The sequence below is a fragment of the Mycobacterium asiaticum genome (assembly GCF_001668675.1).
GTDB classification, from domain to species: domain Bacteria; phylum Actinomycetota; class Actinomycetes; order Mycobacteriales; family Mycobacteriaceae; genus Mycobacterium; species Mycobacterium asiaticum_D.
This window is the reverse complement of sequence record NZ_LZKQ01000025.1, coordinates 1-56156: the sequence shown is the minus strand read 5'-3', so window position 1 is coordinate 56156 and position 56156 is coordinate 1. Positions and strand designations below refer to the sequence as shown.

The 56156-nt window shown below is 66.9% G+C and carries 54 protein-coding genes, 4 tRNA genes and 1 pseudogene (1 of these 59 running past the window's edge); 23 read left to right on the top strand and 36 right to left on the bottom strand.

All coding sequences use genetic code 11. The features are described from left to right. A protein-coding gene (locus A9X01_RS02015) for a helix-turn-helix transcriptional regulator (RefSeq protein WP_155771876.1) crosses the window boundary here: on the bottom strand, positions 1–1997 show its 5' portion. Its footprint begins 1315 nt before the window's first position; only the first 1997 of its 3312 coding nucleotides appear in the window; the start codon lies at positions 1995–1997; the stop codon falls past the left edge of the window. A gap of 156 nt (positions 1998–2153) precedes the next feature. Here A9X01_RS02015 and A9X01_RS02010 point away from each other — a divergent pair, with 156 nt between their 5' ends. Continuing rightward, positions 2154–3368, top strand: a complete 1215-nt coding sequence (locus A9X01_RS02010) for a serine hydrolase domain-containing protein (protein WP_065119055.1) — start codon at positions 2154–2156, stop codon at positions 3366–3368. Here the strand turns inward: A9X01_RS02010 and A9X01_RS02005 are convergent. The 3 genes from A9X01_RS02005 to lpqS form a co-directional block, all read right to left on the bottom strand. Further along, positions 3271–4545 (bottom strand): MFS transporter, encoded by a 1275-nt coding sequence (locus A9X01_RS02005; RefSeq protein ID WP_065119078.1) that lies wholly within the window; start codon positions 4543–4545, stop codon positions 3271–3273. The genes A9X01_RS02010 and A9X01_RS02005 overlap by 98 nt on opposite strands. Next, positions 4545–5660: a PLP-dependent cysteine synthase family protein gene (locus tag A9X01_RS02000; protein ID WP_065119077.1), complete on the bottom strand. Its 1116-nt coding sequence runs from the start codon at positions 5658–5660 to the stop codon at positions 4545–4547. The genes A9X01_RS02005 and A9X01_RS02000 overlap by 1 nt, the downstream gene beginning before the upstream one ends. A 166-nt stretch (positions 5661–5826) precedes the next feature. Continuing rightward, entirely contained in the window at positions 5827–6228 is a 402-nt protein-coding gene (lpqS, locus tag A9X01_RS01995) for a putative copper homeostasis (lipo)protein LpqS (RefSeq protein ID WP_065119054.1), read from the bottom strand. A gap of 145 nt (positions 6229–6373) precedes the next feature. On the opposite strand from lpqS, the gene A9X01_RS01990 reads away from it, so the two are divergent. Then, positions 6374–8011 carry a multicopper oxidase family protein gene (locus tag A9X01_RS01990; protein WP_065119053.1) on the top strand — a complete coding sequence of 546 codons (1638 nt, stop codon included), beginning with the start codon at positions 6374–6376 and terminating at the stop codon, positions 8009–8011. Here the strand turns inward: A9X01_RS01990 and A9X01_RS01985 are convergent. Genes A9X01_RS01985 through A9X01_RS01950 form a run of 8 tightly spaced genes read right to left on the bottom strand, consistent with a single transcriptional unit; the run spans position 7999 to position 17151 of the window. Continuing rightward, positions 7999–8838, bottom strand: a complete 840-nt coding sequence (locus A9X01_RS01985; protein ID WP_065119052.1) for an alpha/beta fold hydrolase — start codon at positions 8836–8838, stop codon at positions 7999–8001. The genes A9X01_RS01990 and A9X01_RS01985 overlap by 13 nt on opposite strands. Beyond that, positions 8838–9827 (bottom strand): cyclase family protein, encoded by a 990-nt coding sequence (locus tag A9X01_RS01980; protein WP_065119051.1) that lies wholly within the window; start codon positions 9825–9827, stop codon positions 8838–8840. The genes A9X01_RS01985 and A9X01_RS01980 overlap by 1 nt, the downstream gene beginning before the upstream one ends. Continuing rightward, positions 9827–10636 (bottom strand): coniferyl-alcohol dehydrogenase, encoded by an 810-nt coding sequence (locus A9X01_RS01975; RefSeq protein WP_065119050.1) that lies wholly within the window; start codon positions 10634–10636, stop codon positions 9827–9829. Before A9X01_RS01975 ends, A9X01_RS01980 begins: the two co-directional genes overlap by 1 nt. Before the next feature lie 28 nt (positions 10637–10664). Next, positions 10665–11966, bottom strand: a complete 1302-nt coding sequence (locus A9X01_RS01970; RefSeq protein ID WP_065036714.1) for an LLM class flavin-dependent oxidoreductase — start codon at positions 11964–11966, stop codon at positions 10665–10667. Positions 11967–11968: 2 nt separating this feature from the next. Then, positions 11969–13741: an FAD-binding protein gene (locus A9X01_RS01965; protein ID WP_065119049.1), complete on the bottom strand. Its 1773-nt coding sequence runs from the start codon at positions 13739–13741 to the stop codon at positions 11969–11971. Beyond that, the gene (locus tag A9X01_RS01960; protein WP_065119048.1) at positions 13738–14658 is read right to left on the bottom strand and encodes a 3-carboxyethylcatechol 2,3-dioxygenase; all 921 of its coding nucleotides are present in this window, start codon (positions 14656–14658) and stop codon (positions 13738–13740) included. Before A9X01_RS01960 ends, A9X01_RS01965 begins: the two co-directional genes overlap by 4 nt. After that, positions 14606–16288: a bifunctional 3-(3-hydroxy-phenyl)propionate/3-hydroxycinnamic acid hydroxylase gene (locus tag A9X01_RS01955; RefSeq protein ID WP_065119047.1), complete on the bottom strand. Its 1683-nt coding sequence runs from the start codon at positions 16286–16288 to the stop codon at positions 14606–14608. The genes A9X01_RS01960 and A9X01_RS01955 overlap by 53 nt, the downstream gene beginning before the upstream one ends. Beyond that, positions 16288–17151 (bottom strand): alpha/beta fold hydrolase, encoded by an 864-nt coding sequence (locus A9X01_RS01950; RefSeq protein WP_065119046.1) that lies wholly within the window; start codon positions 17149–17151, stop codon positions 16288–16290. Before A9X01_RS01950 ends, A9X01_RS01955 begins: the two co-directional genes overlap by 1 nt. Positions 17152–17266: 115 nt before the next feature. Between A9X01_RS01950 and A9X01_RS01945 the strand changes: the two genes are divergently transcribed. Beyond that, positions 17267–17932: an IclR family transcriptional regulator gene (locus A9X01_RS01945; RefSeq protein ID WP_155771875.1), complete on the top strand. Its 666-nt coding sequence runs from the start codon at positions 17267–17269 to the stop codon at positions 17930–17932. Positions 17933–17939: 7 nt separating this feature from the next. Beyond that, positions 17940–19559 carry an FAD-dependent oxidoreductase gene (locus tag A9X01_RS01940; RefSeq protein ID WP_065119044.1) on the top strand — a complete coding sequence of 540 codons (1620 nt, stop codon included), beginning with the start codon at positions 17940–17942 and terminating at the stop codon, positions 19557–19559. Here A9X01_RS01940 and A9X01_RS01935 read toward each other — a convergent pair. Beyond that, positions 19549–20766: a sensor histidine kinase gene (locus tag A9X01_RS01935; protein ID WP_065119043.1), complete on the bottom strand. Its 1218-nt coding sequence runs from the start codon at positions 20764–20766 to the stop codon at positions 19549–19551. The two genes, A9X01_RS01940 and A9X01_RS01935, sit on opposite strands and share 11 nt — an antisense overlap. A gap of 59 nt (positions 20767–20825) precedes the next feature. On the opposite strand from A9X01_RS01935, the gene A9X01_RS01930 reads away from it, so the two are divergent. After that, entirely contained in the window at positions 20826–21479 is a 654-nt protein-coding gene (locus tag A9X01_RS01930) for a response regulator (RefSeq protein WP_065119042.1), read from the top strand. Positions 21480–21486: 7 nt separating this feature from the next. Here the strand turns inward: A9X01_RS01930 and meaB are convergent, their stop codons facing one another. Further along, positions 21487–22365, bottom strand: coding sequence for a methylmalonyl Co-A mutase-associated GTPase MeaB (meaB, locus tag A9X01_RS01925; protein WP_065119041.1), 879 nt, complete (start codon positions 22363–22365; stop codon positions 21487–21489). 152 nt (positions 22366–22517) lie between these two features. Between meaB and A9X01_RS01920 the strand changes: the two genes are divergently transcribed. Together A9X01_RS01920 and A9X01_RS01915 are read left to right on the top strand one after the other, a co-directional pair. Next, positions 22518–23390 carry a proline iminopeptidase-family hydrolase gene (locus tag A9X01_RS01920; protein WP_065119040.1) on the top strand — a complete coding sequence of 291 codons (873 nt, stop codon included), beginning with the start codon at positions 22518–22520 and terminating at the stop codon, positions 23388–23390. A gap of 86 nt (positions 23391–23476) precedes the next feature. Then, the gene (locus A9X01_RS01915) at positions 23477–24280 is read left to right on the top strand and encodes a transglutaminase-like domain-containing protein (protein ID WP_065119039.1); all 804 of its coding nucleotides are present in this window, start codon (positions 23477–23479) and stop codon (positions 24278–24280) included. A gap of 85 nt (positions 24281–24365) precedes the next feature. Here the strand turns inward: A9X01_RS01915 and A9X01_RS01910 are convergent, their stop codons facing one another. From A9X01_RS01910 to A9X01_RS01895, 4 genes are read right to left on the bottom strand one after another with little or no spacing between them, the layout of a single operon-like run. Next, positions 24366–25133 (bottom strand): enoyl-CoA hydratase/isomerase family protein, encoded by a 768-nt coding sequence (locus A9X01_RS01910; protein ID WP_065119038.1) that lies wholly within the window; start codon positions 25131–25133, stop codon positions 24366–24368. Next, entirely contained in the window at positions 25134–26222 is a 1089-nt protein-coding gene (locus A9X01_RS01905) for an acyl-CoA dehydrogenase family protein (protein WP_065119037.1), read from the bottom strand. It lies immediately after the preceding gene. After that, complete coding sequence (locus tag A9X01_RS01900) at positions 26209–27114, bottom strand: acyl-CoA dehydrogenase family protein (RefSeq protein ID WP_065119076.1); 906 nt, start codon at positions 27112–27114, stop codon at positions 26209–26211. The genes A9X01_RS01905 and A9X01_RS01900 overlap by 14 nt, the downstream gene beginning before the upstream one ends. Continuing rightward, on the bottom strand, positions 27092–28516 hold the full coding sequence (locus A9X01_RS01895) for a class I adenylate-forming enzyme family protein (RefSeq protein ID WP_065119036.1): 1425 nt from the start codon (positions 28514–28516) through the stop codon (positions 27092–27094). The genes A9X01_RS01900 and A9X01_RS01895 overlap by 23 nt, the downstream gene beginning before the upstream one ends. Positions 28517–28617: 101 nt before the next feature. On the opposite strand from A9X01_RS01895, the gene A9X01_RS01890 reads away from it, so the two are divergent. Both A9X01_RS01890 and A9X01_RS01885 read left to right on the top strand, forming a co-directional pair. Next, positions 28618–28899 carry a 2Fe-2S iron-sulfur cluster-binding protein gene (locus A9X01_RS01890; RefSeq protein WP_065119035.1) on the top strand — a complete coding sequence of 94 codons (282 nt, stop codon included), beginning with the start codon at positions 28618–28620 and terminating at the stop codon, positions 28897–28899. A gap of 20 nt (positions 28900–28919) precedes the next feature. Beyond that, positions 28920–29228: a DUF4286 family protein gene (locus A9X01_RS01885; protein ID WP_065119034.1), complete on the top strand. Its 309-nt coding sequence runs from the start codon at positions 28920–28922 to the stop codon at positions 29226–29228. Here the strand turns inward: A9X01_RS01885 and A9X01_RS01880 are convergent. From A9X01_RS01880 to A9X01_RS01865, 4 genes are read right to left on the bottom strand one after another with little or no spacing between them, the layout of a single operon-like run. Next, the gene (locus A9X01_RS01880; protein ID WP_301336918.1) at positions 29216–30292 is read right to left on the bottom strand and encodes a CaiB/BaiF CoA transferase family protein; all 1077 of its coding nucleotides are present in this window, start codon (positions 30290–30292) and stop codon (positions 29216–29218) included. The genes A9X01_RS01885 and A9X01_RS01880 overlap by 13 nt on opposite strands. Positions 30293–30321: 29 nt before the next feature. Continuing rightward, entirely contained in the window at positions 30322–31278 is a 957-nt protein-coding gene (locus tag A9X01_RS01875) for an LLM class F420-dependent oxidoreductase (protein WP_065119033.1), read from the bottom strand. Further along, positions 31263–31688, bottom strand: coding sequence for a cobalamin B12-binding domain-containing protein (locus tag A9X01_RS01870; protein WP_065119032.1), 426 nt, complete (start codon positions 31686–31688; stop codon positions 31263–31265). The genes A9X01_RS01875 and A9X01_RS01870 overlap by 16 nt, the downstream gene beginning before the upstream one ends. Beyond that, on the bottom strand, positions 31689–33266 hold the full coding sequence (locus A9X01_RS01865) for a methylmalonyl-CoA mutase family protein (protein ID WP_065119031.1): 1578 nt from the start codon (positions 33264–33266) through the stop codon (positions 31689–31691). Positions 33267–33268: 2 nt separating this feature from the next. Between A9X01_RS01865 and A9X01_RS01860 the strand changes: the two genes are divergently transcribed. Beyond that, a complete protein-coding gene (locus A9X01_RS01860; RefSeq protein ID WP_155771874.1) occupies positions 33269–33802 on the top strand; it encodes a hypothetical protein in 534 nt (177 codons plus the stop codon). A gap of 383 nt (positions 33803–34185) precedes the next feature. Then, positions 34186–34833, top strand: coding sequence for a cutinase family protein (locus A9X01_RS01855; RefSeq protein ID WP_081282155.1), 648 nt, complete (start codon positions 34186–34188; stop codon positions 34831–34833). A 4-nt stretch (positions 34834–34837) separates the two neighbouring features. Here A9X01_RS01855 and A9X01_RS01850 read toward each other — a convergent pair whose 3' ends face one another. The 3 genes from A9X01_RS01850 to A9X01_RS01840 form a co-directional block, all read right to left on the bottom strand. Continuing rightward, positions 34838–35650 carry a class I SAM-dependent methyltransferase gene (locus tag A9X01_RS01850; protein WP_065119028.1) on the bottom strand — a complete coding sequence of 271 codons (813 nt, stop codon included), beginning with the start codon at positions 35648–35650 and terminating at the stop codon, positions 34838–34840. A 22-nt stretch (positions 35651–35672) separates the two neighbouring features. Then, on the bottom strand, positions 35673–36416 hold the full coding sequence (locus A9X01_RS01845; protein ID WP_436405220.1) for a M15 family metallopeptidase: 744 nt from the start codon (positions 36414–36416) through the stop codon (positions 35673–35675). An 83-nt stretch (positions 36417–36499) separates the two neighbouring features. Further along, on the bottom strand, positions 36500–37147 hold the full coding sequence (locus A9X01_RS01840; RefSeq protein WP_065119073.1) for a sensor domain-containing protein: 648 nt from the start codon (positions 37145–37147) through the stop codon (positions 36500–36502). A gap of 179 nt (positions 37148–37326) precedes the next feature. Between A9X01_RS01840 and A9X01_RS01835 the strand changes: the two genes are divergently transcribed. Further along, positions 37327–37977 (top strand): biliverdin-producing heme oxygenase, encoded by a 651-nt coding sequence (locus A9X01_RS01835; RefSeq protein ID WP_065119027.1) that lies wholly within the window; start codon positions 37327–37329, stop codon positions 37975–37977. A gap of 72 nt (positions 37978–38049) precedes the next feature. Here A9X01_RS01835 and A9X01_RS01830 read toward each other — a convergent pair whose 3' ends face one another. After that, positions 38050–38334: a GlsB/YeaQ/YmgE family stress response membrane protein gene (locus A9X01_RS01830; RefSeq protein WP_065036692.1), complete on the bottom strand. Its 285-nt coding sequence runs from the start codon at positions 38332–38334 to the stop codon at positions 38050–38052. 514 nt (positions 38335–38848) lie between these two features. Here A9X01_RS01830 and A9X01_RS01825 point away from each other — a divergent pair. Next, positions 38849–40507: a PE family protein gene (locus A9X01_RS01825; RefSeq protein ID WP_065119026.1), complete on the top strand. Its 1659-nt coding sequence runs from the start codon at positions 38849–38851 to the stop codon at positions 40505–40507. A 9-nt stretch (positions 40508–40516) separates the two neighbouring features. Here the strand turns inward: A9X01_RS01825 and A9X01_RS01820 are convergent. From A9X01_RS01820 to A9X01_RS01810, 3 genes are all read right to left on the bottom strand, one after another. Beyond that, positions 40517–40593, bottom strand: a tRNA-Phe gene (locus tag A9X01_RS01820). A 33-nt stretch (positions 40594–40626) separates the two neighbouring features. Continuing rightward, positions 40627–40703: transfer RNA gene (locus A9X01_RS01815), tRNA-Asp, on the bottom strand. Positions 40704–40735: 32 nt separating this feature from the next. Beyond that, positions 40736–40808: transfer RNA gene (locus A9X01_RS01810), tRNA-Glu, on the bottom strand. A 125-nt stretch (positions 40809–40933) separates the two neighbouring features. On the opposite strand from A9X01_RS01810, the gene A9X01_RS01805 reads away from it, so the two are divergent. Further along, positions 40934–41006: transfer RNA gene (locus A9X01_RS01805), tRNA-Lys, on the top strand. A gap of 78 nt (positions 41007–41084) precedes the next feature. Then, the gene (locus A9X01_RS01800; RefSeq protein ID WP_065119025.1) at positions 41085–41906 is read left to right on the top strand and encodes a TIGR04255 family protein; all 822 of its coding nucleotides are present in this window, start codon (positions 41085–41087) and stop codon (positions 41904–41906) included. A 4-nt stretch (positions 41907–41910) separates the two neighbouring features. On the opposite strand, the gene A9X01_RS01795 is transcribed toward A9X01_RS01800, so the two are convergent. Next, positions 41911–42816, bottom strand: coding sequence for an SAM-dependent methyltransferase (locus tag A9X01_RS01795; RefSeq protein WP_065119024.1), 906 nt, complete (start codon positions 42814–42816; stop codon positions 41911–41913). Positions 42817–42866: 50 nt separating this feature from the next. Between A9X01_RS01795 and A9X01_RS01790 the strand changes: the two genes are divergently transcribed. From A9X01_RS01790 to A9X01_RS28680, 3 genes and pseudogenes are all read left to right on the top strand, one after another. Beyond that, positions 42867–43367, top strand: a complete 501-nt coding sequence (locus A9X01_RS01790) for a nucleoside deaminase (RefSeq protein ID WP_065119023.1) — start codon at positions 42867–42869, stop codon at positions 43365–43367. Positions 43368–43456: 89 nt separating this feature from the next. Next, positions 43457–43780, top strand: a pseudogene (locus A9X01_RS01785) (ArsR/SmtB family transcription factor); the annotation flags it as partial. Positions 43781–43810: 30 nt separating this feature from the next. After that, complete coding sequence (locus A9X01_RS28680; RefSeq protein ID WP_081282149.1) at positions 43811–44008, top strand: zinc transporter Slc39a7; 198 nt, start codon at positions 43811–43813, stop codon at positions 44006–44008. Between the two features lie 3 nt (positions 44009–44011). On the opposite strand, the gene A9X01_RS01780 is transcribed toward A9X01_RS28680, so the two are convergent. Beyond that, positions 44012–45040, bottom strand: coding sequence for an oxygenase MpaB family protein (locus tag A9X01_RS01780; RefSeq protein WP_065119021.1), 1029 nt, complete (start codon positions 45038–45040; stop codon positions 44012–44014). A gap of 65 nt (positions 45041–45105) precedes the next feature. Between A9X01_RS01780 and A9X01_RS01775 the strand changes: the two genes are divergently transcribed. The 5 genes from A9X01_RS01775 (at position 45106) to phoU (ending at position 51139) form a co-directional block, all read left to right on the top strand. Then, the gene (locus A9X01_RS01775; RefSeq protein ID WP_065119020.1) at positions 45106–45708 is read left to right on the top strand and encodes a TetR/AcrR family transcriptional regulator; all 603 of its coding nucleotides are present in this window, start codon (positions 45106–45108) and stop codon (positions 45706–45708) included. Positions 45709–45859: 151 nt separating this feature from the next. Next, positions 45860–46882 (top strand): acyl-ACP desaturase, encoded by a 1023-nt coding sequence (locus A9X01_RS01770; protein WP_065119019.1) that lies wholly within the window; start codon positions 45860–45862, stop codon positions 46880–46882. Positions 46883–46885: 3 nt separating this feature from the next. After that, positions 46886–48019 carry a tRNA dihydrouridine synthase DusB gene (gene dusB / locus A9X01_RS01765; RefSeq protein ID WP_065119018.1) on the top strand — a complete coding sequence of 378 codons (1134 nt, stop codon included), beginning with the start codon at positions 46886–46888 and terminating at the stop codon, positions 48017–48019. 183 nt (positions 48020–48202) lie between these two features. Beyond that, a complete protein-coding gene (locus tag A9X01_RS01760; RefSeq protein ID WP_155771872.1) occupies positions 48203–50458 on the top strand; it encodes an LCP family protein in 2256 nt (751 codons plus the stop codon). Positions 50459–50500: 42 nt separating this feature from the next. Beyond that, positions 50501–51139 carry a phosphate signaling complex protein PhoU gene (phoU, locus tag A9X01_RS01755; protein ID WP_065036682.1) on the top strand — a complete coding sequence of 213 codons (639 nt, stop codon included), beginning with the start codon at positions 50501–50503 and terminating at the stop codon, positions 51137–51139. A gap of 4 nt (positions 51140–51143) precedes the next feature. Here phoU and pstB read toward each other — a convergent pair whose 3' ends face one another. The 5 genes from pstB to mshD all read right to left on the bottom strand — a co-directional run bounded on the left by pstB (position 51144) and on the right by mshD (position 56065). Continuing rightward, on the bottom strand, positions 51144–51920 hold the full coding sequence (gene pstB, locus A9X01_RS01750; RefSeq protein ID WP_065119017.1) for a phosphate ABC transporter ATP-binding protein PstB: 777 nt from the start codon (positions 51918–51920) through the stop codon (positions 51144–51146). 20 nt (positions 51921–51940) lie between these two features. Beyond that, the gene (gene pstA / locus A9X01_RS01745; protein WP_065119016.1) at positions 51941–52870 is read right to left on the bottom strand and encodes a phosphate ABC transporter permease PstA; all 930 of its coding nucleotides are present in this window, start codon (positions 52868–52870) and stop codon (positions 51941–51943) included. After that, positions 52867–53904: a phosphate ABC transporter permease subunit PstC gene (pstC, locus tag A9X01_RS01740; RefSeq protein WP_065119015.1), complete on the bottom strand. Its 1038-nt coding sequence runs from the start codon at positions 53902–53904 to the stop codon at positions 52867–52869. The genes pstA and pstC overlap by 4 nt, the downstream gene beginning before the upstream one ends. A gap of 49 nt (positions 53905–53953) precedes the next feature. Then, on the bottom strand, positions 53954–55066 hold the full coding sequence (gene pstS / locus A9X01_RS01735) for a phosphate ABC transporter substrate-binding protein PstS (RefSeq protein WP_065119014.1): 1113 nt from the start codon (positions 55064–55066) through the stop codon (positions 53954–53956). Between the two features lie 69 nt (positions 55067–55135). Further along, positions 55136–56065 (bottom strand): mycothiol synthase, encoded by a 930-nt coding sequence (gene mshD / locus A9X01_RS01730; protein ID WP_065119013.1) that lies wholly within the window; start codon positions 56063–56065, stop codon positions 55136–55138. Positions 56066–56156 lie beyond the last annotated feature (91 nt).

The window sequence follows — 56156 nt, the reverse complement described above, 5'->3', positions numbered from 1 at the left end:
GCGGTTTCCAGGGCGCGGTGCACCTGCTCGACACTGTCGGTCGCCGCGGTGAAGGAATCCAGCACGGCCTTGTCCGCGATGGCGCGGGCATATATCGCCGGGTCGACGCCAGCCGGATCGACGTCGGCACGGTTGAGCACCGAATTGAACCACGAGAGGCCCTCGCGCAACCGGCCGCGACCTTGCCACAGCGGTTGCAATAAGGACGCCAGCTGCAACGCCTGTTCACACTCGGCGTTGTCACAGCAGTGGGCGAATGCGGCCCGCACGTTGTCGAGATCTGACTCGACGCGGGCGACCCGGTCCCGAAAGTCGTTGCGCGTAGGGGTATCCAGCGCGGTAGCCAGCACGGCGTAGTGGTCCCGGTGCCGACGACACACCGCCGCGGCGTCGCCGGACTCATTGAGCCTTTCCAAGCCGTACTCGCGGATCGTTTCCAGCATGCGATAGCGCGCTCGGTCGGCGACGTTGTCGGCCTGCACCAGTGACTTGTCCACCAGCAGGGTCAGCTGGTCGAGCACCTGATAGCGCTGCACACCCTCGCCCCCGCACACCGATACAGCGGCGTCGAGGTCGAAACCACCTGCGAATACCGCCAATCGACGAAAGAGCACGCTCTCCGCCTCGGTGAGCATCGAATGCGACCAGTCCACCGAAGCCCGCAGGGTCTGCTGCCGCCGGACGGCCGTGCGCGCGCCACCGGTGAGCAGCTGGAAACGGTCCTGCAAGCTGTCCCGGATGTCGGCCGCCGACAACGCCCGCATCCGGGCGGCGGCCAACTCGATGGCGAGCGGCATCCCGTCCAGCCGCCGACAGATCTCGGTGACCGCGTCGACATTGGTCTCGGTGATGACGAACTCGGGCCGAACGTGGCGGGCGCGGTCGGTAAACAACGCGATGGCGTCGTCGGCCATCCCGAGCGAAGGAACCTGCCAGTTCACCTCTGCCGCGGTGCGCAGTGGTTCGCGACTGGTGGCCAGTATCCGCACCGCGGGGCAGCGACCCAACAGCGAATCCACCAATGCCGTAACCGCTTCGCGCACATGCTCGCAGTTGTCCAGCACGATCAACGTCGGGTTGTCGGCAATGCGTGCCACGAGGGTGTCAGCGACAGACCGGCCGGGTTGATCGGGCAGGCCCAGGGCTTGGGCGACCGCCCCCTCCACCAGGGCGGGGTCGTTGATCGGGACGAGATCGACATAGTGGATCGGGCCGCCGACGCCCTTGGTGAGATGTGTTGCCAACTCGACGGCCAACCGGGTCTTGCCGACGCCGCCCGCGCCGGTCAGGGTCACCAGCCGATGCTCGTTGACCAGCCGCGTGAGCTCCGCGATTTCGGCGCTGCGCCCGACAAAGCTGGTCAGCGGTATCGGAAGCGGTTGAGCGGCAGCGCTATCCGATGATCGGAGCGGCGGGAATTCGACGCGCAGGTCGGGATGGCACAGCTGGACGATGCGCTCGGGCCGAGCCAGGCCACGGAGTTGGTGCGTGCCGAGCTCGGTCAACCACGCCCCATCAGGCAGATGATCGACCACGACCTGCTCGGTGGCCGCGGTAAGCACGGTCTGGCCGCCGTGTGCCAGGTCGCGCACCCGGGCGGCCCGATTGATGGTGGGTCCCATGTAATTGGCACCATCGCGGAGCTGAATCTCGCCGGTGTGCACCCCGATTCGCATCCGCAGCGGAGCCAGCGGTGCGCGCTGCAACGCCAGCGCACAACACGCGGCGTCGCTGGCGCGGGCGAACGCGACGACGAAGCTGTCCCCCTCGCCCTGCTCGACCGGGCGCACCCCGTGGTGGGCGTCCACCAGCTCGGCCAGGGTCGTGTCCAGGCGCGCCACCGCTTCGGTCATCTCGGCGGGATGGTTCTGCCACAACGCAGTGGATCCTTCGATGTCTGCCAGCAGCAGGGTCACCGTACCGGTCGGCAGTTCGCTCACGCCCAACTCGCTCCAGTTCAGCGGCGCCGTGTCCACGCGGGAATCAGATTCACCCATGCTAGCCAGCCTGCGCCGCGTCGTGATCCGCAACATCGGCGGATATGCGTAGAAAAATCACCCGCTCACCGCGGTGGCGATTTACGCGATCCGGCCAATGCGCCGCGGCCGGCGCCGACCGCATAGTCGCAGAACCAACCACAGAGGAGATCAACCATGACCCGACAAATCTGCGATACCGCAGTCGACGCCGTCATCGCCGGACATTACGACCCGCGCTTCGCCGACCTGGCCGCAGGCCTCGCCGACGAGCTGTCCACCGGCGGAGAACTCGGCGCCGCCATTGCGGTCGACATCGACGGCGAGACGGTCGTCGACATCTGGGGCGGCTACGTCGACCGCGCCAAGACCAGGCAGTGGAACGCCGACACGATCGTCAACGTCTTCTCCAGCACCAAGAACGTCACCGCGCTGGCGGCGTTGCTGCTCATCGACCGCGGTGACCTCGACCCGTACGCGCCCGTCGCCCGTTATTGGCCGGAGTTCGCCGCGAACGGCAAGGAAGGCATCGAGGTCCGCCACGTGCTGAGCCACACCTCGGGGGTGTCTGGCTGGGAGCTGCCGTTCACCATCGAAGATGTTTACGACTGGGAGAAATCCACCGCTCATCTCGCCGCGCAGGCACCTTGGTGGCAGCCCGGCACCGCATCCGGCTACCACGCGGTGAATATCGGCCACCTGGTCGGTGAGATCGTCCGCCGCATCACCGGCATGACGCTCAAAGAGTTCGTGCGCGAGGAGATCGCCACCCCGCTGGGCGCCGACATCCAGATCGGCGCCCGCCCCGAGGATGACAGCCGTATCGCCGAATTGATCCCGCCACCACCGCTGGACATCCCATTGGACGCGGTGCCCGAGGACCATCCGATGCGGAAGACCTTCGGCATGCTGGCACCCACCGGTGAGGCCGCGCTGCTGGCGCAGAGCACGGGGTGGCGGCGCGCAGACATCGGGGCGGCCAACGGCCACGGCAACGCCCGTGCCCTGGTACGGGCCCTTTTTCCGATTTCCTTGGGCGGCAGGGCCAATGGGCGGCAGTTCCTGAGTCCGAGCACGGTCGACCTGATCTTCACCGAGCAGGCCAACGGCATAGATTTGGTGATGGGCATGCCGGCGCGCTGGGGTATCGGGTATGCGTTGCCGAAAGCCGAAGCGGTGCCCGATATTCCGGCGGGTCGCATCTGCTACTGGGGTGGCTGGGGTGGATCCATGGCGGTCATGGACCTCGACCGGCGGGTGACCTTCGCCTATGTGATGAACAAGATGGGCCAGGTCACTTCGGCCGGATCGGACCGTACCCAGCGCTACACCCGGCTGATCTATCAAGCTCTCGATCGGATCTGTCCAAGCGGCGCAGCCCCGCAATCGTGACCGTGCCCAGCAATATCAGAGCGCCCCAAGCCATTTCGTCGGCGTCGTACCGGTGCGCGACATCCATCAGGGCGCCAACCGCGAGGTTGCCCGCCAAGATCCCCACCCCGACGATCGTGCTGTAGAACCCGTAGTGCGTCGCGACCAGTCTGTCCCGCGACAGGGTCACCACGGTGCGCATTTCGAAGGGATACAACGCGGCCGAGGCGATCGCGAGCAAGCCGGCTGAGAGCAGCAGTGCCGTCACCCCGGCGGCCGTGCCGAACCGCTGACCGTTCGGCACCACGGCGAGCGGCACGAAGGACGCCGCCAGGATTCCCGCGCCGACAACGAGACTGCGGGCCGGCTCCCAGCGCTCGGCGAACCATGCGGTGATGCGCAGTTGGCCGGCGATTGCGACCAGTCCCGAAACCGCGAATACCGCTGCCACGACCGGCGCTTGCCGCCCCGGCACCAAGAGTGACGCCTGCATCGGAAGTGCCAGGTAGATCTGGAATGACAGGACATAGGCGCCGGACATTGCCGCGGCGAAGGCGAGGAACCGCCGATTGCGGATTACCGTACGCCAATCGTGTAGGACCGAGCCCCGCTCCGCGCTGGGTTCGACCGTGCGCTGGGGCAGCGCCCGTAGCTGCGCCACCGTCAGCACGGCGAACACCGTCGCCGCGGTCAAGACGGTCGCGCGGAAGTCCACTGTCAGCAGGGCCAATCCCGCCAGCGGACCCAGTAGGATTCCCGCCTGGTAGAAGACGTTGAACGTCGCGAACGCGTCGACCTTGCGCTCACCGGAGTCGGCTGCGACGTAGGCGCGCACCGCGGGATTGAACAGCGCCCCGGCGAAACCCGTGGCGGCCGCCGCGATCAGCAGGCTGGGCAGGGATTGTGCGACGGCCAGCAGAGCGAACCCGCCGGTGCGCAGCAGGCATCCGGCGACGATCAGGGGCTTGTAACCGAACCGGTCGGCGAGCGTGCCGCCCACGAAGAACATGCCCTGCTGCGAGAAGTTGCGTACGCCCAGGACCAGACCGACCGCCCACGCCGCCAGCCCTAGGGGGCCGGAAAGGTAGTCGGCCAGATACGGCATCAACAGGTAGAAGCCGAAGTTGATGCCGAACTGGTTGACCATCAGCACCCGGGTGGGTCGATTGAAGCTGCGAAACTGCGCCAGCAATCCCATCAGGCCACCGTCCGCACCGGGTTGACCACCGCGGTGGTTCGCGTCCAACGGCTCACCACGGCGTCCGCCGGCGAGGCGATGTAATCGGGCTCGGTGGCCGGGCGTCCGCCCAGTATCCCGCGCTCGGCGCAGTACTCGTCGTTGTAGACGGTGTCGAAATACCGCTGCGGGCCATCCGGGAAGACCGCGGCGATCGTCGTGTCGGGCGACAGCGTGCGCGCGGCCCACCCGGCGACCAGCGCGACCGCCCCGACACTCCACCCGCCGCTGGCGAAATGGGTGGCCGCCATGTTGCGCGCGGCCCACACCGCCTCGGCGGGAGCAACCCAGTGCACCTCGTTGAATGCGCCGTAGTCGACGTTGTCGGGATAGATGCTCGAACCCAAGCCGCGCATCACGCGGTTGGCTGCGGGCTGCCCGAAGATGGTGGACCCGATGGTGTCCACGCCGATCAGCCGCAGGTTGGGGTTGAACTCCCGCAGGACCCGCGCCACCCCGGCCGAATGGCCGCCGGTGCCCACCGAGCACACCAGGACGTCGATACGGCCGAGCTGAGACACCAACTCCAGGGCCAATGTTCGGTAGCCGTCGACGTTGTCGGGGTTGCTGTACTGGTTGGGATTCCAGGCGCCGGCCTCGGTGGCGAGCAGCTCGCTGACCCGGTCCTTGCGGGCCTGCTGCCAGCCGCCGACCGGATGCGACTCGGTGACCATGTCCACCCGGGCACCGTAGGCGGTCAGCATCCGCGCGATGATCGGCTCCAGACCCGGGTCGGTCACCAGGGTGACCGGATGCCGATACACGTTGCCGGCCAGTGCCAGACCCAATCCCAGTGTGCCGCTGGTTGACTCGATGATCGAGCCGCCCGGGGCCAGGTCACCGCGAGCGCGGGCACGTTCCACCATGTGCAACGCGGGACGATCCTTCATGCCGCCGGGGTTGAATCCCTCCAGCTTTGCCCAGAATCCGCGGCCGGTAGCGCCGACCGGACTTGTCTCTCCGGAGACCCACAGCACCGGGGTATTGCCAACCATGGTGTCGGGCTGATGGTTCCGGGCCGGGACCGGGCGAGAGCCCTGGGGAACAAGCCGGTACCGGTCGCGGTTGGGGCGCATCGTGGTGAGGTGTGCACGGTTGGAAATGCGCAGGTCTTCAACGTTCATCAGAAAGTTCATTGGTTCCGTCGCTTCTGCATCGGTGCCGGCAAGGAGTGCGCGGCATGGCTGGGGTCAGCGGTCACCGGCCACGGCGGCATAGCCGCCACGGCTTGGCGCTGACCACTCAGCGACGAGCCAGGCAGTAGCGGGTCAGCAAGTCCTGTCCGCGGGTGGAGGAATCCAGCGCCCCGGGCGGAGCGCGTCCCGTCGACTCGGCCGGGTGAGCGTGCGCGACCACGATGCCCGCAACCGGCGGTACCGACGCAGGCGTGAAGGTCGTTGCATCCGAACGTGATAGCGGAACGGCCACCATGTCCAGTGGGCACGGCGGTGTCGAGTTGTCGGAGAAGTGCGCGTGATCGGCGTTGACCGTGAACTCACCGCCTACCGCGGCCGCCAACGGGTGCGGCGCATGCGGCGCGTGGTGCTGCGCATGCGGCAACCAGCACTGGACGACCACCACCGCCACCAACCAGGCGACGGCGGCAAGGACCGCCATTCGCATCGATCGGCGACGCAGGTTCATGGCGCACACTGTATACCCCCCATGGGTATAGTGTAAAGAGGGTTCCGGCAAACCGGTGCCCGCCGTTCGGGTTGCGGTATGCTGCCGCGCTGAGCAGGGTGGAAGGCGTTTGGTTCGACGAATCGACGTAGACGAGGAGCAGTCCATGCCGGCGCAGCCGACCAGCGGTTACCCCTCAGACAGCGTTCGCTTCACCAGGCGCGGCTTCCTCGCGGCCGGTATCGCCGGCGGATTCGCGCTGGCCGCCTGCGGCCACAAGACGCAAATGTCCCGCATGGCGGCCGCAATCGCGGCGGCCGAGGCCGAGCGTCCACACAGTGGCCGGACGGTGACCACCAGCCTGACGCCCCAACCCGCACGGGTAGACATCGGTGGACGGATCGTCGACACGTTCGCCTACGGCGACGCCGTCCCGGGCCCGTTGATTCGGGCGACCGTCGGCGACGAGGTCGTGGTCTCGGTGACCAACAAGCTCGATCGCCCGACATCGGTGCACTGGCACGGCATCGCGTTGCGCAACGACATGGACGGCGCCGAACCCGCCACCCCGAACATCCCCGCCGGAGGGGACTTCACCTACCGGTTCTCGGTGCCCAATGCCGGCACCTACTGGGCCCACCCGCACACCGGCTTGTCCGCGGACAAAGGGCTGTATCTGCCCTTCATCGTTGACGATCCGACCGAACTGGGCCGCTACGATGCCGAATGGATTGTCATCCTTGATGATTGGACCGACGGCGTCGGCAAGTCCCCACAACAGCTCTATGACGCGCTCGTCGATCCCAACAAGCCGACGATGCAGCCTCCCCCACCCACCACCACAACGCCGACGTCCCCGACGACCACTGCTTCAACGACCACGACGCCAACCACGACGACGAGTGCGCCCACCACGGCGACGACTTCGGCAAGCCCGACGAACGGGATGCCCGAGATGCCGGGGATGGGCGGAACGGGCGAGGTCGGTACCAGCGACCTGCTCGGTGGTGACGCCGGTGACATCGCCTACCCGTATTACCTGATCAACGGTCGAATCCCCGAGGCGGCCACCACATTCAACGCCCAGCCGCGGCAACGCATCCGGATCCGCATCATCAACGTCGCGTCCGATACCGCGTTCCGCGTCGCGTTGGCGGGACACTCGATGACGGTCACCCACACCGACGGTTATCCCGTGGTTCCCGCTCGGGTCGACGCCCTGCTGATCGGGATGGCCGAACGCTACGACGTCGTGGTGACGGCGGCCGACGGCGTGTTCCCGTTGGTCGCATCCGCCGAAGGTAAGAACGCGCTGGCGCGCGCCCTGCTGGTCACCGGCAAGGGCAGTCCGCCCGACCCGCAGTTCAGGCCGGACGAACTGAACAAGCGGGTCGGCGTCGTCGACATGTTCACGGCGGCGACCTCCGTCAACCTGGGTCGCCCCGACCCCAACCTCGACCTGCCGGTAGTCCTCGGTGGCACGATGGCCAAGTACGACTGGATCATCAACGGCGAGCCGTACAGCAGGACCAAACCGTTGCACGTGCGGGAAGGCGAGCACCCGACCCTCACCTTCGACAACACCACGATGATGTGGCACCCGATCCACCTGCACGGACACACTTTTCAGGTGATCAACAGCGACGGCACCCTCGGTGCCCGTAAGGACACCGTCATCGTGTTGCCCAAGCGCAAGCTCCAGGCGGTGCTGATCGCCGACAATCCTGGGACGTGGGTGATGCACTGCCACAACACCTATCATCAGGAAGCGGGCATGATGACCCGGCTGGACTACGTCTTCTGAGACCGCGGCACGGCGCCGAAGAAATCCAGCAGCAGCTCGTTGACCACCGCGGCCTGTTCGATCTGCGGGCAGTGGCCGGCGCTGGGAACCACCACCGGACGCGCCCCGTCGATCTGGTCGGCAATCTGCGCGGCCCAGCCCGGCGGAAGCAGTTTGTCGCCGCCGCCCTCGACGACCAGCGTCGGCACCCCGATCCGGTGGTACGGACGCGCGCTTGACGGCGTCGCAGGCGCAGCTGCATTGGGACGCCGGAACCGGGCCGCAGCCACCGCTTCCCACGCACCCGGGGCGGTGCTGGACGTATAGCGGCGCCACACATAATCGGCGTCGGCCGGATAGGCGGGTTCGTAGAACAGCGCCTCGACGATGTTGCGCATCGCCGGCAACGTGGCGTCATACTGCTGCAAGGCATCGAAGTGGTGGTTCTGCCGAATCTCCCCGCCACCGCAGATGATCGCCATGCTGCGCACCGGCAACAGCGGCGCATCCGACGTCGTGTCCGTGAGTAGATTGATGGCGCCCATCGAGTTTCCGGCGAAGTGCGCTGACTCGACGCCGAGCAGCTGGCAGAACCGGGCGACATGCCGGATTCGCATCGCCCTGCTGTTGACGAAGTCGATGACCTTGGCCGACTGGCCGAAGCCGAGCTGATCCGGCGCCAGCACCCGGTAGCGCACGGCGAGCGCGGGTATCGTCCGCTCCCAGCCTAATTCGGCGCTGGCGCCGAATTCACCGCCGTGCAGCAGCACCACCGGGTCACCTTCGCCGGCCTCCAGGTAGCTGGTGTTCAGGCCGTCGACCTCGATGGTCCTGTGGTGTATCTCCATCACTTGATCGCGATCGGATTCACCGGCGAGCCCACCGCGCCGGTGAATCGCAACGGCGGTGCTATCAGCTGGAATTCGTAGACGCCGTCCGCGGCGCAGTCGGCGGCGAGCGCGGCCAGGTCCCAATACTCGCCGAGCATCAGACCCATGTCACGCAGGCAGAGCAGGTGGAAAGGCAGGAACAGGCCGTCAACGCCGGACACCGGATCCTCGACCTGTAGGTTGTCGGACGCGATGGCGGCGACGTCGTGGTCGTGCAGCCATTGCGCGCAGCGCCAATCCAGGCCGGAATATGGCTCCACCTTGTCACCGGTAAGCAGAAACCTTGTCCACCAGCCGGTTCGGACCAGCACGATGTCACCGCTCTCGATCGTCACGCCCTGCGCGCGGACAACGTCGTCCAGCTCCTCCGGGGTGATCGGGTTGCCGTGTTCGAGGAACACCTCGGCGCCGCGATGGCGCACCAGATCGAGCAGCACACCACGGGACGTGATGCCTTTGACGTCGACCTTGTCGATACCGCAGTGGAATGCGCCCAGGCTGGTCACCGAATCGGCCGGGAAGCCGTTGTAGAGCCGGTCCTCATAGTACACGTGGGACAACGCATCCCACTGCGTGGCGGCCTGCAGCGGCATGATGATCATGTCATCGTTGAAGCGAAACGGATTGTCGGCGAGGTAACCGCTCAACTGGGCCGCGGTCGGATTCTTCTCCCACCCGGGCCCGTACTGCAGCAATGAGTTCGCGTCTCCCCCGTCGACGGTCATCACATGCACCGGATTGTGCCGGAAGCCAAAGGCCCCTTGGGGTCCCGACGATCCGAAGTCCACACCCAGCGGGAAGACCTTGCCGTGGCGCACCAGGCTTGCCGCCTGCCGAACCTTCTCAGGGGTGATGAAGTTCAGGGTGCCGAGTTCGTCGTCATCGCCCCATCGGCCCCAGTTGCTGACGTCCTTGGCGACCCGGCGAAAATCCGCCATCGCGGCCATCAGGCCTCCTCGAGTTCACGGGCGATGGCGGCACCGACGTTTCCGCCGTCGACCCAGACGACTTGGCCGGAAATATAGCTTGCGGCGGCGCTATTCAAGAACAGCAGCACGGCGGCTTGTTCCGCCGGATTGGACACCCGGCCCAGTGGCTTGGGGATGTCATCGAGGAACGCCGGCCCGTACGCGGTCCGCAGCTGGTCCAGGATCGGTGTTTCGGTGACGCCGGGGCCGGTGCAATTGATCCGGATGCCGCGAGCCCCGAGCACCACGGCATTTCGCATGGTGTAGAGGATGACCGCTTCCTTGGCCAGTTGATAGCCGGTGCCCAACGTGTCCGGGTGACGCTGCGCCCATTCGGCGCCTTCCTGCATCGTCGCGGTGCGCAGCAGCGGGGCGACGTCGCGCAGGTGTTCGTGGTAGCCGGCCGCGGCCAGTGAGGACACGCTGACGATCGACGATCCCGCGGTCATTGTTGGGATCACCGCCTCGGTCAGGTGGCGCAAGCCGAGAAAGTTGACGGTGAGGACAAGCTGCGGGTCGCCGACTCCCGAGGAGACGCCCGCGACGTTGAACAGCGCGTCGACGGGCCCCCCGACGGCTGCGACGGCTTGGTCGATCGATGCCGGGTCGGCCAGGTCGACTTCATGAAAAGCGTTGAGCTCGACCGCGGGTCGCCGTTTGTCCAGTCCCACCACCTCGGCACCCAGCTCGGTCAGCCCGGAGACCACGTGTGCGCCGATGCCCGAGGCGCACCCGGTCACCACGGCACGACGGCCGTCGTAGCGCCACAGCTCGTCGTATCGGGTCAACCGCTCTCCCGCGCAAGCCGATCTTTCGTCACTTGCCCTGCTCCTTCAGCCGCTGCGCCGCCTGCACCCGGCCCTCGTTGATCTCGGCCATCGCCTCGGGAATCTCGCTGGCGGTGAACTTACCGCCCCGCCCGGTCGGCAACCCACCGAACGAGTAGTTCTCGTCGAACGGAGGCACCGTGGATTCGGGCCGGCGCGCCTCCACCTTTTCGATCACCGGCGCCAGCCGTGCAGCCTTGTCGGCAACCGCCTTCTCGTCCCGCTCGATGAACTCCGGCAGCACCTCTTTGCCCATCAACTCGATGGATTCCATGGTGCCCTCGTGACTGCGCGGGTTGAGCAGCAGAATGATCTCGTCCACACCGCTTTCCTCGTAACCGCGCAGGAATTCGCGCACGGTGGCCGGTGACCCGATCGCGCCCCGCCCGGGACCATAGGCCAGCGTCGGGTCCTTCTCGACCTCTTCGAGATAGCGTTCCCAGACGCCGGTGCGGCCCGGGGTGTGCACTCCGGTCATGTAGTAGTGCATGATTCCGAAGGAGAAGAACCCGCCGCCCTGGCCGAGGCGTTGCAGCGCAAGGTCGTCGGACTTGGCCACCATCATTGACAGGTCCCCGCCGATGGCCAGGATGTTCGGGTTGATAGCGGGCGTAACGGGGACGCCGTTCTCCTCGAATTCCTTGTAGTAGCCGTTCACTCGCTCGGTCAGCGGCCCGGGTCCGGTGTAGGCGAAACTCAGTGCACCAATCGCCTTTTGGGCCGCCATCTGCACGCTGGCCGGGCGGGTACAGGCCACCCAGACCGGGGGGTGCGGCTTCTGCAGCGGCTTGGGAATGACGTTGCGGGCCGGCATCTGGATGTGTTCGCCCTTGAACCCCGAGAACGGCTCCTCGATCATGCACCGGATGGAGACCTCGAGCGCTTCCTCCCACTGCGCACGCTTGTCGGCGGGATCGATGTTGAATCCGCCGAGTTCGCCGACGGAAGACGATTCGCCCGTGCCGAATTCGACGCGCCCGTTGGACAGCAGGTCCAGGGTGGCGATCCGCTCGGCCACCCGGGCCGGGTGATTGACCGCGGGGGGCAGATGCATGATGCCGAATCCCAGCCGAATGTTCTTGGTGCGCTGGCTGGCCGCGGCCAGAAAGATCTCCGGGGCGGTGGAATGGCAGTACTCCTCGAGGAAGTGGTGCTCGGTAAGCCACACGGTGGAAAAACCGGCCTTGTCCGCCGCCTCGACCTCGTCCAGGCAGTCCTGCAGCATCTGGCGCTCGTCATCGGGCACCCACGGGCGTGGCAGCGCAAACTCGTAGAACAGCGAAATCTTCATCGTTACCTCCTAGGAGTATTCGGGGTCTGGGTTGCGTCGAGCGCGGCGTCCTGTGCGGCAGCATGATTCGCCGCGTGATCCGCCGCGTGATTCGCCGCGACAAAGCCGAAGGTCATGGCCGGCCCGATGGTCGCGCCGGCACCGGCATAACTGCGGCCCATCACCGGCGCGGAGACATTGCCCACCGCATAGAGTCCGAGTATCACGGTGTCGTCGTCGCGCAGCACGCGGGCGAATTCGTCGGTACGCAGGCCACCGGAGGTGCCGAGGTCGCCCAGCACCACACGGAACGCGTAGTACGGTGGGCCGCCGAGCGGATACAGGTTGGGGTTGGGCAGCGTCGGATCGCCGTAGTAGTTGTCGTAAACGCTGTCCCCACGACAGAAGTCGTCGTCGTGGCCCTGGTGGGCGAGTTCGTTGAAGCGCGTGGCGGTCGCCCGGAGTTGTTGCGCCGGAACAGCTATCTTGGCGGCCAGCTCCTCCCACGTCGACGCGGCCTTGACGACGCCGGAGTCCAGCCAGGCCTTCGGGACCTTGCGTCCGGTGGGTACCGGGGCGCCGGGGATCTTGGGTATCGGCAGGTGGCCGCCGACGACATAGCGGTTGAACGATCGGTGGTCGGTGATGAGCCAGCACGGGATGTGCGTCACGCCGGTTTTCTGGCCTTCGATCATCGCGTGACCGAAGTCCATGTACGGTGCCGCCTCGTTGATGAACCGCTTCCCCTCGCCGTTGACGATGAACTGCGCGGGCATCATCCGCTCGTTGAGCATGAATTGCATTCGCCCGTCCGGCCATTGGATGGCCGGAAACCACCACGCCTCGTCGAGCAGGTCGGTGCCGGCACCCACCCGCTGACCGGCGCGGATACCGTCGCCGGTGGCGGCCGGGTTACCGAAGCTCCAATCCTGATCCACCACCGGTTGTTGCTCCTTGCGCCATGCCATGTCGTGGTCGAAGCCCCCGGAGGCCAGAATGACCCCGCGCCGGGCACCGATCCGCAGTCGCGTGCCGCCGCGGTCCACCAACACCCCGACCACCGATCCGTCAGCGTCTGTGAGCAATTCGGTCATCGGCGTGTTCAGCCACAGCGGCACGCCGACGTCTCGCATCGCCAGCCGGAGCCGGGCGGCCAGCGACTGCCCGATGGCGGCGATCCGCTCGCCGAACAACCTGGCCCGGGCCATGCGCGAGATCAGCCTCACCAGTACGGCCTTACCGGCCCAGGACTGCCGAATCCGGTAAAAGGACCGCAGTTCCATGGGGCCCAGCCAGATTCCCTTCGGCGCCAGCGCCAGCGGTTGCAGCAGCTTGTCCTCGTCGTCGCCGAGCCGGCGGAGGTCGATGGGCGGCACGTTGATGGTGCTGCCGAGCTCGGATCCGCCCGGCAACTCCGGGTAATAGTCGGCATAGCCCGGCTTCCAGACGAATTCGAGCCACGGGCTGAGGCCCTCCAGGAACTCCAGCATCCGCGGCGCCGACGCGACGTACTGCCGGAGTCGGGCATCGCTGACCAGTCCGTCGGTGATCCGCCGCAGGTACTGCACGACCGCTTCGGGGTCGGGCGAGTAGCCCGCCCTGCGCTGAGCGGGTGCGCCCGGCACCCAGATACCGCCGCCGGACAGCGCGGTGGAACCACCGAACTGCGGGGACTTCTCGATGACCAGCACGTCCAAGCCGGCGGCGGCCGCAGTGAGGGCCGCGGTCATGCCGCCGGCGCCGGATCCGGCGACCAGCACATCGACAATCCGGTCGAAGCCGGCTGTGGCGGTCATTCGGCGGGCACCGCCGTCCGGACGGCGAACCCGGCGATCAGCGCCGCCGCCTGCCGGTAGTAGCGCACTGTGGTCCGGTATGGGCCGGCCGTCGCCAGCGCCGCGAAAGCCGCTATCCAAGTCCGGATTTCGTGCGCGGAGCTGCCACCCTCGTGGGTGACGAAGGCATTCGACCAGTGGTCCAGATCGGCCAGGTGGCCGCTGTCGACGATATCCAGGAACCGCTGGTCCCAGGCCGGGTTGAGGGCCTGCAACGCGCCGGTGCCATCGGCGAACTCTCTGGCGGCCTCGATCACCTGCGCCTGCCGGGCCTGGCGCTGTTCGGTGGTCATCGGCCGGCCGTGCACGATGCGCTCGAGCGCGGCCGGGGCGGCGGTGGCCAGGGTGGGCACCGGGGGGCTGTGCGACAAGCCACCGGATCCGAGCACCAATACCCTGCGTTCGAGGGTGGCCAAGAAGTTGCCGACCGCGCTGCCCAGCGCGCGGCATCGATGCAGCGGCCCCAACGGTGCGGCGACGGCGTTGACGAAGATCGGTATCACCGGACGAGCGGTCGCCGCGCCCAGCAGCTTCTCCAAAGGCTGTACGGTGCCGTGATCGACGTCCATGCTGGCCGATACCGCGACGTCCACTCCGTCGGCAAGGACGGCCTTGGCGCAGGCTTCGGCGATGTCGTGGGCAACGTCGAGTGGGCCGGCATGGGTGCCGTAGTCACCGACCCCGTTGGCCTGCATGCCGATACAGAACGGCGGCATCACCTTGTAAAAGAATCCGTTGTAGTGGTCTGGGGCGAAAATGACGACGAGTTCCGGGTCGTACGCGGTGACGAATTCCCGCGCCTGCGCGATCGCGGCCTCGACGTCGTCAAGCAGATCCCGCGGCGGCCCCGGTAGATTCAGCAGCGGGCTGTGCGACATACAGCAAAGAGCCAGTGGCACTGTCGATTTCACCCCCTTCCGGGGTGAGAGTCAGGCCATCGATCAGTGCCGCGCTCAATTCGGGCGACCGCTGGGCGATACAGGCGCCGGCGATGCAGCGATCCGGGCGCAGGAACACCACCGATTCCTGGTGGGCGTCGAACCAGGCTTTGAGCCCCCCGCAGCGATCTCCGATGATGACCACATCGGGATCGTCCTGGCCGCTCCAGTGCAGCTGCGTCAGCGGTCGCAGCGCAAAGAAACGTGCGCCCAAGGCTTTCCACTGTGCGAACGCCTGCTCGCCGAGGATCTGGCGCGGATTGTTGTTCCAGCACATCACCGCGAACCAGGGTCCCAGCACGTCGTCAAGCAGGACGTTCTGCTGGGTCCGGGTATCAACCCGGGGCTGCACGAACAACGTCCCAGCCGGTGATTCCGGCCGATCATGCACAACGGCGCCGCGCTCGTAACGAGGCATCGGTTTGAACCGCATCTCCAGCACGTACCGCTTGAGCGACGGCACGATCGACGCGGATCGAATGAGCACATCACGCGCCCCGGCCACCCTGCGGTTGGTCGGAGAGATGACCCGGCCCACCATCGTCGACAGGTCGATCATGGCGCGGGCGTGTTTGCGCCGCTCGACATCATAGGTGTCCAGCAGCGCGTCACCGGCCCGGCCGCTGACCACCGCGGCGAGCTTCCAGCCCAGATTGGCGGCGTCCCGAATGCCGCTGTTGTAGCCCTGTCCCTGCCACACCGGCATCAGGTGGGCCGCGTCTCCCGCGAGCAGCATCCGGCCGGCACGGAAGGCGCCGGCGATCCGCGAGTGGTGGGTGTAGACCCGGCGCCGGATCACCTCGACGCGATCCGGGTGCGGCACCATCCGAGCCAGCATCCGCCTCAGGAAGGCCGGGTCCTCGGCCTGCTCATCTGTCTCGTGGGCGTGAATCATGAACTCGAAGCGGCGAATTCCGTGCGCAATCGATATGGACGCGTAGGGGCGCTCCGGGTCGGCACCCACCTCGCTGTTCGGGTGGCCCAGCGGATCGTCGGCGATGTCGACCACCAGCCACCGGGTCGGCGACGTGGTCCCGTCGAAGGAAACGCCCATCATGCCGCGGGTCATGCTGCGGCCGCCGTCGCAGCCCACCACATACCGCGCGCACACTGTGGCGGTGTCCTCGGCCCCGCCGAGCGTAACGGTCACCGTGTCGGCGTCCTGGGTGCAGGAGGCCATCGGACGGTTCCACCACACCTGCACGTGGTCGAATCTGTCCAGCCCGCGCAGCAATTCGGCGTCGACCAACGGCTGCACGAAGCCGTTGCGCTTGGGCCAGCCGAATCGCGCGTCGGGCGGCGCCATTTCGGCGAGCACCCGGCGCTTGGCGTCGTAAAAGCGCAGGATCTGATTTGGAACCGTGTGGGGCAGCACGTTGTCGACCAGTCCGATCGACTGGAAGGTGCGCAACGCCTCGTCATCCAGGCCGACCCCGCGCGGATAGTCGATGAGCGTCGAGCGCTCGTCCACCACGAGCGTCCGAATCCCCTGCAGACCAAGGATGTTGGCCAGCGTCAGGCCGACGGGGCCGGCGCCGACGACGACCACGTCGAAGCCCGGGCCGGCCATCAGCGCCCCAGCAGGAAGTCGAGGTGCAACCTGTTGAAGGTCTTGGCGTCTTCGTACTGGGGCCAGTGACCGCAACCGGGCATGAGCTCGAACCGGGCCCCGGGAATCATCGAAGCGATGCGGCGGCCCTCGGGCACATCGGCGGTGGGGTCGTCACTCGTCCACAGGACCAGGGTGGGCGCGGTGATCGCACCGTACTCCGCCGGGCCCAACAGGTTTCGGGCCCGGATCGCCGGATCCTGCAGCGCCATGATGTCGCGCATCGCCGCGACGAATCCGGGCTGGCGGTAGATGCGTTGCCGGCTGGCGACCAGGTCGTCGTAGTCCTTGGACTTGTCGGCCATCAACCATTTGATGCGTGCCTGCACGGTCTCCCAGGTCGGGTTCTCCGCGGCGGCCATCGATAACGTGATGATGCGTTTCATCACCACCGGGTCGGCCTGTGAGCCACCGGCGGTGTTCAGCACGAGCCGGTCAATAACGTCCGGATGGTCGACGGCGGCACGCGCGGCGACCCAGCCGCCGAGCGACTCGCCACTGAGTTTGATCCGGTCGGCCCCGATGCTGCGCACCACGGCCATCAGGTGCTCGACATAGTGCCGGATCTCCAGCGGGTGGCCGGGTTTGTCGGTGTACCCGTGCCCCAGCATGTCGATCGACCAAGTCCAGAAGTGCTCGGCGTGCGCGGCCAGGTTCCGCACATAGGCCTCGGCGTGACCACCGGATCCGTGCAGCAACACCAGCACCGGCTTGCCCGGTTCGCCGGCGCGCAGGTAGCGGGTCCGCACGCCGCCCGCGTTGAGGTAGCCCTGGGAAAACTCAACGCCCTGCAGGTCGCTCCAGACGCTCTCGAACTCCGTCACGGTTCCTTCTCGCCGGAAATCCGGTTCTCGTTTTGGGACATCACGTGTGCTAATATCGCACATTGATGTGCGTTATATATAGAGCTTGGCTCTCGCCCGAGGGTCTGTCAAGACCGTGACGGGTTCGCAGACGCTGGCCAGGGGACTCACCGCGCTGCAGTTGGTCGCGGCCTCCTCGACCGGGCTCACCATGCAGGAAGTCGCTGACCAGGTGGGCGTGCACCGCACCATTGCGTACCGGCTGCTGACGACGCTGGCCCAATTCCGCTTGGTATCCAAGGGTGAGGACGGCCGCTATCGGCCGGCCGCCGGGCTCGCCACGCTGGGCGCATCGTTCGACCGCAACGTGCGCCAACTCTGCCTGCCGACGCTGCGGGCGCTGACCGACGAGCTGGGCACCACCGTGTCGTTGCTGGTGGCCGAGGGCGAGGAACAGGTCGCGATCGCGGTGATCGTGCCGACTCAGGTCGCCTACCAACTCGCCTTCCACGAGGGCAGCCGCTACCCGCTGGATCGTGGTGCGGCCGGGATCGCGCTGCTGGCGAGCATGCCCCCGCGGCCGGCCGAGCGCGACCTGGTCACCGAAGCGCGCCAGCGCGGCTGGATCACCACACACGGTGAAATCGAACCGAACACCTATGGCCTCGCGGTGCCGGTGCATCGCCCGGCGCCCTCGCCGCCGACGTGCATCAACCTGATCTCGCATCGGGAAGACGTGGTGATGCGTGGCAAGGAGGCCGTCATCCGGGCCGCAGAGCGGTTGTCCGCGGTCTTGAGCTGAAAGGACCATGCCTTTGACCGACTGGGATCAGGAATACGACGTCGTGGTGCTCGGTAGCGGTGCCGCCGGCCTGACGGCCGCGCTCACCGCGGCGGCCACCGGCGCCACGGTCCAGGTGTACGAAAAGGCTGGAACGGTCGGCGGAACCACCGCCGTCTCCGGTGGCATCGCTTGGATCCCGGCCCACAACCGTTGTCCAGACCGGGCATTGACGGTTGAGGACGCCTTGCAGTATCTGCGCGCGCAGTCGTTCGGCTCGATGGACGACGCACTCGTGGACACCTTCGTGCGGACCGGCCCGTCGATGCTCGACTTCGTCGAGGACCACAGCGGCTTGCGGTTCGAAGTGGCCACCGGTTTCCCCGACTACCAGCCCGAGTTGCCAGGCGGGCAGCCAACCGGAGGTCGATCGCTGAGTGCGGCGCCGTTCGACCTCGGCCGGCTCGGTGAGTGGGCCACCCGCATCACCGCGTTCCCGGCCGACTGGTCCAACGTCGGATTCGACGCGGAAACCCGGGCCCGGCTGCACGCCGAGGTGGAGCGCGCCGGAGACCTCTGTGTCGCCGGCACGGCGCTGATCGCCGGCCTGCTGAAGGGTCTGCTGGACCTGGGGGTGACGCCCTGCACCAACTCGCGCGCCGCCGAAATCATCGTCGACTCCGAGGGTGTCGCGGGAGTCCGGATTGCCGGGCCCGAGGCGGGCATGAACGTCCGCGCGCGCCGCGGGGTCATCCTGGGCACCGGCGGATTCGAATGGGATCCCGTTCTGGTGCAAGCTTTTCTGCGTGGGCCCATGCACGGCGCCGTGTCGCCGCCCAACAACACCGGCGACGGGTTGCGCATGGCGATGGCGCTGGGTGCGGACCTGGCGAACATGGGCGAGGCGTGGTGGGTGCCGATCGTGCGGATCCCGAACGACACCATTGAGGGCAGGCAGCGCAGCCGCAGTGTGCGGCTGGAACGGACCCGTCCGCGCAGCATCATCGTCAATCAGGCCGGCCGGCGGTTCGTCAACGAGGCATGCGACTACAACTCGATGGCCGGCGCCTTCCACTATCTTGATCCGCGCGGCGGCTACGTCAACGACCGCGGCTGGATGGTGTTCGATGCAATTCATCTGCGCAACTACGGATTTCTCGGCACCGCGCCGGGTGAACCGGTGCCGGACTGGTTCTGCGAGTCGGCCGACCTCGCCGAGCTGGCCGTGAAGACGGGCATCGACGCGGCCGGCCTGGCCCGCACCGTCGCGCAGTGGAACCGCAATGTCGCCGCGGGCGCCGATCCCGAGTTCGGTCGCGGCTCCAGTGCCTATGACGGCTACTGGGGCGACGACCGCGCGACCACCCTGGCCGGAAAGACGTTGGGACCCATCGACACCGCCCCCTACTACGCGGTGCCGGTCCACATCGGCGCAATGGGCACCAAGGGCGGCCCGCGGACCGACCGCGACGGCCGGGTGCTGCATGTCAACGGTCAACCCATCGCCGGGCTGTTCGCCGCGGGCAACGCGATGGCCGGGGCCACCGGCCGCGCATACGGCGGCGCCGGCGGAACCATCGGCCCGGCAATGGTATTCGGATACCGGGCCGGCTACGCGGCGGCCACCGGCGAGTCCGTCAAACCCTGACCGGCAACTGCACGCGCACGTGTGTGCCGGCCGGGGTGGGGAGGAAGAGGAAGGTGCCGCCGGCGGCGTCGACGCGGGCGCGGTGCGAGGCGAGTCCGATGTGCCCCTCGCCCAGCCGTCGCGCCATCGTGTCGTCGTTGACCCCCACACCATCGTCTGCCACGTCCAGCACACAACTCGCACCGTTGATCCGCAGGCTGACCGATGCGTGTTCGGCACGGGCGTGACGCACCACATTGGACAACAACTCGCGGACCACGCCGAACACGATCGGATCGATGTCATCGCGGATCGGATAGTCGATGTCGGTGATGATTTCGATGCTCGAGCGGGCGGCGGTGAAACCGGCCAACTGCTGCACCGCGGCACCCAGCCCGACCTGCTCGAGAACCGCAGGATGCAGCTCGAAAGTGGCCTGGCGCAACCGTTCCGAGGCGCTCTGCAACCCCGCCAGCGCGCGGTTCACCCGCTCGTCGTCGGGGTCGTCGCTCTGCAATTCGATCAGCTCCTGGCGGGCGACCAGCACGTCTTGCAGGGCTCCGTCATGTATGGATTCGGAGATCCGGCGCTGCAACTCCTCCGATGCCGTCATCGTCTGCGCCAGCAACTCCTCGCGCAACGCGCTCAACCCGGCGATGGACCGTGCGTGCCGCTCCTCGATGCGCACCACCACCAGCGCGGTGCCGCACAAAAACGCATACAACGCGAACCGGAAGACGGCCTCGGGCCAGCCGATCGTGCGGACCATCACCGGGTCCTGGACGACCGCGAGCGCAAAACCGACCAGGGTGAAGGCCAGCACCACCGCGGCCCGCTTCGTGGAGACGTCAAGGCCGACCAGCACCGGCAGCAGCGTCATGATCAGCAGGGGATAAATGCCGTCGGTGGACAGCAATTGGTATCCCGTCAGCGCCACCACGTCGATCGCGGTGAAGGCGAACGGCTCCAGCCGGCGCATCTCGTCCAGTGAGCCCATGCCGATCCGTCGGCGCGACGGGCCGTATGCCAGCACCAACGAACAGACCGCGGTGAACGCGTAGGCGCCGATCAAAATGCTTTGCTGCGCCCATTCGGATTGCCGAGTGCCGATGAGCATGGCCGCGATCATGAGTCCCGCGACGCCGATCCGGAGTACCGAGGCTATTCGGTAGGACCGTAGCTGGTGCACCCGGCGCACCCGGTCCAGTTCGACGTCACTGGTCGCCACGGAACCACCGTACTCATCGGATCCGGTGAGCCTTTGCCGGCAGCCGCTACACTTTCGCCATGGTCGGCGCGGGGACGCCTGAGAAAGTGCGGGTGGTGGTCGGCGATGATCACCCGCTGTTTCGCGAGGGTGTCGTGCGCGCGCTTTCGCTGAGCGGTTCGGTGAACGTCGTCGGCGAGGCGGATGACGGCTCGGCCGCCCTCGAGTTGATCAAGGAGCATTTGCCGGACGTCGCCCTGCTGGACTACCGCATGCCGAAGATGGACGGCGCGCAGGTGGCGGCGGCGGTGCGTAGCAACGATTTACCGACCCGGGTATTGCTGATTTCCGCGCACGACGAGTCGGCGATCGTGTACCAGGCTCTGCAGCAGGGCGCCGCCGGATTCCTGTTGAAGGATTCGACTCGCACCGAGATCGTCAAAGCGGTACTCGATTGCGCCGAGGGCCGTGACGTGGTGGCGCCCGCACTGGTCGGCGGTCTGGCCGGCGAGATCCGCCAGCGCGCCGCACCCAGCGCTCCGGTGCTCAGCGCGCGCGAACGCGAGGTGCTCAACCGTATCGCGCAGGGCCAGAGCATTCCGGCGATCGCCGGCGAGCTCTATGTGGCACCCTCCACGGTCAAGACCCATGTGCAGCGTCTCTACGAGAAGCTCGGCGTCAGTGACCGCGCCGCCGCTGTCGCCGAAGCGATGCGCCAGGGCCTGCTCAATTAGTTGCCGCTCAGTCTTGTTGCGGCGCAGGCGATAACAACCGGGCGGCCGCCGTATAGGGGTCGTCGCGTCCGTCCACCACCGCCTCGGCGAGCCGGTCGAGGTCTGTCCGGTTGCGCAGCAAAGTCTGGGCCAGCGACAGGATCTGTGCTCGCGCCCGGGCCAACCGGCGGGCGCGGCTGTCGGCGCGATGATGGGCGTCGATCGCGGCCACCAGCTCCGGCACGCCGTCGCCGCGGGCGGCGACGAGACTCACGATCGGGGCGGCCGTTTCCGCCCGCAGATCCCGCACCGTCTGCTCGGCGCCGTCGCGGTCGGCCTTGTTGACCACGACGACGTCGGCGACTTCGAGCAGGCCCGCCTTCGCGGCCTGCACCGCGTCGCCCGCCCCGGGATTGAGGATTACGACCGTCGGATCGGCGACGGCCGCGATCTCGATTTCGGACTGGCCCACCCCGACGGTTTCCAGCAGGACCACGTGGTATCCGATGGCACCGACCAACCGGATGGCTGCCGGCACGGCCGCCGCCAGGCCGCCGAGATGTCCGCGGCTGGCCACCGAGCGGATCAGGACGTCAGAGTCGTTGATGTGCGCGGTCATTCGGATGCGATCGCCCAGCAATGCTCCCCCGCTGAACGGTGACGAGGGGTCCACGGCCAATACGGCCACCCGCCGGCCCTGCTCCCGGTACGCGCCGACCAGCGCGGCGATCGTCGTCGACTTGCCGGCTCCCGGCGGACCGGTGATACCGATGACCCGCACATCGGTGGACGGTCCGATAACGGCCAGCACCTCGTCGCGACGGTCGCTCTCGACCAGGCTCAGCAACCGGCCCGCGGCCCGCGGCGAGCCGCTGCGCGCTCGGGAAATCAGCTCGGAGACGTCCATCGGTGACGCTAGGCGGCGGCGACCTCGACGACCGTCGAGGTGTCCTCACCTAGGATGACGTCGTCGGGCACGGGCTATCTCCAGTTCAGCAAGCCAAGAAACGAGAACACTATTCTCTCATCGCGAGAGTCTGAGTTGCAAGGAAGTGTCGGGTGAGCACGATAGAGGTGCCCGGCGGCACGGTCTGGTTCAGGCGGGTGGGCCCGACGAGCCCGGGAACGCCGGGGTTGCCGCTGCTCGTGGTGCACGGCGGGCCGGGGCTGCCGCACTACTACCTCAGTTCCCTCGAGCGCCTGGCCGACGAGCGGCCCGTCGTGTTCTGGGATCAGTTGGGCTGCGGCAATTCCGACCGACCAGCCGACCGCTCCTTATGGACGATGGAGCGTTCGGTGGCCGAGATGGACGCCGTCATCCGGGCCCTGGGGTTGGACGCTTTCCACATCTTCGGCAACTCGTGGGGCGGCATGCTGGCCCAGCAGTACGTACTCGACATGCCCTCCGGTGCGGTCAGCCTGACCATCTCCAACAGCACCGCCTCGATACCCCGGTTCGCCGAGCACGTGACGCGGCTGAAGTCGCAGTTGGACGCGGCGACGCAGGACGCGATCGACCGTCACGAGGCGGCCGGTACTACAGGCGCCGCGGAATACCAGGACGCGATCATGACCTGGAACGAGACGTTCCTGTGCCGCGCACGCCCCTGGCCCGACGATCTCTATCGGGCATTCCAGAACATGGGAACCGAGATCTTCGAAACGATGTTCGGCCCCAGCGACTTTCATATCGTCGGGACCATCCGGGACTGGGATGTGCGCGATCGGCTGCGTGAGATCGCGCTGCCCACTTTGTTGCTTGCGGGCCGGTTCGACGAATGTTCCCCGGACGATATGCGGGAGATGCACGAAACCATCGACGGCTCGCGGTTCGAGTTGTTCGAGCACAGCGCCCACCTGCCGTTCATCGAAGAGCCGCAGAAATTCGACACGGTGATGCGGGAATTTCTTCGCTGGCACGACGTTGGTTGACCAGCCACGAGATGCGGGTATAGACGCAGCGTGATTGGCTGCACACGATGAAGCTACGACGAATTCGGAACAAAGGGGGCGCGTCGATGAAGCGTGAGGTCGGGGCGAGCCTGGGGGTCAACGTGACCGATCCGACGTCGCTGGAGTTTCAGATCGCCGCCGCAACCCTGCCGGGGCTGGAAGTGAGCGAGTCATTGACTGCCACTTTGGACGGCACGCCGATCTCGTTAAAGGAGATCAGCGGGCAGCACGGCACCCGGATTCACACCGCGGACGTCGGGGGTGGTGAACTGCGGGTCAACTACGAGGCCACCGTCGTGGGCACGGCGGACCCGCTACCGGTCGACGACATCGACATCTCGACGTATCTGCGCCCCAGCCGGTACGCCGAATCGGACAAGTTCTTCGGCTTCGCCGCCACCGAGTTCGGCCAGTACACCAACTCGGTGACCCTACTGGAGAAGGTGTCGTCCTGGGTGGGGACGCGGCTGAAATACGTTCCGGGGTCCAGTGATCCGATCGATGGGGCCACGGACACGCTGCTGGCCGGCGCCGGCGTGTGCCGCGACTACGCGCACCTGGTGGTCGCGCTGCTGCGAGCGGTCAATGTTCCCGCCCGGTTGGTCGCGGTGTATGCACCCGGTTGTCAGCCGATGGATTTCCATGCGGTGGCCGAAGCGCTGGTTGACGGACACTGGCGGGTGGTGGATGCGACCTGTTTGGCGCCGCGACAGACGATGGTGCGGATCGCCACCGGGCGGGACGCCGCCGACACCGCCTTTCTCGACAACCACGGCGGCGCGATCGAGCTCACCGAAGCCGTGATCACCGCGGTCAGCAGTGACGACCTGCCCCGCGATTCCGTCGCGGATCTGGTGTCGCTGGGCTAGATCTGCTCACGAGCCGAACCACACTGCGATATCGCGACCTTGAATTCGCAGTGTGGTTTGGCTCGCGGCCCCGATCCGCGGCCGTTCAGTTCTTGCCGGCGTTGAGCTTGCTGACGATCGAGCGGAAGTCCTCGGTCACGAACGACTGATGCTCGGCGGACAGTGCGTAGTCCAGGCTGGCGAGCACGGCGCGCTCCAGATGGATGTTGAGCACCCGCTTGGTGCTTTCCACCGCCTGCTGCGGAAGCTCCATGATGCGCTTCGCGCAGGCGATGGCTTCGGCGACCGGATCGTCGACCACGTGGTTGGCCAGGCCGAGTTCGACGGCCCGCTCGGCACGGATTCTGGTGCCGGTGAGCGCATATTCCTTGGCCAGCAGCAGGCTGATGTGCAGCGGCCAGGTCAGTGGTCCGCCATCGGCGGCGACCAGCCCCACCTGTACGTGCGGATCGGCGAGGAACGCGTCGGGGGCGATGAACACCAGGTCGCTGAGCGCCACCAGACTGCAGCCGAGTCCGACCGCGGGCCCGTTGACGGCCGCGATCACCGGAATCCGGCACCGGGCCATGCCCAGCACGATCTCCCGCCCGTCGCGAATGGTCTTGGCACGCAACTCGGCATCCTCGGCCAGCTCGGCGAGATACGCGAAATCGCCGCCGGCGGAGAATGCTTTGCCGCTGCCGGTGATCACCGCGGCACGGGCCGAGGCATCGTCGGTGAGCCGCTGCCACAACCGGGCGAGCCCGACGTGCAGATTGTCGTTGACGGCGTTCAGGTCGTCGGGACGGTTGAGCGTGATGATGCGCAGCGCGCCGTCGGCGCGGACGTCGATTTCGCTTGGCATGTCATACATTCAGACTCCCAATCCCAGGATTCGTGCGGCGATGATGTTCTTCTGTATTTGCGATGTCCCGCCCATCACGCTCTGCGCGCGGCTGTACAGGTAGGCGCTGAGCAGGTCCGGGTCGCGGGTGCCGCCGACCGCCAGCGCGGCGTGCCCCACGGATTGTTCCACCCAGGTCATCAGTAGTTTGTCCAGCGAGCCCTCCGGGCCGTGCGACACCCCGTCGAGTTGTTCGGACAGCCGGCGCCGCACGTGGTGCGTCAGCATCTGCGCTTCGACCGCCGCCCATGCCACGTCGTCGTCCACCTCGCCGTCGCTGCGCGCCACCAACTCCCGAACCAGCTTGTTGTAGCGCGCCGCGTAACCCAGTGTGGATGGTTCGCGTTCGTGCCCGACCACGGTCATGGCGCCGGCCCCGCCGTCGCCCGGCGCACCCACCATGCGATCGGCCGGCACCGTGGCGCCGTCGAAGAACACCTGACCGAATTCGTTGGTGACACCGTTGATCATGCGCAGCGGACGCTGTTGCACACCAGGCTGTTTCATCGCGAGGACGAACGCCGAGAGGCCGCGGTGCCGTTTGGCCTCCGGATCGGTACGGGCCAGCAGCAGGCACCAGTCGGCGACGTCGGAATAACTGGTCCAGATCTTGTGCCCGTGGATGACGTAGTTGTCGCCGTCTTTGGTGGCGGTAGTGGTCAGCGAGGCCAGGTCCGACCCGGCGCCCGGTTCGCTGAAACCCTGGCACCAGCGCTCGGTGCCGTTGATGATGCCGGGCAAAAACCGTTGCCGCAGCGCGTCGCTGCCGTGCCGGCCGATCCCGAAGACCAGATAGCCGACGCTGGGCCGCGGCGGTGCGCCGGCCCGGGCCAATTCCTCGTCGACGATCACGTCGTACACCGGCGGCAGCTCTTGGCCGCCGTACTCACGCGGCCAGGACAGCCCGAAGAATCCCTCTTCGTACAGGGCTCGATGCCATTGCGCCTGACGGGCCCAGTATTCATCGCCCGATCCGCCGAATTCCTTGGCGTGCACGGACAACCAGGACCGGAGCCGGTCCCGGAACTCGGCTTCCTGGGCAGAGTCACGAAAGTCCACGAGCGACCTCCTTCAGGCTGACCGGCCACAGCTCGGTGGACGTGAGCGCCCGGCGCAAGTACACGTGCACCAGGCATTCCCAGGTGTTGCCGATGCCGCCGTGCACCTGAATCGCGGTCTCGCACACGGTTCGGGCGGCACGGGCACAGTAGACCTTCGCCACCCGGGCCGCCTGGATGGCTTCGGCCGGATCGAGTTCGTCCACCGCCCACGCGGCATGCCGCAAGACGCTCACCGATCCCTCGATCAGGGCCAGGCTCTCGGCCAGCAGGTGTGCCACGGCTTGATAGGACCCGATCGATTTGCCGTACTGCTCACGGATTTTCGCGTAGTCGCAGGCGACCGCGTGTGCGCCGCGCGCCGACCCGACGAGGTCCGCGGTCGTGCCGACCAGGGCGAGGGCCACCCAGCGGCCGGCGGCCGCGGCGGGGATCTCGCCCAGTCGGGCGGGCGATCCGGACAGCGTCGCGCAGACCCGGGTGAGGTCCGCGCCGCCACCGTCGCCTGCGATGTCGTCGGCTGACACCGTGGTGCCGGCCAACAGCAGGGCTCTTCGGTAACCGCGGGCGTCGACGGCCAGATCGTCCACGGCGATTGTGGCGGAGTCGATCTCGCCGTCGAGGTGGCGCGCCAGATCGTCGGCCAGCACCGGGCCCAGGAATGGCGCGTCGACCAGCCGGCGACCGAATTCCTCTGCGACGATGGCCACTTCGACTCCCGAGGCCTCATCGGAGCGCAGCGACCGCCAACCGGTTATACCGATCTGCTTGTCCAGCCGGGTGATCCGGCTTTGGTCGGCCAGATCCTGCACCGCCGCCGGGCCGAGGTCGTCGGCCAGCTTGGCTGCGGCGTCGCGCAATTGCTGTTGTTCAGCGGTCAGACGTACATCCATAGCTCTCCTTGAGCACTCTGCGCAGCACCTTGCCTGACGGCAGGCGAGGAATTTCCGGGACGAACACCACCCGGCTCAGACGTTTGTAGGACGCCAGTTGCGCTTCCACCCGAGCGGTCAGCTCGGCGGCGAATTCGGTTGTTTGGCAGGCGTTGTGGGCGGCAACGGCGGCAACGACGGCTTCCCCGTTGAGGCCGTCGGGCACTCCGAAGACCGCGCAGTCCTGGACCGCCGGATGAGCGTGCAGGACGGTCTCGATCTCGGCGGGGGCCACCTGGAACCCCCGCACCTTGATCATCTCCTTGAGTCGATCGGTGATCCGCAACCAGCCGCCTGCGTCGATCCACCCGACGTCCCCGGTGCGGTACCAGCCGGCACAGAGCGCGCCGGCCGTGGCCGCGTGGGGCAGATAACCGGCCATCAGCGAATCCGACCGCGCCTGGATTTCACCGACTTCGCCCGGACCCACCTGCTCGCCCGTCTGCAGCGAGACCACCCGCAATTCGACGCCGGGCACCGCGCGGCCCACCGAATCCAGCCGCGCCCCGCCCAGCGGGTTGCAGGTGATCACGGGAAGTTCGGTGGTTCCGTAGGCAGGCACCCACCCGATGCCGGTGCGCCGGGTCACCGTCTCGGCGATGCTGGCGGTCACGGGGGTGGCTCCCCACATGATGTACCGCAGGGACGACAGGTCGTACGACTCGAGCCGGGGATGCGAGGCGATGGCCAACGCAATCGGCGCGACGGCCATTTCGACTGTGATGCGGTCGGTTTCGATGTGGCGCAGCATCCGGTCGATGTCGAAACGTGGGTGCAGCCGCAGCCATGCCCCGGTACGCAACGCGGTGAGGATGTTGAGCAGGCCCAGGATGTGCGACGGTGGGGTGGCGATCTGGATGCGGTCGCGTTCGGTGAGCCGCAGCGCATCGCGCCAATGCCGCACCGCCGCGGTCAGCGACGCGTGGGTGTGCCGAACCGCCTTCGGTAGCCCCGTGGTGCCGGAACTGAACACCAGGACCGCGTCGTCATCGGGCCGTGCGGTGGCGGTCGCGGGTTGCCCGGCCACGGCGGGCTCATCCGGCTCGTCCAGGTGCAGCATCGGCATCAGTTGCGCCAGCACCGGATGATCGCCGACCGCGTCAGCGGGGTCTGTCAGCGCCAACGCGTGCTCGACCTCGCTTCGTTTCCAGGCCGGGCTGAGCAGGACCGCTGCGGCACCCAGCCGCCACAGCGCCTGCACCACAGCCACGAACTCCGGTCGATTGGACGCCATCACCGCGACGCGGTGCCCCGGGCCGACCCCTCGTTTGTGCAGGCTGGCGGCCAATCCGTCGGTCAACGTAGCGAGTTGAGGCAGGCTGAATTGCCGATCCTCGAACACGAGCGCGGCCGGCTCGCTCACGTTTCGGTCCTTCCGGTAGGACAGGCTTGAGAAGATCCTATCGTCCTGTGAGAATAGTATTCTCTATAGTGAAGAACGCAACTAGTCCCAGATAGGCGGTCATGACCGAGCCCGGCACGGTAACCATCCACCTCGAGCGCAAGAAAGTTACGGTGCCGCTGGTCCCTGGCGAGACACTGCTGCAAAGCGCGCGCCGGGCTGGGCTGGACCCCCCGTTCAACTGCGAGGCCGGCAACTGCGGCACGTGCATGGCCCGGCTCATCGAAGGCACCGCGACCATGCGGATCAACGACGCGCTCGATGACGACGAGGTCGACGACGGCTACATACTGACGTGCCAAGGCATACCGGACACCACACCCATCACCGTGCAGTACGAGTAGTCACCAGAAAGGCCGCGGGCATGGCAAAGGGCATCATCTACGTCGAGACCTATCCGAGTTCGCCCGACCGCGAACAGGAATACAACACCTGGTACGACGAGATCCATCTGTCCGAACTGGTCGCGGTCGACGGCATCGTCTCGGCTCGCCGGCTGCGGCCGGTCGACGGGCAGGGACCCTACATCGCGCTGTATGAGATCGAGGGCGACGACCTGGCGGCGATCCTGCAGGCCATGAGCCGTGCCAAGCTGACCATGTCCGATGCGCTCCAGCTCGACCCGCCGCCGATACCGCGGCTGCTCGAGGTCGTCACCGACTACGCGCCCTGAGCCCCCTCGCCCAGCTTGGGCGGCGGCAGGTAGTCGGGCTGATAGCCGGAGATGTGAATAGGGCTGCCCACCAAGCGCATATCCCCGGCGGACACCACCACTTCCGGCGTTGCTTTGAGCGCCTCGGGCAGCGTGCGCACCGCGGCCGCGGGGACTCCGAGCGGACGCAGCCGTCGTTCCCAGCCGGCGGCGGTATCGGTGGCCAGCATCGCGGTCACAACGGCCAGGACCTCGTCACGGCGGCTCACCCGCTCGGCCATCGTCTCGAATCCGCCGATACCCGCCTCGGTCGCGAACGACTTCCAGAATCCGTCGTGGGTGATGAACAGCGCCAGGTATCCGTCGGCGGTCGGGAACAGTTGCGCGGGAACGTAATACGAGTGCGCACCATAGGGCCGACGCTGCGGCTCGGTGCCGTCGTTGAGGTACGCGGCGGCGTGGTAGTTCAGCTGGGAGAACATCACGTCACGCAACGAGACGTCCACCTGTCCCCCGCTGCCCGAGACGATCTTGGCCAACAGCCCCAGCGCTGCGGCCATTCCGGTGGAATTGTCGGCCGAGGAGTAACCGGGCAGGGTGGGCGGTCCGTCCGGGTCTCCGGTCAGGGCGGCGATGCCGACCCCGGCCTGCACGACATAGTCGAAGGCCGGGTCGTCACCGCCGTCGAGGCCGAACCCGGTGATCGCCACGCAGACGATCTTCTCGTTGTGCCGGCGCAGCGCGTCGTAGGTGAGTCCGAGGCGCCGGATCGCCGACGGCTTCAGGTTGACCAGCAGCGCATGTGACTGCGCGACGAGTTCGCCCAGTTGCTGTTGTCCCGCTTCGCTATTGAGGTCCAGGCAACGGCTGGACTTGTTGCGGTTGAGACTGGCGAAGTAGCTGTCGCCGACGCCACGCGATATCTCGCCGCCGGCCGGTTCGATCTTGGTGACCTCGGCGCCGAGGTCGGCGAGCAGCATGGTGGCGTACGGGCCGGCCAGCATGGTGCCGACTTCCAGAATCCGAATACCGACGAGCGGCCCCTCGCCGTGCCCCTCGCGACCAGACGTGAAAGCGCCCGACACGCCGTGCGTGTCGGTGCTTTTGCGTCTGCTCACCGCAACTCCGCAGCCAGCTCGGCGATCATCTCGCGAGTGCGGCGCTTGGAGGCGATCAGTTCGTCGCGGCTGTCGCCGATGGGCAACAGGCGCACCGACAGGTCGGTGACACCGGCGTCGGCGAAGGAGCGCATCCGGGCCAGGATTCCCGCCTCGTCACCGGCGGCACACAGATCCCCGACGTCGCGCGCGTCGCCGCGTTCGAGCAGCCGCTGGTAATTGGGCGACACCTCGGCCTCACCCAGGATCCGGTTGGCGCGCTCCTTGGCCGCGTCGACTTCCGAAGGCGCACAGAGACATACCGGGATACCGGCAACGATCCGCGGTGCGGGCCGGCCCGCGTCGGCCGCGGCCTTGGTGATCTTCGGCGCTATGTGCTCACCGATAGCGCGCTCGTCGGCCATCCACAACACGGTGCCGTCGGCCAGTTCACCGGCAATTTGCAGCATCACCGGCCCGAGCGCGGCGACCAGTACCGGCATCGGGGGGTCTGCGGCCAGCACGGTCGGATTGTGCACCGTGAACGAATCGTTCTCGACGTCAACCGGTCCCGGCCCCGCGATGGCGGCGTTGAGCACCTGCAGGTAGTCACGGGTGTAGGCGGCGGGCTTCTCATACGGCAACCCCAGCATGTCGCGAATGATCCAATGATGCGACGGCCCGACCCCCAGCGCCAACCTCCCCCGGGCCACCGCGTGCGTCGAAAGCGCTTGGCGGGCAAGGGCAATGGGGTGCTGAGCCTGCAACGGCACCACCGCGGTGCCCAGTTCGATGCGGCTGCTGTGGGCGGCCATCAGCGACACCATGGTCAGGCAGTCGAAATCGTCGGGGACCTGCGGCATCCACGCCGTATCCAGGCCGGCGGCTTCGGCCCATTCGATGTCGGCGGCCAGTTTGGACACCTTGCGGGCCATGTCGCCACGCTCGGCGCCGATCATCACTCCGACGCGCACGGCGCCTCCTGGTCGGGTTCGGGTGTGCCGGTCAGCGCGCGGATGTCCCGCACCAGGGTGTCCAACGAAGTCCCGGTGGGGAACACCGCCGCCGCGCCGGCCGAAAGCAGCTTGGGTACGTCGGCGTGCGGGATGGTGCCGCCGACGACCACGGCGATATCGCCGGCGTCGGCCTTGCGCAGCGCCTCGATGGTGCGCGCCGTGAGCGTCAGGTGCGCGCCGGACAGGATGCTCAGCCCGACCACGGCGACGTCTTCCTGCACCGCGATCGACGCGATGTCCTCGATGCGCTGACGAATGCCCGTGTAGATGACCTCGAAGCCGGCGTCCCGCAGGGTGCGGGCGACGATCTTGGCGCCACGGTCATGCCCGTCCAGGCCCGGCTTGGCGACCAGGATGCGCGGCGCCATCTAGAACACCACCGGCTGCTGGAACTCGCCCCAGACCGCCTTGAGCGCGGAGACCATTTCCCCGACCGTGCAGTAGGCGTTGGCGCAGTCGATCAGCTTGTGCATCAGGTTGTCGGTCCCCTCGGCGCTGCGCGACAGCGCGGCGAGCGCGGATTCCACTGCGGTGCTGTCTCTTTCGGCTTTGACCTTGGAAAGGCGCTTCAGTTGCAGATCGCGTCCCTCGGCGTCGAGTTCGTAGGTGACGACATCGGGTTCGGGCTCTTGCGAGACGAACCTGTTGACCCCCACGACCGGGCGGTTGCCCGACTCGATGTCCTGATGGACCCGGTACGCCTCGTCGGCGATCAGGCCCTGCAGGTAGCCGTCCTCGATCGCGCTGACCATGCCGCCGTGCTGCTCGAGGTCGGCCATGATCTCGATGATGCGGGCCTCGGTGGCGTCGGTGAGCGCCTCGACGAAGTAGGAACCGCCCAACGGATCGGCGACCTGCGTCACGCCGGTTTCATAGGCGAGGATCTGCTGGGTGCGCAACGCCAGCGTGGTGGATTCCTCGGTGGGCAGCGCGAACGGCTCGTCCCAGGCCGCGGTGAACATCGACTGCACGCCGCCCAGGACCGCCGCCATCGCCTCGTAGGCCACCCGCACCACGTTGTTCTGCGCCTGTGGCGCATACAGCGACGCGCCGCCGCACACACAGCCGAACCGGAACATCGACGCCTTGTCCTTGGTGGAGCCGTAGCGCTCTCGCACGATGGTGGCCCAACGACGCCGTCCCGCACGGTATTTGGCGACCTCCTCGAAAAAGTCGCCGTGCGTGTAGAAGAAGAAGGAGATCTGCGGCGCGAATTCGTCGATGGTCATCCGGCCGCGTTCGACGACCGTGTCGCAATAGGTGACACCGTCGGCCAGGGTGAACGCCATCTCCTGCACCGCCGTGGCGCCCGCATCCCGAAAGTGCGCCCCCGCCACCGAGATCGCGTTGAACCTCGGCACTTCGGCCGCGCAGAACTCGATCGTGTCGGCGATCAGTCGCAGTGACGGTTCGGGCGGCCAGATCCAGGTTCCCCGGGATGCGTATTCCTTGAGGATGTCGTTCTGGATGGTGCCGGTGAGCTTGGCGCGCGGAATCCCTTTGCGTTCGGCCGCCGCGACGTAGAACGCCAGCAGAATCGCCGCGGTGCCGTTGATGGTCATGCTGGTACTCAGCTTGTCCAGGGGGATGCCGTCGAACAGGATCTCGAAGTCGGCCAGCGTGTCCACCGCGACGCCGACGCGACCGACTTCTTCGCCGAAATCGGGGTCGTCCGAGTCGTATCCGCATTGGGTCGGCAGGTCGAGCGCGACCGACAGGCCGGTACCGCCCTGCTCGAGCAGGTAGCGGTAGCGGCGATTGGACTCCTCCGCCGTGCCGAAGCCGGAGTACTGCCGGAAGGTCCACAACTTGCCGCGGTATCCCGAGGCGAAGTTGCCCCTGGTGAACGGGAATTCCCCGGGCGGTGGTGGCTCGCTGCGTAGGTCGGCCGGTCCATACACCGGCGCGAGCGGTATGCCCGACGGGGTCTGGGCTGCGTTATCCATCAGTGCATAACGTACTTGCAAAAAAAGAGAATGCCAATACCATAGTGTTGACCTGGCGAAACGGGGTATCCACCGGGGCGCTTTTGCCGCAGAATGCCGCCATGACTGAGGACTTGCCGCGTCGAAGTGCCGGGAGCCTGCCGAAGGTGAGTGGGCTGCTACGTCGCCAGCGGCGTGAGGCCGAGCGGGCACTCTTCGGGCTGGTCGACACGATCGTGGGTGACAGCATCAGCCTGGAACGCATCGTGCGGCGGATCAATATCAACGCCATCATCGCCCGCCTCGATATCGCCGAGATCATTTCGCGGCTCGACATCGACGCCCTGATGGCTCGCATCGACATCAACGCGATCATCGCCCGCGTCGACATCGAGGCCATCGTGGCACGCGTGGATTTGGACGCGATCATCGCGCGTCTCGACATGAATGAAGTGATCGCAAGGATGGACCTGGAGAGCCTGGCCGACCGAATAACCGATGGCGCCGAATCGGCCAATCGGCTCGACCGGATCGACGGCACCGGCGGCGGCGCGTGATCCGGTATTGATTGGCTTGCGCGGCGGCGACATTGGGTCTTTCGACATTGTGACGATGATTACAACAACGAGGTCGGGCGAGTTCGCCGGCACTTGACCGCGCACCAGCGGTCAAGTGCACAAACACCTTTGACAAACCCGCGTCCAAGGTTCGCTGTGGTAATTCAGGCGCGGTGCGCGCGTCGGTCTGCTGAATTACGATCGCTTCGCCACCCGGTGCAAAACCGCGCGGAACAAATTTCCCCGTCAACAGGTTCGTATCGGCGGACCCCTCATTTGATCGACGAAAAGAGCCGACCTTGCGCCGCACCGGATCCCTCACACCGTCGTTTCCGCGGGTGGCGCCTTTGTTGGCCGCGGCCGTCTTGGCCCTGCTGGCACTGATGGCACCGCCCGCCGCCGTCCTCGCCCACGCCGGCGCCGATCCCGGCTGTCCGGACGTCGATGTGGTGTTCGCCCGTGGGACCTTCGAGGCTCCCGGCGTCGGCGCCACCGGGCAGGCTTTCGTCGATGCGCTCAACGCCCGCCTGGCCGGCAAGAATATCGCCGTCGACCCGGTCAACTACCCCGCCTCGCTGGACTTCAACCGGGCCGTCGACGGGGTGGCCGACGCCAGCTCGAAGGTCGAGGCATCCGCCGCGAACTGCCCGAATACCAAGATCGTGCTGGGCGGATACTCCCAGGGCGCGGCCGTCGCCGCATACACGACTTCGGACTCCGTTCCCGACGGCGTCGCCCTGCCCGACGGAGTGACCGGCCCGATGCCGCCGGCCGTGGCTTCCAAGGTCGCGGCGGTGGTGTTGTTCGCCCCGCCGTCGGATTGGTTCCTGCACCTCGTCGACCGCAGCGCTCCGCCCATCAACATCGGTCCGCTCTACGCACCGAAGACGCTGCAACTCTGCGTCGACGGTGATCCGGTGTGCTCTCCCGGCGGACGCGACCGTGCCGCGCACAGCACCTACCGCGACAACGGAATGGCCAATCAGGCCGCCGACTACGCGCGCAACGCCATCGTCGCGCACGGCGGCTGACGCGTCAGGCGCGGCAGAGTATTTCGCCGTTCGGGATGGCAAACCAGCCGTCCGATGCCGCCGACCACTGCCGCCATCCCGACGAGATCTCTTCGAGGTCGGCTCTGGTAGCCAGTCCCGACTGCTCCAACTGGCGAGCCAGGTCGGAATGCAGGATGCGATCGGCCCACATGCCGCCCCACCAGTCGCGCGTCTCCTCCGTTGCGTAGCACCACATGGTGGCGGTGGGTGTGATGTCGTCAAACCCGGCTTGGCTGGCCCAGGAGAGGAGCCGCCGGCCGGCATCGGGCTCACCGCCGTTGGCGCGTGCCGCCTCGGTATACAACCGCAGCCACCGATCCAGCGCCTCGACCTGCGGGTACCAGATGAACCCGGCGTAATCGGCGTCCCGCACCGCGACGACGCCGCCCGGCACACATACCCGCCGCATTTCCCGCAGCGCCTGGACCGGATCGGCCACGTGCTGCAGCACCTGGTGGGCGTGGACGACGTCGAACGTGTCGTCGGGAAATTCGAGGGCGTGCACGTCGGCGGTGACGAACGAGATGTTCGACACTTCGCGCCGTTGCGCCTCGGCGCGCGCCAGGTTCAGCGCGTCGTCGGTGACCTCGACCGCGGTCACCTCTCCGGGTGCCACCAGAGCCGCCAGGTCAGCGGTGATTGTGCCTGGGCCGCAACCGATATCGAGCACCGACAAGCCCGGTCGCAGTTGCGGCAACAGGTAACCGGCGGAATCTTGCGCCGTGCGTCGCCGGTGGCCGCGGAGCACCGACTCGTGATGTCCGTGGGTGTAGACGGCTCGGGGTTCGTCGCTCACGCAAGCAGCCTAGTGAGCCCGCTCAGTTGACCGGCACATTGAGGATCGGCCGGTCGACCCCCGCGCCGGGGCCATCGAAATGCCACCACTCGCCGGAATAGACGGCCAGGCCCCCGTAGCCCATCGCGTCGCGTAGGCGTTTGCGGTTGGCCTGGGCCGCGGCGCTGATCCCCTGCGTCACGTAGGCGTGGGCACGCGCGGAGAAGTCGTCGAAGTCGGTGCCCATCTCGGCCAGGCAGATACCGGTGACCAATTGCCCTGCGGGACAAGGGGATTGCGCGGACGTATAGGTCACGTCGACCGACCGGCCGGATTCGTGGCTGTGGGCGTACTGACCGGGGCGGGCCACCCACGCCGGATTGGGCACCACCTGGAACATCTTGACCTGCACGTCGTGTGGCCGGTAGCAGTCCCAAAAGACCAGCACATGCCCGTCGGGGCGCAACGCGTTCGCCGCCGCCACGAGGCCCTGCGCCATGGATTGGTGCACCAGGCAGCGGGCGTCGGCGGGATAGAGCTGCGTCTTGGTGAAGTTGTTCGTCGTCGCGTACCGCAGGTCGATCAGCGCGTCCGGAACGACGGTGCGGACGTCGACGAAGCCCGCCGCCCGTGCTTCGTCGCTGACCGGTGGCACCCCTGGGCCCGACGGGGAGGTGGTGAGCACCGGCCGAACCGAGAGCGCAGTAGCGAGCGGTTTCGCCGCCCGGGGCGCGTGGGTCGCGTGGCACGCGCCGAGCAGGCATGCCGCGATCGTGAGCCGAACGATGAGCCGGGCCACCCGCCGAGGACGCACGTCAGACATTGTCCCGGCTCACCGGACCGAACGCCGCCAGCGCCACGGTGCGTCTGTCAGAGCCGGTCGGTGGCCGTCTGCAGAATGGCCTTCGCGATCTGATCGGCCGGTTCGAGCCCCAGCACGCCGATGCTGATCAGCACCGCCGACTTCTCGTGATACACGTGGCTCCACGCATTGGCGCTGATTCTGACGGTGGCGGAGTCCGGCCGGTCGAGAGTGAAGTCGAACTTCGGGTCGTGCAACGCGACACAGTCCTGCAACGACGACTCGAGCTGGTGCAGGATGCCACGCGCGGTGGCGGAGTCCGGGTACACCGCGACGGCCTGACTGACCGTCTGGATCATGGCCGGCCCGCCCGGTTTCAGGTCGTCGGTGATCCCGTGATAGCCCGCGCTGCGGAATTCCGTCCAGCCGGTGCCGAATGTGACGTCGCTGATTCCGGCGGCCCGGCAAGGAGCGGGCGCGTTGAGGTCGCTGGGCGGCGGATGACGCAGGTCCGCGTGGGTATGTGCCGTCAGCTCCTCGTAATTCGCGATCCGACGGACTTCGTCCACGCTGACGATCAGGGCATCGGCCCGGGAGCCGGGCGTAGGCGTGGGGTTGGCCGACGGGCCGCTGTGCGAACACGCGGTGGCGGCGACGGTCGCGCAGCAAGCAACGACGGCCGCGGCCCTGCCCGCACCGGCAACTAGGGTCCGCATGACCCGGGGCCCCCGCAAAACCATGCCCGGAAGTTTACGGGCGGACTTGCCGCCCTGCTGGGCGCACATGCGGTGCGCGGCGGAATTGGCGAGCACCGGGAACAGATGCAGCGCCTGACGACTTGTCCGTATCGTTCTGACAAGTAGGCAAAATCGCCGCAGCAACCGACGGGAGCAGGATGTCGCAGAGCGCCACTGAGGCCGTCAAGCCTCTCTCCGTGGCGATGAAGGAAGGTTCGACCGTCGAGCATGACGCCGCGGAGCGGTCGCCCTTCGTATCCGAACTGCTTTCCGGCCGGGTCAACCGGCGTGGCTATGCCGATTACCTGCTGCGGTTGCGCGCGATCTACGAGGCGCTCGAGGCATCGGTCCGTAGTCGGCGCGACGACCCACTGGTGGCCGCGGTGTATGACCCTGCACTGGAACGGTTGGGCGCCATCGATGCGGATCTGGACTTCTGGGCGCCCGCAGCGGCGCGGGAGGTGGACTCACCCGCTGCCCGGTCCTACTGCGACCGACTGGCCGGTGCTTCGTGGGGCGGTGCGTTGGTGGCCCACCACTACACCCGGTACTTGGGCGATCTGTCCGGCGGCCAGGCCGTCGGCAAGATCCTGGACCGCACCTTCGAACTGGACGGCGCCGGCTTGGCGTTCTACCAATTCCCGATGCGCGCCAAGCCCTATAAGGACGCATACCGCATCCGGTTGGACAACCTTGCGCTGGATGCCGAGCAAATCGAGCGGGCGGTCGGCGAGGTGAAGGTCGCCTTCAATTTGAATCAGGCGTTATTCGACGAGCTCGGCAAGAATTTGCCCATATATCGACGCTGAGACAAAAACGAGCGTAACGCCGCGGCGCGATTTATTTCTCGCCGCAGCGTTACGCTCGTAATTTCTAGCCGCTTAGCGGGTCAACCGGGTGTGCGTGCGACGTCCCGTGACCGCCTCGTAGAGGGCGATCAGGACAACCGCGGCGCCCACACCGACGAAGAACGGGATCCAGGCGATTCCGCCGTTGGCGTTCGAGTAGCCGAAGTGGCTGGTGATCAGGGAGCCGAGCAAGCCACCCAACGCACCCAGCAATACCGTCATCAGCATGCCGATGCTCTGCCGGCCAGGCATGACCAAACGGGCTACCACACCGATAATCGCGCCCACGACCAACGCCAGAACTATCGTTCCGATCATTTTCGCTCCTATCCTCGCGGCGCCCCCATCGGACACCATCTGGTGGGCGAGTTCCCCGATCCAAGCGTCTTGTAACCACTCATCTGCGGCGAGTTTGGCGACAACAACCGTTGCAAGAGAAGCGTTTAGGGGGTGGGACCCGAGGGTAGTCGGGGGGTGCGTTCGACTTAACACCTATCAGGAGCCGGAGCAGTGAAAACTTGTGTTTGCCCCGCGTGCGGTTACCCCACGCTGAGTCCCGCACTGTGTGCATTCTGCTCTCCGAATGAGGCATTTCCTGGCAATCAGGGTTTCAACGCAATGCCCTTCACCGCGACGCCATTCACGACGACCTTTCCGCACGGCTCGGCATGGACTCGGGTCCGCCGCACGGACGGCAATTCTTCCGGGTCCACCTGGTCCAGCCCCGTAGCCAGCTGAGAGCGGTCCAATTTCTTTGCGCTAACTGGGAATTGACTGAGGGCCCGGTCGCGGCTCTGCGCAACGTCCCTACCGCGGTGGTAGGGATGGCTGCATGGCGTACGTGCTGACCCAACCACAGTTAATGGCCTCGGCCGCAGCGGAAGTGGCTGCCGTCGGGACGGCGGTTCACGACGCCGGCGCTGCCGCGGTACGCGCTACGACGGGCCTGGTGTCGGCGGCCGCTGACGAGGTCTCGACTGCGATTGCCGGCCTGTTCAATGCCTTCGCCGAGGACGGCCATCAGGTCATTTCGCAGATGGCAGCGATGCATCAGCAGTTCGCGCAGTCGCTGACCGCGGCAGGTCAGGCCTACACGGTCTCGGAGGCCGCGAATGTGAGCGCGCTCACCGCCCCGTTGCTCGGCAGTAGCGGGACAGGCGGGTTGGTCACGTTGGTCATGGACGGCAGCGGAACCCCGATACCCCCGGCCGACTTCGTCGCCAACGTGGTCGCGAAGTACCTCGAACCCCATTTCCCGGCGGGCCTGGTGCAGGCGCTTGCGCTGCCGGCCGGCGAATTCCCGGACAGTGGAATCAAAGACCTGACGTCGGATGTGGCAATTGCCCGGGGCGTCACAATCTTAAACAACGCGATTCAGCAGCAACTCGCCGCCGGAAATGCGATAAACATCGTGGCCTATTCGCAGAGCGCCAACATCGCGTCATTGGAAATGCAATTGCTGGATCCCACCGGGACGCCGAGTTCGCTGCCGATCAACTTTGTGCTGCTGGGCAACTCGATGAATCCCAACGGCGGTTGGGACGCGCGCTTCCCCGGGCTCAGCCTGCCGAGTCTGGGCATCACCACGCTGGGACCGGCGCCCAGCAATTCGTTCAACACCTTGAGTTACACCCTCGAATACGACGGCTGGGCGGATTTCCCGCGGTACCCGATCAACATCGTCTCCGATTTGAACGCGCTGGCCGGCATGGTGACGGTGCACACGACCTACGACAGCGTCACGGCGGCGCAGCTGGCTTCGGCGATCGCCCTACCAACGCAAGGACCGACGACGACGACGTATTACTTGATCCCGACGCAGAATCTGCCATTGCTGGATCCGATCCGGGCCATTCCGTTCCTCGGCAACCCGATAGCGGACCTGGTCCAACCGGTGCTCAAACCGATCGTCAACTGGGGCTACGGCGACCCGAATTTCGGCTACTCCACCGGCCCCGCCAATGTGCCCACCCCGTTCGGGTTCCTGCCGCCACTGAGCGCCACCGCGGCCCTGGGCCCCGCGATCCTGCAGGGCATACCGCAGGGGATCGCCGCCGCGGCAGCGGACCTGACGACAATGGGTCCGCTGCAGCTGCCATCGCCGGCCGACCTGCTGCCCGCGACCGGTGGCCTGAGCCTGCCCGCCGGGCCGCCGTCGGTATCGGATCTGCTGCTCGGCCTGGAGTCGGCCAACACGGCGGTCGTCGGGTCCGCGACCAACGCGTTCTCGACGGCCTACGCGACGCTGCTGCCGACCGCAGACCTCGCCACCGCGGCGCTGGTGTCGCTGCCGTCCTACGACGCCAACCTGTTCCTGGACGGGGTGCTGCAGGCGGTCAACGGCCAGCCGTTGCAGGGACTGGTGAACGCCGTCGGCAATCCGATCGCCGCGAACGTCGGATTGCTCACTCTGACCGGCGGTTTGGAGCTGACCGTGCTGGTCGAGTCGGCGGACACGATATTGACCGGGACGCCGTTCCCGAGTCCGTAGGACTTTCGCTGGTGGCCAGGGGCGGGATCGAACCGCCGACCTTCCGCTTTTCAGGCGGACGCTCGTACCGACTGAGCTACCTGGCCGGAAGCCGGCAGGCAGCGTGTGCCTCGCCGTGCTGGCGACCCTGACGGGACTCGAACCCGCGACCTCCGCCGTGACAGGGCGGCGCGCTAACCAACTGCGCCACAGGGCCTTGCTCTGCTCCACGGTAGCCCGCGTCGCAAGTACCCCCTACGGGATTCGAACCCGCGCTACCGCCTTGAAAGGGCGGCGTCCTAGGCCGCTAGACGAAGGGGGCCAGAACCGAATCTCTCCGGGGCACTCGCAACGTGATCACCGTTGGGAGCCAAGTCAGCTTAGGTCACCCCGGGCCTAATCCTCAAACGAGGCCCAGCCGGGCACACAGTATCCTGAGTCTCCGCCGCCCCTATAGCTCAGTTGGTAGAGCTACGGACTTTTAATCCGCAGGTCGTAGGTTCGAGTCCTACTGGGGGCACCGGAGCGAAGCTGGCAACCCACCGACCTAATTGGGGCGGTCCGTTTGAATGCCACCCGCATGGTTATGCTCGCGGCTATGCTTCCGGACGTGAATCCCGCTGATGTCCAACCCAACGCCCCTGTAGCCCTCGTAACGCTGGAAATTCGTCATCCGGCCACCGACACGCTCACCGAATCGGCAAGTCGGGAACTGAAACAACAGCTGGTCACCGACCTGCCGATCGAACGCCAGGCCCAGGACGTCCAGTGGGGAATGGCCGCACCCGGTCAGCCCCCGCAACCGGTCGCCGACCGTTTCGTGCGCTACTCCAACCGCGAGAACACGACCGCGGCGTCGCTGAAGAGCCAGGCGATCGTCGTAGAGACCAGTGCCTACAGCAATTTCGACACCTTCCTGGACGTCGCCATGCGCGTCGTGGACGCGCGCTCGCAGGTCTCCTCCATCGTCGGCGTCGAGCGGATCGGCCTGCGCTACGTGCTGGAGATCCGGGTGCCCGCCGGCGTCGACGGTCGCATCGAGTGGACCAACTGGATCGACGAGAGTCTGCTCGGCCCGCAGCGCCTGGCCCCCGGCGGCCTGACGCTGACGGAGTGGCAGGGCGCCGCGGTGTACCGCGAAGCCCAGCCCGGCCGGTCGCTGATCGTCCGGTACGGCCCGGGGGTCGGCCAGGCGCTCGACGCCAGCTACCACCTGCGCCGGGTGACGCCGGCCCAGACCGGCCAGTTCTTCCTGATGGACATCGACAGCTTCTGGACCCCGCCGACCGGCGCGATCCCGGAGTACAACCGCGACGCGCTGCTCTCGACCTTCCGGGAGCTGTACGCCCCGGCGCAGACGGTGTTTCAGGACATGCTCACCACGCGGCTGAAGGACGAACTGCTCCGCACCGCCCAGTAGGGCACTACGGCTTCAGTACCGCGCTGGTGTAGGTGACATCGGCGAACGCGGTCGCGAGCTCGTCGTCGGGATATGTGAAGCCATTGGCTGCATGTAGCTCGGCGACGGTTTGCGGCGCGGTCTGCCAGCCACTGCCGGACAGATAGTCCAGGATGTGGCTGCGCTCGGCGTGGTAGACGAGGTCGTTGAAGTCGATCTCGAAGCCCAGTTCGCTCATCCGCTCGTGGTGAGAGCGCCAGCGCTCATCCTGGAAGATCCGGGTGTCGGGGACGAACTCGAAGGCCAACCGGCTGCCCGGTGCGCTCAGCGCGGTGATGTTGTCGAACAACGCATCCTGGGCGTCGTCGGGGAGGTAAACGAGCAGCCCCTCAGCGCTCCACGCCGAGGGCGCCGCGGTATCGAATCCGGCGGCCCGCAGCGCCGCGGCCCAATCGTCGCGCAGGTCGACGGCCACGGTGCGGCGCTCGGCGGTGGGTTCGGCGCCCAGTTCGCTCAGCGTCAGGGTCTTGAAGTCGATCACCTCGGGCATGTCGACCTCGTAGACGACGGTGCCCGCGGGCCAGGGCAGCCGGTAGGCGCGCGCGTCCAGACCGGACGCCAGGATCACCGCCTGGCTGATGCCGCTGCGGGTGGCGTCCAGGAAGAACTGGTCGTAGAACCTGGTCCGGCAGGCCATCCCCCTGGCCATCCGCTCCGGGTCGAACTCGGAATCCTCGTTCGCCGTTATCTCCCCGTTGACGAGCCGGGTGTACACGTCGATACCCACCGCGCGCACCAGCGGCGCGGCGAACGGGTCGTCGATCAGCGCGAACTGCGGATCGGAGGCCAACGCACGCTGGGCGGCGACCATGGTGGCCGTTGCGCCGACACTCGTCGCAAGGTCCCAGCGATCCCGATCGGTACGCACCATTGACTCCTTTTGATCGAAAAAATATAGACAATCTAGTTAGTATCACGGGCGTGACCGACTTCGCCCAGCGGACCATCGACCTCGCCCGCCAGAACGTCGCCGAAGGCGGGCGGCCGTTCGCGACCGTCATCGTCAAGGACGGCGAAGTGCTGGCCGAGAGCGCGAACAAGGTGGCGCAGACCAACGATCCGACCGCCCACGCCGAGATCCTCGCGATCCGCGCCGCGTGCACCGAGCTGGGCACCGAGCACCTGATCGGCACCACCATCTACGTGCTGGCACACCCGTGCCCGATGTGCCTGGGCTCCCTCTACTACTGCTCGCCCGACGAGGTCGTCTTCCTGACGTCGCGGGACGCCTACGAGCCGCACTACGTCGACGACCGCAAGTACTTCGAGCTAGCGACTTTCTACGACGAGTTCGCCAAGGACTGGCAAGACCGGCGGTTGCCGATGCGCTACGAGCCCAGCGACGCAGCCGTGGAGGTGTACCGGTTCTGGCAGGAACGGAACGGCGGGCGGCGCACCGCCACCGTCGTTCCGAATGGCTAGCCTCCGCGGCGTCGAGTGTGCGTTTCGCGACGCAACACGCCGGCGATTCGTCGTGTGATGCACGGTCGGCGGACTAACGCGGCTTGACGCTGTCGGTCAACGAGCTTGCCGAACATGTGGGCAAGCCCGCCCCGTCGGTCTCCCAGCACCTGGGCAAGCTGCGGATGGCCCGGCTGGTGCGTACCCGCCGCGACGGCACCACGATCTTCTACAGTCTGGAGAACGACCACGTGCGCCAGCTGGTCATCGATGCCGTGCACAACGCCGAGCACGCCGGCCCCGGCGTTCCGCGCCATCACCGCTCAGATGCCGAGCTCAAGGCGGTGAACACAGACCCCGGGGCGCCGAGCGTGAATCGCGCGACGCGACACGCCGGGGAACCGTCGAGCGATGCACGCTCGGCGCTCCATTAGCCATTAGCCCCAACCAGAAGGGAACACCCGATGTCAGAGCACACCCACGACGCGCCACACGTCCACGAGCACGAACACGACGGCGTGACCCACAGCCACGCGCACACCAGCCACGAGCATCAACACGTCGAGCACGAGCACCCTCACTCACACGACGACGGCACCGAACACACCCATCAACACGTGCACCAGGCCGGCCTCGAAGGGGTGCACAGCCACGCGCACTGACGGTCAGACGACCGGGCAGTAGTGCTTCGGGTTGCCGCGGTTTTCCAGCGGTGGCAGATTGCGCGCCGCTGTCTGCGGCAGCGGCGCGTCGGCCGGGATACGCCCACTCGCGCGATCCAGACCGGCGCGAGCCCGCGGATGCTTCCGGTACCGCGGCGGCACCAACGAGAAGACCGCCCACACCAGGTTGCCGAAGCGCCGGTGCAGCCACTCGTCGCGCCGGGACCAGTTAAGGCCCAGCCGTTCGCGCACCGCCGGGTGGTAGAACCCGGTTGTCAACCAGACGAAGAACGGCCGGGACAGCCTCGTCAGGCCGCCCCACAACCAGTCGGGCAGCCAGGGCGCGATCGGCAGCTTGTTGTACAGCGTCAGATCGAGCACCGCCCGGGTCGCGTAGTTGTCCTCTAATACGTTGCGGCACATATGGTCCCAGTACTCCTGGAATTCCTCCCAGGACTTCGGCACCGGCCGCATGCTCATGCCGTACATCCGGTACCACTGAACGTGCTCGTCGAAGAGCTGGCGTTTCTCGGCCTCGGTGAGCCCGCCGCCGAACCGCTCGGCCACCAAGATGGTGCCCATGAAGAACGTGGAGTGCGCCCAATAGAAGACGTCGGGATTCAGCGCGTGGTAGCGGCGCCCCAGGTTGTCGACGCCCTTGATCTCGATGTGGTAATCGCGCACCTCGGCCCCGGTCTGCGGGGCGCGGTCGCCGTCGAACACGACGCCGCCGATCGGATACAGCGAACGCATCACCCGCGGCAGCGGCTCGGTGAAGAACGTCGAATGATCCTCGACAGCCGCCCCCAATTGGGGGTGCATGTTCTGCATGGATCCGGCGAACGGACCCTGCAGAATCCCGCGCCAGTCACCGAAGTATTTCCACGTCAGCGAATCCGGGCCCAGCGGCGTCGGCGGAGCCTCGTAGCCCGCCGGCGACACCGGGCAGCCGCCGGCCAGACCGCCGGACGCGTCAGGCGCCGCGTCGTCGCCGCTGGTAACTGGGCAGGCGGCAGACGTATCTTGAGTCACTGGTTATTCCTCGGTTGTCAGCAATTCTGACTACATACGTTGTCAGAACCGAGTCTAGGAGTGAAGTGCAGCCGGGTCAACGACGGCAGCGGTGGTCGGGGGTCCCCCTGGAGGACCGCCATGCCCTGCGCCGGGACAAACTCGTCGCGGCGGGTGTCCAGCTGCTCGGCAGCGAAGGTGGGCCGGCGCTTACCGTGCGCGCGGCGTGCCGCCACGCCGGCCTCACCGAGCGCTATTTCTACGAAAGCTTCACCGACCGCGAACATTTTGTCCGGGCCGTCTACGACGACGTGTGCACCCGCGCGATGGCCACCCTCAACTCGGCCAAGACGCCGCGGGAGGCCGTCGAGCAATTCGTCGCCCTGATGGTGGACGACCCGGTGCGCGGCAGGGTGCTGCTGCTGGCGCCCGCCGTCGAGCCGGGCCTGGTGCTGTCCGGGGCGGAGTGGATGCCCAACTTCATCGAACTGCTGCAGCACAAGCTCTCCCGCATCGTCGACCCGGTGGTGCAGAAGTTGGTCGCCACCAGCCTGATAGGCGCGCTGACCGGGCTGTTCACCGCTTACCTGAACGGGCAACTGGGCGCCAGCAGAAGGCAATTCATTGATTACTGTGTGGAACTGCTGCTCACCACGGCGGCCAGCCACGAGCCCGCGCCGCACGACTGAGCGCGATTAACGCCCTTGGTCATCGGGCACCCAATCACCGGTTTGCGCCGTACCCGAATCGTGACGTGCCACACCGTGGCCAAACTTGAATGCTACTGACAGACACAGATATATTGACTGCAACCATTAGACACAGATAACTGGAGGGACCATGTCAGCCGAGCTGACCAACCTGCAGCTGCTTCATGAACTTGAACCGGTCGTAGAGAAGTGCGTGAACCGGCACGAATCCATGCACAAGAACTGGAACCCGCACGACTACATCCCCTGGTCGGACGGCAAGAACTTCTACGCGCTCGGCGGGCAGGACTGGGAGCCGGGGCAGTCGAAGCTCTCCGACATCGCCCAGGTGGCAATGGTCCAGAACCTCATGACCGAGGACAATCTGCCCTCGTACCACCGCGAGATCGCGATGAACTTCGGGCTGGACGGGCCTTGGGGCTACTGGGTGAACCGGTGGACCGCCGAGGAGAACCGGCACGGCATCGCGCTGCGCGACTACCTGGTGGTCACCCGCGCGGTGGACCCGTACGAACTGGAGAAGTTGCGCATCGAGGTGGTGAACCGGGGCTTCAGCCCGGGTCAGAACCACCAGGTTCGCGACGACCTGTTCGCCGAGAGCCTGTTCGACTCGGTCATCTACGTCACGTTCCAGGAACTGGCGACCCGGATCTCGCACCGCAACACCGGCAAGGCCTGCAACGAGCCGATCGCCGACCAGTTGCTGGCCAAGATCTCGGCCGACGAGAACCTGCACATGATCTTCTACCGCGACGTCACGGCGGCCGGCTTGGACGCTTCGCCCAACCAGGCAATGCGGTCGCTGCACAAGGTGCTGCGCAATTTCCAGATGCCCGGCTATCAGGTGCCCGAGTTCCGGCGCAAGGCCGTGGTCATCGCGGTCGGCGGCGTGTACGACCCGCGGATCCACCTCGACGATGTGGTGATGCCGGTGCTGAAGAAATGGCGGATCTTCGAGCGCGAGGACTTCACCGGCGAAGCGGCCGCGCTTCGTGACGATCTCGGCAAGCTGGTCGAAGAGCTGGAAGCGTCCTGCGAGAAGTTCGAGACGTCCAAGCAGCGGCAACTCGACCGGGAAATTCGCACCGGCAAGAAGACCACCGCGTTCGAACTGCATGAGACGGCGGGCAAGCTGACGCTGAGCGGGCGGTAGCCGTTGCGTATCGGCCCCATTGAGCTGGCCAGCCCGGTGGTGCTGGCCCCGATGGCCGGAGTGACCAACGTCGCGTTCCGCACGCTGTGCCGCGAGCTCAAGCAGGCCAAGGTCGGCACGGTCAGCGGGCTGTATGTGTGTGAGATGGTGACCGCGCGGGCGCTCGTCGAGCGCCACCCGGTCACCATGCACATGACCACGTTTGCCCCGGACGAGACGCCGCGGTCGTTGCAGCTCTACACCGTGGATCCGGACACCACCTACGCCGCGGCCAAGATGGTGGCCGACGAAGGCTTGGCCGACCACATCGACATGAACTTCGGCTGTCCGGTGCCCAAGGTGACCAAGCGCGGCGGCGGCGCCGCGCTGCCCTACAAGCGGCGGCTGTTCGGGCAGATCGTCGCGGCCGCGGTGCGAGCCACCGAAGGCACGGACATCCCGGTCACCGTCAAATTCCGGATCGGGATCGACGACGAGCACCACACCCATCTCGACGCCGGCCGGATCGCCGAAGCCGAAGGCGCGGCCGCGGTCGCGCTGCACGCCCGCACCGCCGCGCAGCGTTACTCCGGCACCGCCGACTGGGATCAGATCGCCCGGCTCAAGCAGCAAGTGCGCACCATCCCGGTGCTGGGCAACGGTGATATCTACGACGCCAGCGACGCCCTGGCCATGATGGCCAGCACCGGATGCGACGGTGTGGTCATCGGACGCGGCTGCCTGGGCCGGCCCTGGCTGTTCGCCGAGTTGTCCGCCGCATTCACCGGCAGTCCGGCGCCCACCCCCCCCACACTCGGAGAGGTCGCCGACATCATCCGCCGGCACGGCGCGCTGCTGGCCGCCCATTTCGGCGAAGACAAGGGCATGCGCGACATCCGCAAACACATCGCCTGGTACCTGCACGGTTTCCCCGCCGGATCCGACTTACGGCGGGCATTGGCGCTGGTCAAGACGCTCGACGAACTCGACGGGCTACTGAGCCGGCTGGACGGCGGCGTTCCGTTCCCCGAAGCCGGCAACGGCCCACGCGGGCGGCAGGGCTCGCCCGCCCGGGTGGCGCTGCCCGACGGCTGGCTCACCGACCCCGACGACTGCCGGGTGCCCGAGGGCGCCGACGTGATGCACTCGGGCGGCTGATCCGCAAGTAGGGGTGGCCGAACCGAGACGCTCCTGAAATCGCGTCTCAGCCGAGAAAAAAGTACGATATGAGCCTTAATGCAGAACGCGGCGCCAATCAGAATGGCGCTGCGCTGACGTCTGTGCGTGAACGAGCGCTGGATTTTGGACGTCCGCAGCTAGACCTTCGGAGGCCGGTAGGACATGAGTGACGGCGACCAAGACGCCACTCCTGGCCATCGGCGCGCCTCCAGCGCCGCCGGCGATGACCACCTGATTACTCCAAACCCGCAGCAGATGCGAGGCGCCGCGCCGTGGGAACGGTTCTCCACTCCGAATATCAATGAGGACTTGTGCCGTTGGTCGGCCGGGTCCGTCGGCTCGCCCGAGGCGGCGCGGGACACCCGCGAGGAGAACGGTGACGAGCCGGCCGCGGGAAGCCACAACGACGGTGCCTTGAGTGTCGCCGAACTGATCGCCAGGCTTGGCGCCACCGTGTCCGAGCGCCCCAAGAACCACCATGTAGCCGAGGACTCCGACAACTCTGACGCGCTCGAGCCGGAAGTGGACTACGACCACACCAACGCCGCAGTCGACGACAACGTCGCCGACGAAGGCGCGGACGAAGGCGTCGAAATCGACGAGAAGCTGGACACCCAGGTTCTGCCGATTCCGGCGTACTCCCTGCAGCTGCTCTCCGAGCTGCCCGACCTGGGCGCCGCGAACTATCCGCACGACCCCGCCGAGGACGAGGAGCAGGCATCCGCGCCGACCCGGCAGCGGCGCAAACGGCGTGGCAAGACACCCGAACCCAGCACCCGGGCGCCCGCGACCCGCCGGCCCAAGAAGGCACCGAAATCCGAGGCGCCCGCCGAGCCCGTCCAGAAGCGTCGCCGGCGACCGCTGCTGATCGCGGGCCGCTCGCTGCTGACGATCGTGGCGCTGCTGTCGCTGGTGATGACCGGCGGTGCGTGGAAGTGGAGCACCTCCAAGAACGACAAGCTGAACACCGTCAGCGCGCTTGACCCCGGCTCGTCCGACATCGTGGACCCCAATGGGCAGTACGGCGACGAGAACTTCCTGATCGTCGGGATGGACTCGCGGCTGGGCGCCAACGCCAATGTTGGCGCCGGTGACACCGAAGACGCCGGCGGCGCCCGTTCGGACACCGTCATGCTGGTCAACATCCCCGCCGACCGCAAAAGGGTCGTCGCCGTGTCGTTCCCGCGTGACCTGGCGATCAACCCGATCCAGTGCGAGGCCTGGAACCCCGAGGACGGGAAATACGGACCCATCTACGACCCGAAGACCGGCAAGACCGGTCCCCGGATGGTCTACACCGAGACCAAGCTCAACTCGGCGTTTTCCTTCGGTGGACCCAAATGCCTGGTGAAGGTGGTGCAGAAGCTGTCCGGCCTGAGCGTCAACCGGTTCATCGCGGTCGATTTCGTCGGCTTCGGGCGCATGGTCGAGGCGCTGGGCGGCGTCGAGGTGTGCAGCACGACGCCGCTGAAGGACTACGAACTCGGCACCGTGCTGGCGCACGCCGGACGGCAGATCATCGACGGGCCGACCGCGCTCAACTACGTGCGGGCCCGGCAGGTGACCACCGAGAGCAACGGCGACTACGGCCGCATCAAGCGCCAGCAACTCTTCCTGTCCTCGTTGCTGCGATCGATGATCTCCGAAGACACGCTGATGAACCTGAACAAGCTCAACAACGTCGTCAACATGTTCATCGGCAACAGCTACGTCGACAACGTCAAGACCAAGGACCTGGTCGAGTTGGGCCGGTCGTTGCAGCACATGGCCGCCGGCCACGTCACCTTCGTGACCGTGCCGACCGGCGTCACGGACCAGGACGGCAACGAGCCGCCCCGCACCGCCGACATGAAGGCACTGTTCACCGCGATCATCAATGACGACCCACTGCCGCTGGAAAACGACCAGAACGCGCAGAGCCTGGGCGCATCGCGCACGTCGACCACCACACCGACGACCCCGAAGAAGGCACCGGAGGCCGCGCCCACCAACGAGACCCGCCGCGAGCAGGTGACCACCACCTCGCCGCAGGAAGTCACGGTGCAGGTCTCCAACGGCACCGGCACCGAAGGCCTGGCCGCCACCGCCGCCAGTCAGCTCAAGCGCAACGGGTTCAACGTGATGACCCCGGATGACTATCCGAGCTCGCTGAAGGCCACGACCGTGTTCTTCTCGCCTGGCAACGAGCAGGCCGCCGCGACCGTCGCCGCGGCCTTCGGCACCACCAAGGTGGAGCGGGTCACTGGCATCGGCTCGGTGGTTCAGGTGGTGCTGGGTCCGGACTTCAGCTCAGTGGGCACCCCGCCGCCCAGCGGCTCCTCGGTCAGCATGCAGATCAGCCGCAATCCGAGCAGCACGCCCACCCGGCTACCCGAGGATTTGACGGTCACCAACGCGGCCGACACTACCTGCGAGTAGCCACTTCACCGCATTTACACATCGAGAACGTAGGCTTTAATCATGAGGACCGCCTACCATGAGCAGCTCGCGGAATTGTCGGAGCGGCTCGGCGAGATGTGCGGGCTGGCCGGTTTGGCCATGGAGCGGGCCACCCAAGCCCTGTTGCAAGCCGATCTGGTGCTAGCCGAGCAGGTCATCACCGACCACGAGCGGATTTCGGCGCTCAGCGCGCAGGCCGAGGAAAGCGCCTTCGTACTGCTCGCCCTGCAGGCACCGGTCGCGGGTGACCTGCGGGCGATCGTCAGCGCGATCCAGATCGTGGCCGACATCGACCGGATGGGTGCGCTGGCCCTGCACGTCGCCAAAATCGCCCGCCGCCGCCATCCCCAGCACGCCCTGCCCGAAGAGGTCAACGGCTACTTCGCCGAAATGGGCCGGGTAGCAGTCGAATTGGGCAACAGCGCCCAAGAGGTGCTGCAGACCCGCGACCCGGAGAAGGCCGCCCGCATCCGCGAAGAAGACGATGCGATGGACGACCTGCACCGGCACCTGTTCAGCGTGCTGATGGACCGGGAATGGCGCTACGGGGTAGCCGCCGCCGTCGACGTGACCTTACTGGGGCGGTTCTACGAACGCTTCGCCGACCACGCGGTCGAGGTGGCGCGCCGGGTCATCTTCCAGGCCACCGGCACCCACTAGGGGATCAGCCGAACCGGCCGGAGATGTAGTCCTCGGTGGCGCGCTGGTTGGGGTTGGAGAAGATCTTCTCGGTGTCGTCGATCTCGATCAGCCGACCGGGTTTGCCCACCGCTTCCAGGTTGAAGAACGCCGTCTGATCGCTCACCCGGGCGGCCTGCTGCATGTTGTGGGTGACGATCACGATCGTGTACTCCTGCTTCAAGTCGCTGATCAGCTCTTCGATCGCCATAGTGGAAATCGGGTCCAGCGCGGAACACGGTTCGTCCATCAGCAGCACGTCCGGCTGCACCGCGATGGCCCGCGCGATACACAAACGTTGCTGCTGACCACCGGACAGTCCGCCGCCCGGCTTGTCCAGCCTGTCCTTGACTTCGTCCCAGAGGTTTGCGCCGCGCAGCGAGTGCTCGGCGGTCTCGTCGAGTATCTGGCGCTTGCGCACCCCCTGCAGCTTCAAGCCGGCCACCACGTTGTCGCGAATCGACATGGCGGGGAACGGGTTCGGCCGCTGGAACACCATCCCGATAGCCCGCCGCACCCCGACCGGGTCGATGCGGGCGCCGTAGATGTTCTCGTCATCGAGCAGCACGCTGCCGTCCACCCGGGCGCCGGGAATGACCTCGTGCATCCGGTTCAGCGTGCGCAACACGGTTGTCTTGCCGCATCCCGACGGGCCGATGAACGCGGTCACGCTGCGCGGCAGGACCGACAGCGACACGTCGGCTACCGCGTGGAACGCGCCGTAGTAGATGTTGACCTCTTTGAGGTCCAACCGTTTAGCCACGTGATACAGCTCCTGCCTTGTTACCGCCGTACATTGTCAAGTCTTCGTCGGGCAAAGATCTTCACGACCACTCGGGCACCGACGTTGATCATTGCAATCAGCATGATCAAAGTCAGCGCCGCACCCCAGAGCCGATCTGTGGGGACCTCGTTGGCGCCGGCTCCGGCGGTGGTCTGGTCATACATCATGCCGGGCAGCGAACCCATGAACCCGCTGAACATGTCGAAGTTGATGGCGTGCGAATAGCCGACCAGGATCAACAGCGGCGACGTCTCCCCCAGCACCCGGGCCAGCGCCAGCAGGATTCCGGTCAGGATGCCGGACAAGCCGGTCGGCAGCACCACCCTGGCGATTGTCTTCCACTTCGGTATCCCTAGCGCATAAGCCGCCTCCCGCAGGTCCACCGGCACGATGCGCAGCATCTCCTCGGTCGCCCGGGCGATCACCGGGAGCATCAACAACACCAGCGCCAAGGCCACCGCGAACTGGGACCTCGGCAGGCCCAGCGCCGCCACCCATACCGCATAGATGAACAACGCGGCGATGATCGAGGGCACCCCGGCCAGGATATCCACGGTGAAGCTGACCAGCCGGGCCAGCGGGCTGCGGCCGCCGTATTCGGCCAGGTAGATGCCGACGAGGACACCGATCGGGATCGAGATCACCGCGCACGCCAAGCCCAGCAACAGCGTGCCGACGATCGCGTGGTAGGCGCCGCCGCCGGCATCCAGGGCCGTGATACCGGCCTGCGAATGGGTCCACCAGTCACTCGCGGTGAGGGCGTGGAACCCCTTGACCACCACCGAACACAACACCCATACCAGCGGGGTCAGCGCGATACCCATCGCCAGCGTGACCAGCACGGTGGCCAGGCCGTCGGCGACGCGGCGGCGCCACCCCAATCCGGAGATGGCCCGCCACTTCAGCGGGCGGTCCAGCATCGAGGTCATGCCCGCGACCTTCCGGCCCGGGTACCTGCCACCGCGCTGCGCGCCAGTGCGTTGACGACGAAGGTCAGCCCGAACAGCACCAGCCCGGCGGCCACGTAGGCGCCGGCCTTGTACTGATTGTCGAATTCGGTTGCGGTGGCGGCGATTTTGGTGGCGAAGGTGGACCCGCCGTCGAACAGCGACCAGCCGAACGCCTCCTGGGTGCCGCGCAGGATGATCAGCAGTGCCATCGTCTCGCCCAGCGCCCGGCCCAGGCCAAGGATGGCGCCGCTGAGGAATCCGGAGCGGCCGAAGGGCAGCACGGTCGTCTTGACCACTTCCCATCGGGTGGCGCCCAGCGCGAGCGCGGCCTCGATCTGTCCCTGCGGTGTTTGGACGAACACTTCCCGGGTGACCGCGGTGATGATCGGCAGAATCATCACCGCCAGCACGATCCCGGCGGTGAAGACGGTGCCGCCGCCGGCCAGCGACGCGTTGCCGGTAGCGAACAGAAAACAATTCCCCAGGTGCGCGTTCAACCAGGCGGCCACCGGCCGCAGCTCGGGCGCCAGCACATGCAGCCCCCACACGCCGTAGATGATCGACGGCACCGCCGCCAGCAGGTCGACCAGGTAGGAGAACAACGCCGCGGTCCGGCGGGTCGCGTACTGAGTGATGTAGATCGCCACGCCCAGCGCCACCGGCATCGCCAGCACCAGCGCGAACAACGACACGAAGACCGTGACGTGCAGCAGGTCCAGGATGCCGAAATGCATCGCCGAGGTGTCGGTGGTGACCCAGTTGCCGCCGTAGGTGAAAAAGTTTTCCTTATCGCGGGCCAACGCCGGCAGGGCCCGCCACGCCAGAAAGCCGCCGATGGCCGCGATCAGCAGCACGATCAGCAAGCCGGAGCCCTCCGCCAGGCGGCGGAAGATCCGTTCGCCCAGTTGCGGCTTGCCGTATCCCCAGGGGCTGATCGGAACGGCGGGCGGTTCCGGGAACGGCGCGGCCACCACCTCCCCGGCACCCGCGTCGGAGGGGTTTGGCGTCGTCACTTTGGTCCTGTCCGTCGAACCGGCCCGGCCGAACCCCGTGCACGAACCGTTACTGCACTGCGCCGATCGCAGCGACCAGGCGCTCCTTGACTTTATCCGGCAGCGGCACATACCCGGCGGAAGAAAGACCCGTTTGGCCGCTGTTGACGGCGGTGGTGAGAAACGCCTTGACCGCCGTGGCGGTGGCCGGGTCGTAACCCTTCGAGCACACGATCTCGTAGGTGGCCATCACCAGCGGGTAGGAGGTCGGCTCCGCGGCGGCGAACATCGGGCTCAACTCCAGCACCAGGTCGTTGCCCCGGGCGGCGAACGTGACGGCGTTGGTGGCGTTGCGGGCGGTCTCTTCGGTGAGCGCCACCACGCCGTTACCGGTGTCCAGTTGCGCGAACGGCACGCCGGCGCGGTCGGCGAAACCCTTCTCCGCGTAGCCGATACCGCCGGGGGTGGCCTGCACCCCTTGGATGACGCCGGCCGACCGCTCGGCGCCTTCACCGACGCCACCCTGGAATTCGGTGCCGACGCCGCGCGCCCAGCTCTGAGGTGCGGCGGCCGTCAGGTACTTCTGGAAGTTGTCGGTAGTGCCCGACGAATCCTTCCGGTAGATCGGCGTGATTTTGCTGTCGGGAAGCTTCACACCGGGATTGAGCGCCTGCAGTATCGGGTCACTCCACATCCGGATCCCGCCGCTGAAGATCTTGGCCAGCGCGTCGGCGTCGAGGATCAACTTCGGCACGCCGGGCAGGTTGTACACCAACGCGATCGGACCGAACACCAACGGCAGGTCCCAGGCCGGGTTCCCGTTGCAGCGCTTGGCGGCCGGATTGATCTGGGTGACAGTCAACGGCGAATCGGACCCGGCGAAATCGACGTGGCCGGCGACGAACTGTGTCCGGCCGGCGCCGGACCCGGTGGCGTGGTAGGCGACGGACTTCCCGGGACATAGCTGGCCCCACACCTGGTTGAACATCGCGACGGCGAGCTGCTGCGCCGTCGACCCCTCGGCGGTCAGCGTGTCCTTCCCGCCGCAGGCGGAACCCCCGGCGGGTGACCCCGAAACGGGTGTCGAGGCACCACGATTGTCATCGCTGCCGCAGGCCGTCACCGCTGCAGCGCACGCGATTACGGCCAGGGCCGCTGCCTTCTTTACCGAGGCGAATTTCACCGATCCCGCTTTCTGGATACTGTCCTGCCACGGTATGCCCTCCGGCTGAGACCGACATGCAGGCGACGCTCAGTTTCCGGCGGGCGCCGCCGCGTAGGCGGTGTCGACGCTGTAGACGCTGAAGCCCGTCTTCTCATAGGTGCGCACCGCCGCCGCATTGTCGGACTCGACGTAGAGCAGTGCCGTGGGATCCGGACGGTCGGCCAGCCGCTGGGCCAACGATTTGAGCCCGATGGCCGTCAACCACTGACCCAACCCGCTGCCCTGAGCGGCGGGGTCGACGCCCAGCACGTAGACCTCGCCCAGCCCGGCGGGGTCGGGATGGACCTTGGTCCAGTGAAAGCCCAGCAAGGTCTCGGATTGCGAACCGGCGAAAGCCAGGAAGAGTCCGTCGGGGTCGAACCAGGGTTCGCTGCGCCGCTCGTCGATCTCGGCGTCGGTCCACCCGCCCTGTTCCGGGTGGTAGGAGAACGCGGCGTTGTTGACCCGCAGCAACTCGGCGTCGTCGGACGGGCCGCGATACGCGCGGACGTGCACGTCGCGCAGCCGGTCCGGAGTGACCGGTTCGGTGATGTCGCGCAGCGGGCGGCGCATCTGCAGCAGCTCACGGACGGCGACCAGATTCAATGCCGACGCGGTCGCCTTGGCGGCATCCAGCGTGCCGTGGGCCCAGAACTGGTTGCGGCCATCGGTTTTGGCCAGTGCCGCGCGCGCCAGTGCGGCGCCGATGCCTTGTCGCCGGGCGTGCGGGTGCACCACGAGTTCGGCCATCGCGCCGGCCGCATCGCGCGGCGGCGTCAGATTGAGGTAACCGGTGATGACGTTGCCGGCGGAATCATCGACGGCCAGCAGGTGGTCGGTGCGTTGGTGCGGCAGTTCCCGCAACACCTGCTCGCCCACCGGCGCGACTCCATCGGATTCGGTTGCGGCAGAGACGATTTCACGTATTCGCTGCTGCTCCTCGGCGGTCAGCGCCGAGCGCCATTGCGGCGTGGTCACTGACTGCGCAACGGGTCGCCCACTGGTTCTCCCAGACCGTCGGCCTCGGCCTCGGGCTGGTCGTCCTCGCGGCCCGCCGCCGGCGCGCGGC

Excerpts from the sequence above, each read along its gene's own strand:
- A9X01_RS02010 (WP_065119055.1), top strand. The coding sequence starts at position 2,154 with ATGACCCGACAAATCTGCGATACCGCAGTCGACGCCGTCATCGCCGGA.
- A9X01_RS02005 (WP_065119078.1), bottom strand. The coding sequence starts at position 4,545 with ATGGGATTGCTGGCGCAGTTTCGCAGCTTCAATCGACCCACCCGGGTG.
- A9X01_RS02000 (WP_065119077.1), bottom strand. The coding sequence starts at position 5,660 with ATGCGCCCCAACCGCGACCGGTACCGGCTTGTTCCCCAGGGCTCTCGC.
- lpqS (WP_065119054.1), bottom strand. The coding sequence starts at position 6,228 with ATGAACCTGCGTCGCCGATCGATGCGAATGGCGGTCCTTGCCGCCGTC.
- A9X01_RS01990 (WP_065119053.1), top strand. The coding sequence starts at position 6,374 with ATGCCGGCGCAGCCGACCAGCGGTTACCCCTCAGACAGCGTTCGCTTC.
- A9X01_RS01985 (WP_065119052.1), bottom strand. The coding sequence starts at position 8,838 with ATGGAGATACACCACAGGACCATCGAGGTCGACGGCCTGAACACCAGC.
- A9X01_RS01980 (WP_065119051.1), bottom strand. The coding sequence starts at position 9,827 with ATGGCCGCGATGGCGGATTTTCGCCGGGTCGCCAAGGACGTCAGCAAC.
- A9X01_RS01970 (WP_065036714.1), bottom strand. The coding sequence starts at position 11,966 with ATGAAGATTTCGCTGTTCTACGAGTTTGCGCTGCCACGCCCGTGGGTG.
- A9X01_RS01965 (WP_065119049.1), bottom strand. The coding sequence starts at position 13,741 with ATGACCGCCACAGCCGGCTTCGACCGGATTGTCGATGTGCTGGTCGCC.
- A9X01_RS01960 (WP_065119048.1), bottom strand. The coding sequence starts at position 14,658 with ATGTCGCACAGCCCGCTGCTGAATCTACCGGGGCCGCCGCGGGATCTG.
- A9X01_RS01955 (WP_065119047.1), bottom strand. The coding sequence starts at position 16,288 with ATGGCCGGCCCGGGCTTCGACGTGGTCGTCGTCGGCGCCGGCCCCGTC.
- A9X01_RS01940 (WP_065119044.1), top strand. The coding sequence starts at position 17,940 with ATGCCTTTGACCGACTGGGATCAGGAATACGACGTCGTGGTGCTCGGT.
- A9X01_RS01930 (WP_065119042.1), top strand. The coding sequence starts at position 20,826 with ATGGTCGGCGCGGGGACGCCTGAGAAAGTGCGGGTGGTGGTCGGCGAT.
- meaB (WP_065119041.1), bottom strand. The coding sequence starts at position 22,365 with ATGGACGTCTCCGAGCTGATTTCCCGAGCGCGCAGCGGCTCGCCGCGG.
- A9X01_RS01915 (WP_065119039.1), top strand. The coding sequence starts at position 23,477 with ATGAAGCGTGAGGTCGGGGCGAGCCTGGGGGTCAACGTGACCGATCCG.
- A9X01_RS01910 (WP_065119038.1), bottom strand. The coding sequence starts at position 25,133 with ATGTATGACATGCCAAGCGAAATCGACGTCCGCGCCGACGGCGCGCTG.
- A9X01_RS01900 (WP_065119076.1), bottom strand. The coding sequence starts at position 27,114 with ATGGATGTACGTCTGACCGCTGAACAACAGCAATTGCGCGACGCCGCA.
- A9X01_RS01890 (WP_065119035.1), top strand. The coding sequence starts at position 28,618 with ATGACCGAGCCCGGCACGGTAACCATCCACCTCGAGCGCAAGAAAGTT.
- A9X01_RS01885 (WP_065119034.1), top strand. The coding sequence starts at position 28,920 with ATGGCAAAGGGCATCATCTACGTCGAGACCTATCCGAGTTCGCCCGAC.
- A9X01_RS01870 (WP_065119032.1), bottom strand. The coding sequence starts at position 31,688 with ATGGCGCCGCGCATCCTGGTCGCCAAGCCGGGCCTGGACGGGCATGAC.
- A9X01_RS01865 (WP_065119031.1), bottom strand. The coding sequence starts at position 33,266 with ATGGATAACGCAGCCCAGACCCCGTCGGGCATACCGCTCGCGCCGGTG.
- A9X01_RS01855 (WP_081282155.1), top strand. The coding sequence starts at position 34,186 with ATGGCACCGCCCGCCGCCGTCCTCGCCCACGCCGGCGCCGATCCCGGC.
- A9X01_RS01840 (WP_065119073.1), bottom strand. The coding sequence starts at position 37,147 with ATGCGGACCCTAGTTGCCGGTGCGGGCAGGGCCGCGGCCGTCGTTGCT.
- A9X01_RS01835 (WP_065119027.1), top strand. The coding sequence starts at position 37,327 with ATGTCGCAGAGCGCCACTGAGGCCGTCAAGCCTCTCTCCGTGGCGATG.
- A9X01_RS01830 (WP_065036692.1), bottom strand. The coding sequence starts at position 38,334 with ATGATCGGAACGATAGTTCTGGCGTTGGTCGTGGGCGCGATTATCGGT.
- A9X01_RS01825 (WP_065119026.1), top strand. The coding sequence starts at position 38,849 with ATGGCGTACGTGCTGACCCAACCACAGTTAATGGCCTCGGCCGCAGCG.
- A9X01_RS01800 (WP_065119025.1), top strand. The coding sequence starts at position 41,085 with ATGCTTCCGGACGTGAATCCCGCTGATGTCCAACCCAACGCCCCTGTA.
- A9X01_RS01795 (WP_065119024.1), bottom strand. The coding sequence starts at position 42,816 with ATGGTGCGTACCGATCGGGATCGCTGGGACCTTGCGACGAGTGTCGGC.
- A9X01_RS28680 (WP_081282149.1), top strand. The coding sequence starts at position 43,811 with ATGTCAGAGCACACCCACGACGCGCCACACGTCCACGAGCACGAACAC.
- A9X01_RS01770 (WP_065119019.1), top strand. The coding sequence starts at position 45,860 with ATGTCAGCCGAGCTGACCAACCTGCAGCTGCTTCATGAACTTGAACCG.
- A9X01_RS01760 (WP_155771872.1), top strand. The coding sequence starts at position 48,203 with ATGAGTGACGGCGACCAAGACGCCACTCCTGGCCATCGGCGCGCCTCC.
- phoU (WP_065036682.1), top strand. The coding sequence starts at position 50,501 with ATGAGGACCGCCTACCATGAGCAGCTCGCGGAATTGTCGGAGCGGCTC.
- pstA (WP_065119016.1), bottom strand. The coding sequence starts at position 52,870 with ATGACCTCGATGCTGGACCGCCCGCTGAAGTGGCGGGCCATCTCCGGA.